Here is a 56395-nt window from a genome sequence, read left to right on the forward strand (position 1 = left end):
TATCGGGCCTGGCCTGGTAGGCAATCCTCAGCGCATCGCGGAAGCCTTTGGTGATGAGCAGCAGCACGCGGTCGCCCTTGCGCTCGAGAAGCGCATTGGTGGCGACCGTGGTGCCCATTTTGACATCGCCGATCAGCGCGGAGGGGATTGGGGCGCCGGGCTGGACGCCGAGCAGTTCGCGAATGCCCTGGATGGCAGCGTCGGCATAGGCTTCGGGATTTTCCGAAAGGAGTTTCCTGGGATGCAGCCCGCCTTCCGGGTCCCGGCCGATGACGTCGGTGAAGGTACCACCGCGGTCGATCCAGAAATCCCATTTTGCGGTCATGGCAGCGCCTCCGGGCATTTTCATTTATGCATCCTGTTAGTGCTCAATGCTTTGTACGGCCAAGCGCTTGATGTTACACGCGGAAATGCAACGTTACGAAACTCATCATGAGCTGATGCATTGTGCCCTCGATCGTCGCCGGTAACGGTGGCGTGATTAGAGGAGAGATATCATGAAGAAACTCATTCTTGCGTCGGTGTCGGCGCTTGCGTTGCTTGGCCTTGCCGCCTGCAGCAACAGCGGCACCGATAACACCACGACGCAGAGCACCAACCCGCCGGCATCCGACCAGACGATGAAGCCGGCTGCTCCTGACGCAAACAAGCCTGCCGAGCCGGCTCCGGCGCCTGCGCCTGCGCCGGCTGCCCCCGCGCAGTAGTCGCAGTAGTCAATGTGACAACCAAGAAAGGCCGGCCTCACACGCCGGCCTTTCTGCTGCTTACGATACCCGCGCATTGTGGCCGAGTGCGACGACGCGGGTTTGCGCGCAGCGGCTTCCGTCTGCCGATTTCCATGGGTAAGCACTAGCAAACCGGCCGCCTTAGGCATTCGCCAAATCGATTGGGCCAGCCCCTGCGGCACTGTCTTGGCTTGATAGCGATGGGTGGTTGGCCCTATGAAGCCCCCATGTCGATTTGGGACCGCCTTGGAGACTTCGTCACACGCGTTTCATCTTCAGCGTCGTCAGGCGTCGCCGAAGTGGTCGAGGCCGTGCGCACGGTTTTCTCCGGCGATGCCGATCTGCGCCGGCGTGTCGCCTTCTCGGTGGCGATGATCGCCCTGTCGGCCAAGATGGCCAAGGCAGACGGCATAGTCACGCAAGACGAGGTGCGCGCCTTCCAGGAAATATTCGAGGTGCCGAAGGAACAGAGGCGCAATGTGGCGCGGCTCTACGATTTGGCCAAACGCGACATTGCCGGCTTCGAAACCTATGCCGAGCGGATGGCGCAGCTTTGCGGTTCGGGCCATTCGAATTGCCTGATGCTGGAGGACATACTCGACGGGCTGTTCCACATCGCCAAGGCCGACGGGCTGGTGCATGAGCGCGAGGGCCAATTCCTGCATCGCATCGCCGAGATCTTCCGAATCGATGAGGCGCATTACCAGAGCATCCTGGCGCGGCATGTCGATCTGGGTGCCGCCGATCCTTATGTTGTGCTCGGCATCGAGCGTGGGAAGCCGTTCGAGGAGGTCCGCAGGCGCTACCGCAAGCTGGTCTCCGACAATCATCCGGACCGGCTGATCGCACGCGGCCTGCCGCAGGAATTCATCAAGATCGCGACGACCAGGCTGGCGGCGATCAACGCGGCCTATGAGATGATCGAGCGAGGCCTGCGGCACGCATGAGCGGCTTTCCGCCCGACGAGCCGAGCGCCGAGGTCAGGGTATCGCCGAATTTCGGACCACGGCGCAGCACGCTTAGACCCGATATGATCGTGCTGCACTACACCGGCATGGCAACCGGCGCCGGTGCCGAGGAATGGTTGTGCGATCCGGCAAGCGAGGTCTCGTCGCACTATCTGGTCCATGAGGACGGCCGCATTGTTCAGATGGTAAGGGAAAGCGACCGCGCCTGGCATGCCGGCAAGAGCTCATGGTTCGGACAGAGCGACGTCAACTCCTGCTCGATCGGCATCGAGATCGTCAATCCGGGGCATACGCTCGGCTATCGCAACTTTCCAAAACCGCAGATCGACGCGGTGATCGGCCTGTGCGCCGGCATCGTCGAGCGCCATTCCATTCCGGCGCAGCGGGTGCTCGCCCATTCCGACGTGGCACCGGGGCGCAAGGTCGATCCGGGCGAGAAATTTCCATGGAAAGCCTTGTTTGCCGCCGGTGTCGGCCATGTTGTGTCGGCAGCACCGATCCGGCGTGGCGCCGTGCTGAAGCCAGGCGATACCGGCGCCGAGGTCGAGGCGCTGCAGTCGATGCTGGCGCTCTATGGCTATGGCGTCGAGATCACCGGCGCTTTCGACCGGCAGACCGAAATCGTGGTCGAGGCATTTCAGCGGCATTTCCGGCAGCGCCTGGTCGATGGCATGGCTGACGGATCGACGATCCGCACGCTGGAAAGGCTGCTCGCTTCCGCAAGGATAGCCACTCTCAAATAGTCTTTCCCAAGCTTCAAAGTTACAATCTGTTACCCAAAGTGACTTGCCTCGCCTTCTTTGGCGCCAATTCGGTCGTCAAAGGCGATCCGTACAGATTGTCGGACCTCTATCCCCCCAGATGTTCCGATGTTGATTGAGGTATCTGCGCGAAGTTCTTTGTGCAGATCAAACAGAACAGGATCACATGCAGAAATTGACCGTTTTAACGGCAGCCATTGCTGCCGGCGTAATGACTTTTGCCTTCAGTGCAGCGAACAGCGCACCGCTGAGCCAACGGGCCGATCAGGGCTTCAGTGCCGCAGCCGGCAAAACCGCCATGCCGAAAGCAACCCGTGGTACGAAAGTAGAGAAGACCGCCACCGCAAAAGTGGAAAAAGCGGCCGCGGTAAAGACGGAAAAGCCAGCCTCCGCAAAAAAGCCAACTGCTGCGAGAAAGACAATCTCCAAACAGCATGTGAAGCGCAACCGCAAACGCATCGACCACATGGCAACGGCGTCAGTCGCTCCGAAGAGCAGGCCAGCGCCCCAGGCGGCGGTTGTCGGCGGCAGCGGACAGTATTCGGCGATCATTGCGCGTTATGCCGCCAGCTATGGCGTGCCGGTGTCGCTCGCCAATGCCGTCATCAAGATCGAGAGCAACTACCAGCCGAACCAGGTCGGCAGCGCCGGCGAGATCGGCCTGATGCAGATCAAGCCAGCGACGGCAAGGATGATGGGCTATAGCGGTTCTGTTCAGGGTCTCTACGATCCCGATACCAACATCAAATACGGCATGAAGTACCTTGCCATGGCGCGGGATCTCGGCGGCGGCACGACCTGCGGCACGATCCTGAAATACAATGCCGGCCACGCCGCCACACGGATGAACCCGGTGTCCGCAGCCTATTGCGGCAAGGTCAAGGTGCAGCTGGCAGCACTTGGAGCGCCCGCCTGACAAGCGATAACTTGCTTTTTCGTTTGCGTTTTCGGGCCTGAACCCCTTTATACGCCTTGCCAGCTGGCCGGGCGGCCGCACCCGCGAAGCCGAAAGGCTGCGGGTGAGGAAAGTCCGGGCTCCATGGAGACACGGTGCCGGTTAATGGCCGGCGGGGGCGACCCCAGGGAAAGTGCCACAGAAAGCAAACCGCCACGATCCAATCGTGGCAAGGGTGAAAGGGTGGGGTAAGAGCCCACCGCGCGACTGGCAACAGGAGCGGCACGGTAAACCCCACCGGGAGCAAGACCGAATAGGGGCGGTGCGAGGGGAAACCCTCGAGGGCTGTTTCCGGCTCACCGTCCGGGTAGGTTGCGTGAGGCGTATGGCAACATGCGCCCAAGATGAATGGCCGCCACGTTCTCGCCCCGTAAGGGGCGAGGGCCATACAGAACCCGGCTTACAGGCCAGCTGGCAGTTTCCCGAAAAAAAGAAATCTCCTGATATCAGCAGGTTGCGTCTTCGGGCGCAGCCGCTGATTCACTTTTCGCCCCGGCAATCCCGCGCGACATTCCTTGAAATGGTGCGATTAAATCGTACCATTTGGATGGCAGTACTGAGGAGCACGTCATGGGCCAGGTCGATAAACGTAGCATCACGCTGTCGCCGGAACTGGCGGCGGCGGTCGACGACGTGGTCGCCGCCGGCGAATATGCCTCGGCAAGCGAGGTGATCCGCGATGCGCTGCGGCAATGGAAGGATCGGCGCGACCTGCTCGGCTACACCCTCGAGGAATTGCGCAGACTGGTGCAGGAGGGGATCGACAGCGGGCCGGGGCGGTTTGCGTCGATCGACGAAATAAAGGCCGAAGCGCGGAGACGATTGAAACCCGACAGCGCGGCATGAATTTGCTGCCCATCATCCGAACTGCACATGCAGAAGAGGATTTGATCGCGATTTGGCTTTATGTTGCGCAAGACAGCGAGGCTGCAGCGGATCGGTTGCTCGATCGGATCGTAGCCCGCTGGCAGCAAGTGGCCACTTATTCCTTCCGAGGTGCGTCGCGCGAAGACATCGCACCCGGTCTCCGTCACCTGATCATCGGCGAGTACCTCACCTTGTATCGTGTCCGCGAAGAGGCGATCGAAATCGTTCGCGTGCTGCACGGCCGGCGCAAGATCGACGCCGGCGATCTGAATTCGTGATTGCAGATTCAGCCACCGATTGCGTCTAGCGACGCCTCGATCGCCTGCCAAAGCTCTTCCACCGGCTCGCAGCCGACCGACAGGCGAACGAAGCCGGGCGGAACGGCGTCTCCCCTTTTTGATCGCCGTTCGGCCGAGGTATGTACGCCGCCGAACGATGTCGCTGCCTGCATCAACGCGCAGTTGTTGATGAAATCCTCCGCCTTGTCCTCAGAGGCGAGCACGAACGAAATGAGAAATCCGAAGCGCTCCATCTGGGCGCGGGCAAGATTGTGCGATGGGTCGCTCTCCAGTCCCGGAAAGCGCAAGCCGCTGATCGCGCGATGGTTTTTCAGCCGTCGCGCTATCATTTCGGCGGAAGCGCACATGCGGTCGAAACGAACCTCCAGCGTTTCGAGGCCGCGATGCACCAGCCATGCCTCGAACGGCCCGGGGATAGCGCCCGACGTCTCGCGCCAGTCGGTCACCCTCGAGATAATGTCCGCGTCGCGGCTGGCGACATGGCCGAACAGCACATCGGAATGGCCGTTTGGTGCCTTGGTGTCGGCGGCAATGACGATATCGGCGCCGAGATCGAGCGGGCGCTGGCCGAAAGGCGTCATCGTCGTGTTGTCGACCACAAGCACCGCGCCCGCTTTGTGCACGGCTTCGGCGACGGCTGCGATGTCGCATATGTCCAGTCCTGGGTTGGCGGGCGTTTCGACGAACGCAAGCCGATACCCGTCAAAGCCGCCGTCGAGGAAGCTCGATGTTGGCCGGACATCACAAGCGATGCCGAAGGACTTCAAGAAACGGTCTGCCAGCGCTCGCGTCGTATGATAACCGTCGGACGGCAGCAGGATACGGTCGCCGGCTTTGAGCAGGCCGAAAAATACCGCCGAGATGGCAGCCATCCCCGAGGGAAAGGCAACGCATGGGGCGTCTTCCAAATGCGCCAGCATGTGCTCGACCGCATCCCAGGTCGGATTGCTGAAGCGGCCATATTGATCGAAGCCGGTGGCGTCACCCGGCGCGTGGAAAATGGCGGCCATGGTCAGGGGCAAGGGGATCGGGTCGCCCTTGGCAAGCCTGCCGCGACGAAGATGGGGAAGTGCCGCGGCGCGCGACTTGGCTGTTTCGGACATGATTTCAAACCTCGTTACTGACCGAAAAGGAGATGCCGAGGCTATGCGCGGCAGCGATCCGCAGCAAGCCGGCTCCGGTTGGACCACACGGCTCTAAACGCTTCGTTAGGCTTAATAGAGGATAAAGACAGGAGTGCCGTCAAAGCTGCTCTCCCCAGTCGTGGCAGGCGCGTTTTGAAGACTGTTCCCGTTGACGCCCATAACACCCCATGATATCCCATTCCGATACTCAAGCCTTCGTTCCGTGTCAGGGTGAAGCGTACGCCAATCGGGCAGCCGCGGCGGCTGCGCGTTTGCCTGCGTTCACCCGTCATAACGAAGTGGGTTTTGGACGGCGACCGGGCCGGGGCGGCGCGGACAGGAAGATGCAGAGGGGTGCGGCGGCGCAAGCGGCCGTAACGCGTAATGGACCGGTTTCTGTCGAACGCGGTGAACAGGATCGATGCGAAGGGACGGGTATCCGTGCCGGCGCATTTCCGTGCCGTTGTGCAGAAACGCGGCTATTCGGAACTTTATGCGCTACGCTGCCTGGATCGCCCGGCGATGGATGTCGGTGGGCTCGACCTGCTCGATCGCTACGAGCAGCGCATCGCCCAGGAAGACCCGTTCCTGCAGACGGCGGACGACATGTCGTTCTTCTGCCATGGCGATGGAACGTTTCTGAAGCTCGACCAGGACGGCCGTATCACGATGAGCGATTTCATTCGCGAGCATACCGGCATTTCAGCAGAGGTGGCCTTCGTTGGCCGCGGCAATTTCTTTCAGATCTGGGAGCCGGGACGGCTCAGCGCCTATGGGACGGAAGCACGCGCCCGGCTTTTGCAGCTTCGGCAGGGCACGAAGCCCGGGGAGCGGCCGGAATGATGGCGGGCGACGGCGATGAAGTTCATGCCGTTGGCGGACCAGCCCGTCACATTCCGGTCCTCCTTGCCGAAGTTCTGGAGGCGCTGGCGCCGACAAAAGGCGAGGTGATCGTCGACGGCACATTCGGTGCCGGCGGCTACACCAAGGCCATTCTGGCAAGCGGAGCCTCGGTCGTCGCCATCGACCGCGATCCGGATGCGATCGCGGCGGGGCGGGCCCTTGAACAGCAGTCCGGCGGCAAGCTCAGGCTTATCCAGGCACCGTTCTCCACGCTCGACGAGCAGGTTGAAAGTGCCGATGGCGTCGTGCTCGACATCGGCATCTCCTCCATGCAGATCGACCAGCCGGAGCGCGGCTTTTCGTTCCGGGCCGATGGACCGCTCGACATGCGCATGGCGCAGGCGGGCCTGAGCGCCGCCGACGTCGTCAATACCTTCAAGGTGGGCGATCTTGCCCGCATCTTCGGTTTTCTCGGCGAGGAACGCCATGCCGGGCGCATCGCCCGCATGATCGAGAGCCGTCGCGAAAAACGCCCGTTCGAGCGCACGCTCGACCTTGCCGATGCCATCGAAACGCATATCGGTCGCGCGCCAAAAGACAAGATCCATCCGGCCACCCGCATTTTCCAGGCGCTGCGCATCTTCGTCAATGACGAACTCGGCGAACTGGCCAAGGCACTGTTTGCCGCCGAGCGCGTACTGAAACCGGGCGGCCGGCTTGCCGTGGTGACCTTCCATTCGCTCGAGGACCGCATCGTCAAGCGCTTCATCGCCGACAGAGCCGATTCAGCGACCGGATCGCGGCATCTGCCCGAGGCGCAGGCGCGCACCGCCACCTTCACCAAGAAGGGCGGCGGCGTGACGCCTGGCGATGCCGAGATATCGGCAAATCCGCGGGCGCGCTCGGCAAGGCTGCGCGCCGCGATCCGTACAGAGGCGCCGGCGCGTGCCGGCGATTTTTCGATTTTCGGCCTGCCAAAACTGCCTGGCCCAAAGCTTCCCGGCGCCGATCGACCGGGAGAGAGGTGAGCACGTGTTTCGTACCAGCGACATAGTCCTGATCGCCGTCATGGTTTCGGCGGCTGCCCTGACCTACAAGACCAAGCGCGAGGCCGAGGAGCAACTGGCGGCAGTGCACAAGATCCAGGCGCAGATCCGCTATGAAGAGGACACGATCGACCTGCTCAAGGCGGACTGGAGCCTGCTTACCCAGCCGTCGCGCCTGCAGAAGCTCACCGAAATCTACAAATCGCAACTCGGACTCGAGCCGGTCAACGCGCGGCAGATCGTCGGGCTGGACGATCTGCCGGCGAAACCCGTCAACATCGAGGACCTTTCATCCCAGCGGCTGGGCGGCATGGCCGATGTCGGCGGCAAGGACCCCGTGCTGACCGGAGGCATCGTCCAATGATCACCGGATTTCCAATCGCCGCCAGATTTCCAAAGGTTGGGAGGCTGCTGCAGCGCGGTTCGAAGCCCGGTGCGGGCGGATCGATCGTGGTCGAAGGCGCCCGCAAGGCGACCGGTGGCAAGGGCAGGACCCGCATCGTCATGACGATGGCGGTGTTCTTCGGCATCTATTCGACCATTGCCGGGCGGCTGGTCTATCTTGGTTTCCAGAATCCCGACCTGTCGGGCGGCCCGCAGAGCCGGGTGACGGCATCGCGACCCGACATCGTCGACCGTAACGGCGAAGTGCTGGCGACCGACATCAAGACCGCGTCGCTGTTTGCTGAGCCGCGCCGCATCGTCGATGCCGACGAGGCGATCGAAAAGCTGTCGACGGTGCTTCCCGAGATCGACTACGAGCAGACATATAACAAGCTGAAGAGCGGCGCCGGCTTCGTCTGGCTGCAGCGGCAACTGACGCCGAAGCAGCAGGCCGACATCATGCAGCTCGGCATCCCCGGATTCGGCTTCCGCACCGAAAAGCGCCGGTTCTATCCGGCCGGCGAAACCTCGTCCTACATTGTCGGCCTGACCAACATCGACAATCAGGGCATCTCCGGCATGGAGAAATACATCGACGAACAGGGCTTGAGCGATCTTCAGGCGTCGGGTCTGGCGGTGGCCAAGGATTTGAAGCCGGTGCAGCTCTCGATCGACCTGCGCGTCCAGCATATCCTGCGTGACGAGGTCGCCACCGGCATGGAAAAGTACCATGCGATCGCGGCGGGCGCCGTCGTGCTCAACGTCAAGACCGGTGAGGTGCTGGCGATGGCCTCGGTTCCGGATTTCGATCCGAACAATCCCTATAACGCGCAGGACAAGGACCGGCTCAACCGTATGTCGGCTGGCCTCTATGAAATGGGGTCGACCTTCAAGAGCTTCACCACCGCCATGGCGCTCGATTCCGGCAAGATAACGCTGCAAAGCCGCTTCGATGCGTCGCGCCCGATCAGGATCGGCCATCAGACCATCCATGATTTCCACGGCAAGGGCCGGGTCCTATCGGTGCCGGAAGTGTTCATCTATTCCTCCAACATTGGCTCTGCCAAGGAAGCCGAAGCGGTTGGCATCGACGGACACCGCGAATTCCTGCATCGCCTGGGAATCCTCGAGAAGATGCAGACCGAACTGCCGGAAGTCGCCCGGCCGACCGAGCCCAAGGTCTGGAAGCAGGTCAATTCGATCACTATCGCCTTCGGCCACGGTGTGTCGACGACGCCGCTGCAGACAGCGGTCGGCTGCGCCGCGCTGATGAATGGCGGCTATCTGATGGACCCGACATTCCTGCCGCGCACGCAGGAGCAGGCGATGGCGGTGGCCAAGAAAGTGGTCAGCGACAAGACCGTCGAGGGCATGCGCTATCTCTATGCACTCAATGCCGAAAAGGGATCCGGCCGCAATGCACGGGTGCCAGGATACCGGGTGGGCGGCAAGACGGGAACGGCGGAGAAGGTCGTCAACGGCCGCTACTCGAAGGAAAAGAATTTCAACGCCTTCGTTGCGGCTTTCCCGATGGACGATCCGCAATACATAGTGCTTACGATCGCCGACGAACCGAAGCCGGAAAAGCCCGGCATGGGTGCTACGGCCGCCTCGAACGCGGGCATCATGGCTGCAAACATCATCCGACGTGCGGCTTCCATGCTTGGCGTGAAGCCAGATTTCAGCCATGAAAATGGTGCAACGCTGGTTTCCTATCAGTGATTCTTGGGGCGCGCCGGTAACTGCGCGCTATTTTGTTGCGATGAACGGGGTTCGATGAAGCTGAAAAATCTAACCGGTATCCTGCCTGTCGAGGGGACAGCTTCCTTCGACATGGAGGTTACAGGGATTTCGTCGGATTCCCGCCAGGTGACACGGGGTGTCGTCTTTTTCGCGCTCACCGGCTCCAAGGCGGATGGCGCAGCCTATGCAGCCGATGCCGCGAGCCGCGGCGCTGCAGCGATCGTGGTCGGCAAGGGCAGTGCGGTCGCCGGGCTGCCAGTTCCGGTTCTTGTCGTAGACGATCCGCGCCTTGCGCTGGCGCTGAGTGCTGCCCGTTTTTTCGGCAAGCAACCGCAAACCATGGTCGCGGTGACCGGCACCAGCGGCAAGACCTCCGTCGCCGCATTCACCCGGCAGATATGGGAGCAGGCGGGTTTGGTCGCCGCTTCGATCGGCACGACCGGTGTGGTTGCGCCGGGCCGCAACGAATATGGCTCGCTGACCACGCCGGATCCGGTGGCGCTGCACAGGCTGCTCAAGGAGTTGGCGGAGGCCGGCGTCACCCACGCCTCGATGGAAGCGTCCAGCCATGGCCTCGACCAGCGCCGGCTCGACGGCGTCAAGCTTGCGGCCGGCGGCTTCACCAATCTCGGCCGCGACCATATGGACTATCATCCGACGGTCGAGGACTATCATCGCGCCAAATTGCGTCTGTTCGACGCGCTGCTGCCGAAGGGCGCGCCGGCCATCATCTTTGCCGATGACCCGTGGTCGGAGCCGACGATCAAGGCGGCGCGGGCAGCGGGACTGAACGTGCTGACGGTCGGCCGCCACGGCGATTTCCTGCGGCTGAAGCGGGTCGAGCACGAGCGCCACCGCCAACGCGCCGAGGTCGAAGTTGACGGCGTTCTCCATGAAGTCGACTTGCCGCTGGCCGGCGACTTCCAGATCGCCAATGCGCTGGTGTCAGCGGGCCTCGCCATTTCGACTGGAACATCTGTTGCCAAGGCATTGATGGCGCTGGAGAAATTGAAGGGTGCACCGGGGCGGCTCGACCTCGTTGGGACGGCTGCCAATGGCGCGCCGGTCTATGTCGACTACGCGCACAAGCCGGATGCGCTGGAAAACGTGCTGGCTTCGGTGCGCCCCTTTACCACCGGCCGCGTCATCGTCGTATTCGGTTGCGGCGGTGATCGCGACCGGGGCAAGCGGCCGATCATGGGCGAGATCGCCACAAGACTGGCCGACGTCGTCATCGTCACCGACGACAATCCCCGCTCGGAAGTCCCCGAGACGATCCGCGCCGCGATTCTCGCGGCCGCACCTGGCGCCATCGAGATCGGCGACCGGCGCAAGGCCATCCACGAGGCGGTCGGGATGCTTCACGCTGGCGACACGCTGATCGTGGCCGGCAAGGGCCATGAGGAAGGCCAGACCATCGGCACCGAGACGCTGCATTTTTCCGATCATGAGGAAGTTCGCTTGGCGCTGCGGGAGCAAGCGGCGTGAGCTATCTGTGGACCTCCGAGGCGCTGGTTGCCGCCATGGATGGCAGGCCGCTCGGTCCGATGCCTGAAGGCATCGCCGGCATTTCCATCGACAGCCGCAGCCTGCAGCCGGGAGACGCTTTCTTCGCCATCAAGGGCGAGGCCATGGACGGCCATGATTTCGTCACCGCCGCCATCAAGGCGGGCGCCGGCGTGCTGGTCGTCGCCGAGGGCAAGCTGCCGTCGCTGGGGCGGCTGACGGCACCGATGATCGTCGTGGAGGACGTGCTTGTCGCGCTGGAAAAGCTCGGCGTTGCGGCGCGCGCACGCTCAAAGGCGAGGGTGATTGCCGTGACCGGATCGGCGGGCAAAACCACCACCAAGGAAGCACTGCGCCACGCTCTCTCCGCGGTCGGTACCGTGCATGCATCGGCCCAGTCGTTCAACAATCACTGGGGTGTGCCACTGACGCTGGCGCGCATGCCGCAGGATTGCGACTATGCCGTCTTCGAGATCGGCATGAACCATCCCGACGAGATCCGGCCGCTGGTCAAGATGGTCCGGCCGCATGTCGCCATCGTTACGTTGATCGCGGCCGCTCACCTCGGCTTCTTCCGCAACCTGGACGAGATCGCCAAGGCCAAGGCAGAGGTTTTCGAGGGACTGGAGCCCGGTGGCGCCGCCCTTCTCAACCGCGACGATGCGCGCTGGAAGCTGCTGGAGAAGATGGCCAAAGAGGCCGGCGTCGAGCATGTCTACGGGTTCGGCGAGAATGCCCGGGCGACCTTCAAACTGATCAAATGCGAGCTCAATGCCGATCACTCGGTCATCACCGCCAAGATTGGCGGGCACGAGATAGTCGCCAGGATCGGCGCGCCGGGTCGCCATATGGTGCAGAATGTGCTGGCAGTGCTTGGTGCCGCGCATCTGGTCGGCGCCGACGTCACCAGGGTGGCGCAGGCGCTGGCCGATCTTTCGCCCGAACGCGGACGCGGCAAGCGCTATGTGTTGCGTCACCCAAAGGGGCCGATCACGCTGATCGACGAGAGCTACAACGCCAATCCGGCGTCGATGAGCGCTGCAATGGCGCTGCTCAACACAACGCCGGTGTCGGGCGAGGGCAGGCGCATTGCCGTGCTCGGTGATATGCTCGAGCTCGGCAGCCATTCGGCGAAATTGCATGCCGCGCTTGCCGACCTGATCGTCGGCACCGACACGCGCACGGTCTTTCTCGGCGGTCCGGAAATGCGGGCGCTGGCCGACGTTTTGCCCGGCGAGATCAAGACGGAATACCGCGCCGGCGCGGAAGATCTGAAACCGGTTCTTCTATCGGAATTGAAGCCCGGCGACGTGGTCATGATCAAATCGTCGAAGGGCATAGGCTTTTCAAAGCTGGTCGAGGCGTTGCTCGGCAAGTTTCCGGCGGAAGCCACAACCAGCAGACAGACCTAGGATCGGTCCGGGGGACGCAAGCGCATGCTAACACTGCTCGTCGAATTTGCGGACAAGATCTCGGTCTTCAACGTCTTCCGCTACATAACATTCCGCACCGGCGGAGCGCTGATCACAGCGGCGCTGATCGTGTTCATCTTCGGACCGACCATCATCAATTCGCTGAGGCTGCGGCAAGGCAAGGGCCAGCCGATCCGCGCCGACGGGCCGCAGACGCATTTCAAGAAGGCGGGAACGCCGACCATGGGCGGACTGATGATCCTGTCCGGCATCGTCGGTTCCTCGCTGCTGTGGGCGAACCTGTCGAGCATCTACGTCTGGGTGGTGCTGCTGGTGACGCTGGGGTTCGGCTCGATCGGCTTTTACGACGACTACCTCAAGGTGACGAAGCAATCGCATCTCGGCTTTTCCGGCAAGGCGCGGCTGGGGCTCGAATTCGTCATCGCAGGCATCGCCGCCTGGGTGATCATGCACAACGGCCAGGCGCCCTTCTCGTCATCGTTGACATTCCCTTTCGCCAAGGAGTTTCTCGTCAATCTCGGCTGGTTCTTCATCCCGTTCTCGTGCTTCGTCATCGTCGGCGCCGGCAATGCGGTGAACCTGACCGACGGCCTCGACGGGCTGGCGATCGTGCCGATCATGATCGCCGCCGCATCCTTCGGCGTCATAGCCTATCTCTCCGGCAATGCAGTGTTCGCCGAATATCTGCAGATTCATTTCGTACCCGGCACCGGCGAACTTGCGGTGGTCCTTGGAGCGGTGATCGGCGCCGGGCTTGGCTTCCTCTGGTTCAATGCGCCGCCGGCGGCGATCTTCATGGGCGACACCGGCTCGCTGGCGCTGGGTGGGCTGATCGGCACGGTCGCGGTGGCGACCAAGCACGAGATCGTGCTGGTCATCGTCGGCGGCCTGTTCGTCGTCGAGATATTCTCGGTCATCATCCAGGTCGGCTACTTTAAGATGACCGGCAAGCGCGTCTTCCTGATGGCGCCGATCCACCATCATTTCGAAAAGCTCGGCTGGACCGAAAGCCAGGTGGTGATCCGCTTCTGGATCATCGCGGTCATCCTGGCGCTGGTCGGCCTGTCGACCCTGAAGCTGAGATAGGAGGCCGCTTGATCCCCGCAGCATCCTTTTCAGGCAAGCGCGTTTCGCTCTTCGGGCTCGGCGGCTCGGGGATCGCTACGGCGCGCGCGCTGATCGAGGGCGGCGCGGATGTGCTGGCCTGGGACGACAATCCCGACAGCGTCGCCAAGGCCGGTGCGCTCGGCATCACGACAGCGGATCTGCGCGGCGCGGACTGGGCGAGGTTCTCGGCCTTCGTGTTGTCGCCCGGCGTGCCGCTGACGCATCCCAAGCCGCACTGGACCGTCGAGCTGGCGCGGGGCTCAGGCGTCGAGATCATCGGCGACATCGAGCTTTTCTGCCGCGAGCGGATGCTGCTGGCACCGGCAGCACCTTTCATTGCCATTACGGGCACCAACGGCAAGTCGACGACCACGGCACTGACGGCGCACATCCTCAAATCGGCTGGGCGCGACACGCAGATGGGCGGCAATATCGGCCGCGCGGTGATGACGCTGGATCCGCCGCAGCCTGAGCGGCACTATGTGGTTGAGTGCTCTTCCTACCAGATCGATCTTGCCCCCTCGATCAATCCGACGGCCGGTGTGCTGCTCAATCTGACGCCGGACCATCTCGACCGCCACGGCACGATGCAGCACTACGCCTCGATCAAGGAGCGGCTGGTGGCCGGCAGCGAGACGGCAATCATCGGTGTCGACGATTCCTGGTGCGCCCAGATCGCCGATCGGCTGGAGCGAGCGGGCCGTCAGGTCATTCGGATCTCCAAGCGCCTGCCGCTGACCGACGGTTATTTCGCCGACGGCACCAACCTGATGGAAGCCGTGCACGGCCGCTACAGCCGGGTCGCCTTCCTCGAAGGCATCGGCTCGTTGCGCGGCCAGCACAATGCGCAGAATGCGCTGGCCGCCGCGGCTGCCTGCCTCAAGGTCGGGCTCGAGCTCGGCGAGATCCAATCCGGACTGGAGAGTTTCCCGGGGCTGGCGCACCGCATGGAGCAGGTCGGCCGCAAAGGGCATGTGCTGTTCGTCAACGATTCCAAGGCGACCAATGCCGATGCCGCTGCACCGGCGCTGTCGAGCTTTGCGCGTATCTACTGGATTGCCGGCGGCCTGCCGAAAGAGGGCGGCATCGAGCCGTTGCGCGGCTTCTTCCCGCGCATCGCCAAGGCCTATCTGATCGGCGAAGCTGCACCGGCCTTTTCGGCGACGCTGGGCGAGCCGGTGCCTTACGAGATCTCAGGCACGTTGGCCGCGGCAGTCGAACACGCCGCCCGCGATGCGGCCAGGGATAGTAGCGGCGAGGCAGTGGTGCTGCTGTCGCCGGCCTGCGCCAGTTTCGACCAGTTCAAGAATTTCGAAGTGCGCGGCGAGGCGTTCAGGCAAGCCGTAACCGCCATTGATGGCGTGATGCCCATCGGAGGGACACGATAATGCAAAGCCGTCTCGACAAAAGCCCGGTTGCGACCTGGTGGTGGACGATCGATCGCTGGTTCCTGGCGGCATTCCTGTCGCTGATGGGGCTCGGCATCGTTTTGTCCTTCGCAGCAAGCCCGGCAGTGGCCGAGCGCATCGGGCTCGACAGTTTCCACTTCGCCACACGCCAGATCATCTTCACCATCCCCGCTCTTGGCGTGATGCTGGCCGTCTCCTTTCTTGAATCCAGGCAGATCCGGCGCATGGCGCTTGTTATGTTGTGCATCACGCTGTTTCTGATGGTGGCGGTGCTCTATATCGGCGTCGAGGTGAAGGGCGCGCGGCGCTGGGTGTCGCTTGCAGGCCTGTCGATCCAGCCGTCCGAGTTCCTGAAACCGGCCTTCGTCATCATCTGCGCCTGGCTGTTTGCCGAGCACAAGCGCCAGCCCGACATTCCGGGCAATCTGTTCGCCATGTTGCTGCTTGCGCTGGTCATCTCGCTGCTGGTGGCGCAGCCTGACCTGGGGCAAACCATGCTGGTGCTCGGCACCTGGGGGGTGATGTTCTTCATGGCCGGGTTGCCGTGGCTGTGGATCGTCGCGCTGGGTGCTGCAGGCGTCGGCGGCGTGTTCGCCGCCTATGCGGTGTTCCCGCACGTTGCCGGCCGCATCGACCGCTTCATGACCGGTGAGGGCGACACGTTCCAGGTCGACATGGGCCGCGAGGCGCTGATCAATGGCGGCTGGTTCGGGGTCGGGCCGGGCGAGGGTACCGTCAAGCGGGTCATCCCCGACAGCCATGCCGACTTCGTCTTCTCCGTCGCCGGCGAGGAATTCGGGCTGATCATGTGTTTCTTCATCATGTCCATCTTCGGCTTCATCGTGCTGCGCGGTCTCAATACGGCACTCAAGGAGCAGGACGATTTCACGCGGTACGCGGTTGGCGGCCTGGTCACGGTCTTCGGCCTGCAGTCGGTCATCAACATGGCCGTCAATCTGCAGCTGATGCCGGCCAAGGGCATGACGCTGCCGTTCATCTCCTACGGCGGCTCTTCGCAGATCGCGATCGCCATCTCGATGGGCATGGTGCTGGCGCTGACGCGCAAGCGCCCGGAAAAGCGCAAGCAGCTGGGGTTCATGCCGTCGCCGCGTGCGATGCCGGCGGAGTGAGATGGCGAAGGGGGTTATCCTTCTGGCGGCAGGCGGAACGGGTGGACATCTGTTCCCGGCCGAGGCGCTGGCACATGAACTGACCAGGCGCGGCTGGACGGTGCATCTGGCGACGGACGACCGTGCCGAGCGCTTTGCCGGGCAGTTCCCGGCGGCCGCCATCCATCCGATCCAGTCGGCGACGATGGGCTCGAAGAATCCTTTTGCCATGCTCGCCGCGTTTTGGAAAATCTGGCGCGGGGTTAGGCAGGCATCGGCCGTCATCGCCAGCATCAAGCCCGCCATCGTGGTCGGCTTCGGCGGCTATCCGACACTGCCGCCGCTTTACGCGGCGACCCGGCGCAAGGTGCCGACGCTGATCCACGAGCAGAATGCGGTGATGGGCCGCGCCAACCGGGCGCTCGCCGGCCGCGTCGACGCCGTTGCCGGCGGGTTCCTGCCGGAAGACATCAGTGCCACTGGCGCCAAGACGGTGACCACCGGCAATCCGGTCAGGCCGCAAGTATTGGAAGCGGCAAATACACCCTATGCTGCATCGGCCGACGAAGAGCCGTTCCAGTTTCTGGTGTTTGGCGGCAGCCAGGGCGCGCAGTTCTTTTCCGATGCGGTGCCGGCGGCGATCGCCCGGTTTTCCGATGCACAGCGTAGGCGACTGGCGATCACGCAGCAGGCTCGCGCCGACGATGTGACGCGGGTGAAAGCCGCCTATGCTGCGCTTGGCATCGAGGCCGAGGTGTCGCCCTTCTTCACCGACATGGCGGCGCGGCTCGCGGCGGCGCATCTGGTGATGTCGCGCTCCGGCGCGTCGACCGTATCGGAAATCGCGGTGATCGGCAGGCCGGCGCTGCTGGTGCCTTATCCGCACGCGCTCGACCACGACCAGGCGGCGAATGCGGCCGCCCTTGCCGCAGCGGGTGGCGCCGAGGTGCATCCGCAATCCACGCTTTCGGCGGAGCGGATCGCTGCGCTTGTCGGCGGGCTGATGGATGATCCAGGCAGGGCGGCGACGATGGCTGCGGCGGCGAAATCGTCCGGTAAACCGGACGCAGCGCGGTTGCTCGCCGATCTGACAGAGGCTATTGCGTCCAGGAAATCCGTTTCGGAATTCAGGAAGGAGACGCACGCATGAAGATGCCACAGACGATCGGCCTCGTGCATTTCATCGGCATTGGCGGCATCGGCATGAGCGGCATCGCCGAGGTGCTGCACAATCTCGGCTACAAGGTGCAGGGATCCGATCAGGCCGACAGCGCCAATGTGCAGCGGCTGCGCGACAAGGGCATCGAATGCTTCGTCGGCCACCAGGCCGAAAACCTTGGCGAGGCCGAAGTGGTCGTCGTCTCCACCGCAATCAAGAAATCCAACCCGGAGCTGAAGGCGGCGAGAGAGAAGTTGCTGCCGATCGTGCGGCGCGCCGAGATGCTGGCCGAACTGATGCGGTTCCGCCAAGCGGTGGCGATCGGCGGCACGCATGGCAAGACGACGACGACCTCGATGGTGGCGACGCTACTCGATGCCGGCGGGCTCGACCCGACGGTGATCAATGGCGGCATCATCAATGCCTATGGCACCAATGCCCGCATGGGCGACGGCGAATGGATGGTGGTCGAGGCCGACGAGAGCGACGGCACTTTCCTCAAGCTGCCGGCCGAGATTGCCGTCGTCACCAATATCGACCCCGAGCATCTCGACCATTACGGCTCCTTCGACAAAGTGCGCGAGGCGTTTCGCCAGTTCGTCGAGAATGTGCCGTTCTACGGCTTTGGCGTGATGTGCACCGACCATCCCGAAGTGCAGGCGCTGGTCGGCCGCATCGAGGACCGGCGCGTCATCACCTATGGCGAAAATGCGCAGGCCGACGTGCGCTTCACTAATCACCGCATGGACGGCCCGACCTCGGAATTCGACGTGGTGATCCGCGACCGCAAGACGCACGGCCAGATAACGATATCAGGTCTGCGGCTGCCCATGCCCGGGCGCCACAATGTCTCCAATGCGACGGCGGCGATTGCCGTCGCGCATGAGCTCGGCCTTTCGGCTGAGGCAATCAAGAAGGGTCTGTCGTCCTTCGCGGGCGTCAAGCGGCGCTTCACCCATACCGGTTCGTGGAACGGTGTCGATGTGTTCGACGATTACGGTCATCATCCGGTCGAGATCACGGCGGTACTGAAGGCTGCGCGCAGCGCTACCAAGGGCCGCATCATCGCCGTTACCCAACCGCATCGCTTCACCCGGCTGCGCGATCTGTTCGACGAGTTTTCCGTCTGCTTCAACGACGCCGATACGGTAATGGTGGCGCCCGTCTATGCGGCCGGCGAGGAACCGATCGACGGCGTTACGTCCGACGCACTGGTGTCGCGCATCCGCTCCGGCGGCCATCGCGACGCACGCTACATCGAAGGTCCGGCGGCGATTGCGCCGATCGTGCGCGAGGTGGCGAAGCCGGGCGATTTCGTCGTCTTCCTCGGTGCCGGCAACATCACCCAATGGGCCTATGCGCTGCCCAAGGAACTCGGCGGGACCATCTCATGATGCGCGGCCAGGCGTTGATCGACAAACTTGGCGACCGGCTTGCCGGACTGCGCGGCCGCATCACGCCCAATGCCGAAATGGACAAGATCACCTGGTTTCGAGCCGGCGGGCTCGCGGACGCATTGTTCCAGCCGGCCGACGAGGACGATCTTGCCGCATTCCTGAAGGCGGTGCCGGAGGAAATTCCGCTGACCATCGTCGGCGTCGGCTCGAACCTGCTTGTCCGTGACGGCGGCATTGCGGGCTTCGTCATCCGGCTTTCGGCCAAAGGCTTTGGCGAGACCGAAGTGATTGCGCCGACCACGATCAAGGCGGGCGCCGCGACACCCGACAAGCGCCTTGCGGCCGTCGCCTATGAGGCCGGCATCGGTGGCTTTCATTTCTACCACGGCATTCCCGGCGCCATTGGCGGAGCGCTGAGGATGAACGCCGGCGCCAATGGCGTCGAGACGCGCGAGCGTGTGGTCGAGGTGCGGGCGCTCGATCGCAAGGGCAATGTTCATACGCTGAGCAATGCCGACATGGGCTATGCCTATCGCCATTCAGCGGCGCCGTCCGGGCTGATTTTCACATCGGCGCTGTTCGAAGGCATTCCCGAGGACAAGGCGGCGATCAAAGCCGCGATGGATGCTGTCCAGAACCATCGCGAGACCGTGCAGCCGATCCGCGAAAAGACCGGTGGCTCGACCTTCAAGAATCCCGAAGGCACCTCGGCCTGGAAGGAAATCGACAAGGCCGGCTGCCGCGGCCTGATGGTCGGCGGGGCGCAGATGTCGCCGATGCATTGCAACTTCATGATCAACACCGGAACGGCCACCGGCTACGAGCTTGAATATCTCGGCGAGACGGTGCGTGCGCGTGTGCTCGAAAGATCGGGCATCCGGTTGCAGTGGGAGATCAAGCGCATCGGTAATTTTCGGCCGGGCCATGCCGTCCAGGAATTTCTCGGGCAGTTGCTTTAGGCAAGCCGACCGCCGTTGCCTTTCGGACTCATGAATTCACATTTTGCTGCCGTTTTTGCGGAAAGTGAATCCATCGGAATCGTAAGCACTTGCCAGCGAATCAACTCTCTGATTCTCTGCCCTGAAGCGTTTCCTGATTTGAGTCGTTTCGACGCGTTACTCGCGTTTCCGTCTGGGGGGCAACCTGCCGGGAGACTCGGACTCAATGTTGCGGAAACACGGGAGCGAAGTTGCTCGGGCGCATTTGAGTGCGCGCGATGCTTTTCGGGGCATGCACGATGGTGCAGGCCTGCTGTGAGAGGAAATGACGGGGAATGACAAGCAAGCATGTGGCCGTCCTTCTGGGGGGATTCTCGTCCGAGCGGCCCGTGTCCCTGTCGTCGGGTAAAGCCTGCGCCGATGCGCTCGAGGGAGAGGGCTACCAGGTCACCCGCGTCGACGTCTCGCGCGACATCGGCTCGGTGCTCAGCGCGCTCAAGCCTGACGTCGTCTTCAATGCGCTGCACGGCCCTTTCGGCGAGGACGGCACCATCCAGGGTATCCTCGAGTACCTCGCCATTCCGTACACTCATTCCGGCGTGCTTGCCTCGGCGCTCGCGATGAACAAGGAGCAGGCCAAGAAGGTCGCCAAGGCGGCCGGCATTCCGGTGGCGGAATCGAAGGTGGCCAATCGCTTCGCCATCCAGAACAAGCACCCGATGAAGCCGCCCTATGTCGTCAAGCCGGTCAACGAAGGGTCGAGCTTCGGTGTCGTCATCGTGCATGAAGGCCAGTCGCATCCGCCGCAGATCATCGGCTCGTCCGAGTGGAGATACGGCGATACGGTCATGGTCGAGCGTTATGTGCACGGGCGGGAATTGACCTGCGCGGTGATGGGCGATGTGGCGCTCGGTGTCTGCGAGATCATCCCGACCGGCCATTCCTTCTACGACTATGATTCAAAATACGTCGCGGGAGGATCAAAACACGAATGCCCGGCAAAACTTTCACCGAATATTTACCAAAAAATACAGACACTGACGCTCAAGGCTCACCAAGCAATCGGCTGTCGGGGCGTTTCCCGGTCGGACTTCCGTTATGATGATCGTCACTCCGAAAACGGCGAAATTGTCTGGCTCGAGGTCAACACCCAGCCGGGCATGACGCCGACGTCTTTGGTGCCGGAAATCGCCGCGCAAGCGGGACACTCGTTCGGCGATTTGTTGAGTTGGATGGTGGAGGACGCTTCGTGTCTGCGTTGAAGTGGGGACAGGGCAAGGGGAAGGGCGCGGCCGGGCCGGCGCTGTTCGGCATGCCGTTGTCGTTCGACCATTTCGTGCTGCCGCGCCTGCTCCGCCGGCCGGTGCGCGTGCTGGCGCGCCTCGGCGAAGGCGACTTCGAAGCGCCGCCCTATTGCGCTGCCATGCTGTCGGCGGCACTGCTTGTTTCGACCAGTGCCTATGGCGCCTATCTCGGCGGATATTCCGACGCCATCGTCCAGAGTGTCACCGCCCGCACCGGCTTTGCCGTCGACCAGGTCAAGGTCGTCGGCAACCGCGAAACGTCCGAGATCGATATTCTCGACAGGCTGGAACTCGACGGCTGGACCTCGCTGATCGGCTTCGATGCCGAAGCCGCGCGCGAACGCATCACCACGCTGCCCTGGGTCGAAGCCGCGGCAGTGCGCAAGGTCTACCCGCATACGCTGGAAGTGCGCGTCGAGGAGCGCGAGCCGTTCGCGCTGTGGCAGCAAGGCAGCGCGCTTTCGGTCATCGAGAAATCCGGCACCGTCATTGCGCCGTTCTCCGGCGGCAAGCAGATATTGCTGCCGCTGATCATCGGCACCGGCGCACCGGCCAAAGCGCCGGATTTCCTCGCCAAGATCAAGAATTATCCGGAGCTTGCCGCGCGGATCAAGGGCTATATCCGCATCGGCGAACGGCGCTGGGATCTCAAGCTTGAAAACGGCATCACGATCAAGCTTCCCGAAGACGGTGAGGATCAGGCGATTGCCGACCTGGTCAGGATGGACCACGAGAACGGGCTTTTGACGCGCGACATCGCCGCCGTCGACATGCGCCTTTCCGATCGTCTGGTCGTCCAGTTGACGCCGGAAGCGGCGACACAGCGCCAAGCCGCGCTCGACGAAAAACCCAAGATGCTGAAGCGCAAGCCGGAGACGAAGATATGAGCTGGCTTGGCGGCAATAGCGATGCCTCGTCGCGCCGGTCCGGCATCCTGACGGTGCTGGATGTCGGCTCCAGCAAGGTCTGCTGCGTGGTGGCCAAACTCAAGCCGCGCGATGATGGCAAGCTGCTGCGCGGACGCTCGCATCGCGTCCAGGTGATCGGCATCGGCCACCAGAAATCGCAAGGCGTGAAATCGGGCGTCGTCATCGATCTCGACCGTGCCGAGCACGCCATCCGTCTTGCCGTCGACGCCGCCGAACGCATGGCGGGACTGACGGTCGATTCGCTGATCGTCAACATGACTGCCGGCCGGCTGAAGAGCGAGGCTTTTTCGGCCACCATCAATCTCGGCGGCCATGAGGCCGACGAGGCCGACATCAAGCGCGTGCTTGCCGCCGGTGCCAAGCAGGCGCTGCGGGCTGAGCGCGAGGTGATCCATTCGCTTCCCGTTGCCTTTTCGCTGGATGCCGAGCGCGGTGTGCGCGATCCGCGTGGCATGGTTGGCGACCAGCTTGGCGTCGACATGCATGTGCTGACAGGCGACGCGGCGCCCTTGCGCAATCTGGAGCTCTGCATCAACCGCTCGCATCTGTCGGTCGAGCGCATGGTGGCGACGCCTTATGCCAGCGGGCTTGCCGCGCTGGTCGACGACGAGCTCGAAATGGGCGCGGCCTGCATTGACATGGGCGGCGGCACGACGACGATCTCGGTATTTTCGGAAGGCAAGTTCGTCCATGGCGACGCCATCGCGATCGGCGGTAACCACGTCACGCTGGATATGGCCAAAGGCCTGTCGACCTCGCTCGATGCCGCCGAAAGGCTGAAAGTGATGCACGGCTCGGCGCTGCCCGGCAGCGCCGATGATCGCGATCTGGTTTCCATCCATCCGATCGGCGAGGACGGCGAGGTGCCGTTGCAGATCCCGCGCTCGGTGATGACGCGCATCATCCGCGCCCGCATCGACGAGACGCTGGAATTGCTGCGCGACCGGCTGAACAAATCCGGCTACGGCAACGCGGTCGGCAAGCGTGTGGTGCTGACCGGCGGCGCCAGCCAGCTTGCCGGCCTGCCCGAAGCAGCACGCCGCATTCTCGGCCGCAATGTGCGCATTGGCCGCCCGCTTGGCGTGGCAGGCCTGCCCGAGGCGGCCAAGGGACCGGCTTTTTCGACGCCCGTCGGGCTTCTGATCTACCCGCAGATGGCGAGCTTCGAGAGCCGTCCGGCGAAGGGAATTTCCGGTCTTCGGATGACCGGAACAGGCGGAAAACTGCATCGAATGAGTCAGTGGTTGAGAGACAGTTTTTAATTTGACGGGGGCAGCCCCATAGGCGGCCGCGGCGGCGAAGCGGCGGGAAAGGCAAAGGACGAAGACAATGACCATCAATCTGCAGAAGCCGGACATCACCGAGCTCAAGCCGCGCATCACCGTGTTCGGTGTCGGCGGCGGCGGCGGCAATGCCGTCAACAACATGATCACCGCCGGCTTGCGCGGCGTCGAGTTCGTGGTGGCCAACACCGACGCGCAGGCATTGACGATGTCGAAGGCCGAGCGGCTGATCCAGCTCGGCGCGCATGTCACCGAGGGTCTCGGTGCCGGATCGCAGCCTGAAGTCGGGCGCGCGGCGGCGGAGGAATGCATCGACGAGATCATCGATCATCTCTCCAACACGCATATGTGCTTCGTCACTGCCGGTATGGGCGGCGGCACCGGCACCGGGGCGGCCCCCGTTGTCGCGCGCGCTGCCCGCGAAAAGGGCATCCTCACCGTCGGCGTCGTCACCAAGCCGTTCCACTTCGAAGGCCAGCGCCGCATGAAGACGGCCGACATGGGTATCGAGGAACTGCAGAAATGCGTCGATACCCTGATCGTCATTCCCAACCAGAACCTGTTCCGGCTGGCCAATGACAAGACCACCTTCGCCGATGCCTTCGCCATGGCCGACCAGGTGCTCTATTCGGGCGTTGCCTGCATTACCGACCTGATGGTCAAGGAAGGCCTGATCAATCTCGACTTCGCCGACGTCCGCTCGGTCATGCGCGAAATGGGCAAGGCGATGATGGGAACCGGCGAGGCTTCGGGCGAGGGCCGCGCAATGGCCGCGGCGGAAGCCGCCATCGCCAACCCGCTGCTCGACGAGACCTCGATGAAGGGCGCCAAGGGCCTGCTGATCTCGATCACCGGCGGCCGCGACCTGACCCTGTTCGAAGTCGATGAGGCGGCAACGCGCATTCGCGAAGAGGTCGATCAGGACGCCAACATCATTCTGGGCGCAACCTTCGACGAGGAACTCGAAGGCGTTATCCGCGTGTCGGTGGTCGCCACCGGCATCGACAAATCGGCGGCCGAAATCGCTGCCGCGCCGATCGCCATCCGCACGGCTCCGCCGAAGCCGGTCAGCCGCCCGGCGCCTCAGGTCACGGAAATGCGGCCGGCGGCTGCCCAGCAACCGATCTATGAACCACGTGCTGCCGATCCGGTCGCCGAGGCCATTCAGCTCGCCGAGGCAAATGCGGCAGCGATGGCGCAGGCCCGCCAGGCACCGGTAGCCCATGCGGAAGACTTCCGCCCGCAGAGCAAGATCTTCCAGGCGCCTCCGGCTCAGCCGCAGCCGATGATCCAGCCGGTGGTTCAGCAAGCGATGCAGCCCGCTCCGCATCGTGAAATGCCGCAGCCGGTTGCCGCAGCACCCCAGCGCATGCCGCGGGTCGAGGATTTTCCACCGCAGGTGAAGGCCGAAGTGGAAGCCAAGGCCCGCCCGGCCGACCACGAAAACAGCGGCCCGATGGGCTTGCTCAAGCGCCTGACCAACGGCTTGACCCGCCGCGAGGAGGAGCCTGCAAGGCTGCAGCCGGCGCAGCCGCGCGAACCGAAACTGCGCCAGGCGCCGGCCGAAGTGCGCCGCCTTGCCAGCCAGGATCCGCAGCTTTACGCCCCACGCCGCGGCCAGCTGGACGAGCAGGGCCGCCTGACGCCGCAGAGCCGGGCTGTCCAGGAAGACGATCAGTTGGAGATTCCCGCCTTCCTGCGCCGACAGGCCAATTGATCTGTTAATGGTTTGTAACATTTGTTAACAGGCGAGCAGGAAACTGTTCGCCTGTTGACATTAAAAGTGATTTTAAAACAAAGACTTATGAGGCATTCCTGCTCCGGACCGCGGTTACAAAGAGTAAGAAACCGTGATTTGGAGTCTCCCTGCGGGACCATTATCTTCGCCACCGACCAAAGTCGGTTTGCTGGGAGTCTTGGGGAAGTGGCCCTGCCTGCCGATCAATCAAGAGCCGCGCCCTCAGGGCGGATTAAGCGGACCTAGGCAGTATGGGCTATGGGGATTGTTTTGCACGACTATCAGACGACACTTAAATCGCGTGCGACGCTGACCGGCATCGGCGTTCACAGCGGCACCCCGGTCACCGTCCATTTCCTGCCGGCAGATGCCGATACGGGTGTCGTCTTCCAGCTTTCGAATGCAAGCGGAACCCACGAATTTCGCGCGCTCGTCTCCGAGGTCGGCGCCACCGATCTCTGCACCATGCTTGGCGATCCGCAAGGCGAGCACATTGCCACGGTCGAGCATCTAATGGCGACGCTTTTCGGGCTTGGGATCGATAATCTCGTCATCGAAATCGACGGCCATGAAGTGCCTATCCTCGACGGCAGCGCAGTGATGTTCGTCGAGGCCATTGACCAGGCAGGCATCGAAACGCTGCCGGTCAAGCGTCGCTACATCAGGGTGGTCAAGCCGGTTCGTATCGAGAACGGCGCCTGCTGGGCGGAGTTCAGGCCCTATGACGGCACGCGCTTCGAGATCGAGATCGATTTCGAAAGCCCGGCGATCGGGCGCCAGCTTTTTGCATCCGACATGAATGCCGACATTTTCCGCCGCGACGTCGCGCGTGCCCGCACTTTCGGTTTCATGAAGGACGTCGAGCGGCTGTGGGCGGCCGGCTATGCGCTCGGCTCGTCTTTGGAAAACTCCCTGGTGATCGGCGACGACAACCGTGTGATCAACATGGGAGGCGTGCGCTATCCCAACGAGTTCGCGCGCCACAAGACGATGGATGCGATGGGCGACCTGGCGCTCGCCGGTGCCCGGTTCATCGGCTGCTTCCGCTCCTACCGCGGTGGCCACAGGCTGAACGCCGCGGCGTTGCGCCGTCTCTTGTCGGACCGTTCGGCTTTCGAGATCGTCGAGACGACGCGCCGCGAGCGCGGGCGTACCGCGGAGATGAGCGCCGTCAACGCACCCCTCTTTGCGCCCTGGATGATCTGATTCTACGCCTTTGCGGCTCTTATCGCGGTCAGCAGTGTTGCATGGATGCATCACTGGCCGGCCAAATCGCACAGCGTTCCAGGTGGCGCCAAACCGCCACAAAAATGTGCGATTGGCCGGGGATAGCGTTGCCGGGCAAGGCAATTATGGTTTATGGCTGCTGCCGTTGACTGAAATGACGCCGAAAGGGCGGAATCCAAACATGTTTTTCAAGCGAGTTGGTCAATCGAAGGCGCTGCGGCGGGCTGTTTTCCTGGCGCTTTCGGTGGTCGTTCCATCGCTGTTTCTGTCGGCCTGCATGTCGTCCGAGAAGGACGTCGATCTGTCGACCTATGTCGATCAGACCGAGCCGGCCGACGTGCTCTACAATCAGGGTCTCGCCAATCTGAATGCCGGGCGACTGCAGGAGGCAAGCCGCAAATTCGATGCCGTCGACCGCCAGCATCCATATTCCGAATTCGCCCGCAAATCGATGGTGATGGGTGCCTTTGCCGACTATCGTCAGGGCAACTACGACGAGGCGATCGGTTCGGCCAAGCGCTACCTGACGCTCTACCCGTCGACCGACGATGCAGCCTATGCCCAGTATATTATCGGGCTGAGCTACTACCGCCAGATCAAGGACGTCACCCAGGACCAGAAGGAAGCGCGTCTTACCGCGCAGACGATGCAGGACCTGGTAACGCGCTGGCCGACTTCCGAATATGCCGACGATGCCAAGGAGAAGATCCGCTTCGCCAACGATCAGCTCGCCGGCAAGGAGATGCAGATCGGACGCTATTATCTCGAGCGCCGCGAATACATCGCAGCCGTCAAACGGTTCCGCAACGTCGTGGAGAACTACTCCAACACACGCCATGTCGAGGAGGCGCTGGCGCGTCTTACCGAGAGCTACTATGCGATGGGGCTGACGTCGGAAGCGCAGACCGCTGCGGCCGTGCTCGGCACCAACTATCCCGACAGCCAGTGGTACAAGGACTCCTACAAGCTCCTGCAGAGTGGTGGGCTCGAGCCGCGCGAGAATGCCGGATCGTGGATCTCCAAGGCCGGGAAGCTGATCACCGGCGCCTGAGCGGCGCGTCACCATGCTCTCCAGGCTGTCGATCCGCGATATCGTTCTGATCGAGAAGCTGGACATCGACTTCTCGTCCGGCCTTTCGGTGCTGACCGGCGAAACCGGCGCCGGAAAGTCCATCCTGCTCGACGCCTTGTCGCTGGCGCTTGGCGCCCGCGGCGACGCCTCGCTGGTGCGGCATGGCGCTGCGCAAGGCCAGATCATCGCGGTCTTCGACGTGCCGCGCAACCACCCGGCCCGTATGCTGCTCGCCGAGAACGCCATCGAGGACGACGGCGACATCATCCTGCGCCGCGTCCAGACGGCGGACGGCCGCACGCGCGTGTTCGTCAACGACCAGCCGTCCAGCGTGACGCTGATGCGCGACGTCGGCCATGCGCTGGTCGAGATCCACGGCCAGCACGACGAGCGCGCTTTGGTCGATCCCGGCGCGCATCGCGAGTTGCTCGACAGTTTCGGCGGTCATCTGGGTGCCGCGCGGGCAACAGGCGAGGCGTGGCGGCACTGGCGTACCTGCGAGCAAGAATTTTCACGGCACCGGGCCAAAGTCGAGGCAGCTGCCCGCGAGGCCGATTATCTGCGTGCAGCGGTCGCCGAATTGACCAGGCTCGATCCGCAACCGGGCGAAGAGACCGAGCTGGCCGAACTGCGCGCCGCGATGATGCGGGCGGAAAAGATCGCCTCGGAAATCCACGACGCCCAGGATGTACTCTCGGGTCCGTCCTCGCCCTTGCCGCAACTGGCCAGCCTGCTCAGGCGGCTGCAGCGCAAGGTGACGGAAGCGCCCGGCTTGCTCGAGGATGTCGTCAAATCGCTCGACGAGGCGATGCTTTCGCTCGACGCGGCGCAGTCGGGTGTGGAAGCAGCACTTCGCGCCACCGAATATGATCCGCAGCGGCTGGAGAAGGCTGAGGAGCGGCTGTTTTCGCTGCGTGCCGCCTCGCGCAAGCACAGCGTCGCCGTCGATGACCTGGCGCAATTGCGTGACACCATGGCTGCCGACCTTGCCGATCTCGACGCCGGCGAGGAGCGCCTGCATGCGCTGGAGAAACAGGCTGCAGCGGCGCGCCAGGCCTATGACATTACGGCGGCCCAGCTGTCGTCGCTTCGCCATGCGGCGGCCGTAGGGCTGACCAAGGCGGTAATGGCCGAACTGCCGGCGCTCAAGCTCGAACGGGCCGAGTTCATCGTCGAGATCGCAAGCGATGCCGAGAGCCGCATGGAAGAAGGCATCGACCAGGTCGAGTTCTGGGTGCGCACCAATCCCGGCACCAGGCCCGGCCCGATGATGAAGGTCGCTTCCGGCGGCGAGCTTTCGCGATTCCTGCTGGCGTTGAAGGTAGCACTCGCTGACCGGGGCTCGGCGCCGACCTTGGTCTTTGATGAGATTGACACCGGCGTTGGCGGTGCCGTTGCCGATGCCATCGGCCAGCGGCTGGCGCGGCTGGCAAAACGCGTGCAGGTGCTTTCGGTCACGCATGCACCGCAAGTGGCGGCGCGCGCTGCGACGCATTTCCTGATCTCCAAATCGGGCGGGGCCGACCGGGTCTCGACCGGCATCGCCGAGATGGACCGGGCGGCGCGGCAGGAAGAGATCGCACGCATGCTCGCCGGCGCCACCATCACCGACGAGGCGCGCGCGGCGGCCGAGCGGCTGCTGCGGGAGAACACCGCGGCAGCCTAGAGCGGTTCATCGTTTCACGGAAACGCCGAACCGCTCTACCTCTTTGTTTGCGCAATTCCGGACGGAAAAACCGTTTCACAGTTTTCCTGGAATTGCTCTAGACGAGTTCGTTTCCGGCGCTCGTGACCTGAGTCAGGGTCTGGCTTCATCCTGCTGTTCAGGAATGATTTTCCGTGTCTGGTCTCTCCCTCATGAAAGAATCCTGTTCTATTGTGTCGCGCCACCGTGGAGGGAGCAGTGCATGGACGAAAAACCAGTCGATTCGCTCAGCGAAAGCGAGGCGGCAAGCGAGTTGAAGCGGTTGGCGCAGGAGATCGCCGAGCACGACCGGCGCTACCATGGCGAGGACGCGCCGATAATCACGGACGCGGAATATGACGCGCTGACGCGGCGCAACCTCGCCATCGAACAGCGCTTTCCTGCTTTGGTGCGCGAGGATTCGCCCTCACGCAGGGTCGGCGCGCCGCCGGCGGAAGGCTTTGCCAAGGTGCGTCATGCGGTGCCGATGCTCAGCCTCGCCAAGGCCTATACCGACCAGGATGTCGCCGATTTCATCGTACGTGGCCGGCGATTCTTTGACCGCGACAAGGATCTGAACATCGCCTTCACGGCTGAGCCGAAGATCGACGGGCTATCGGCTTCCCTGCGGTATGAAGGCGGTGCGTTCGTACAGGGGGCAACGCGTGGCGACGGCGTCGTCGGCGAGGACATCACCGCCAATCTCAAGACCATCGCCGATATTCCCAAGACCTTGAAGGGATCGGACTGGCCCGAGGTCATCGAAATACGCGGTGAGGTCTACATGACCTACGCGGAATTCGAGGCGCTGAAGCAACGTTCGGCGGCGATCGGCGGCCAGGATTACGTCAATCCGCGCAATACGGCGGCCGGGTCGCTCCGTCAGAAGGACCCGTCCGTTACCGCCAGCCGCAACCTCAAATTCTTTGCCTACGCCTGGGGCTATACCACAAAGGATCCGGCTCCGACCCAATACGATTCCGTGCAGAAATTCGCGGAGTGGGGATTCAAGGTCAGTCCGCTGATGGTCCGGGCAAAGTCGGTCGAGGAACTGGTCGCGCATTATCACCTAATCGAGACCCAGCGCTCATCGCTGGGCTACGACATCGACGGCGTCGTCTACAAGGTCGACCAGTTGGAGTTGCAGCGCAGATGGGGCTTCGTCACCGGCGAACCACGCTGGGCCATCGCCCACAAATTTCCGGCCGAACAGGCGATGACGACCGTGCTGAGGATCGACATTCAGGTCGGCCGTACCGGTACGCTGGCGCCCGTTGCCCGGCTTGCACCCGTCACGGTTGGCGGCGTCGTGGTTGAAAATGTCACCCTTCATAACGAAGATTACATCAAGGGTCTGGACAGCAACGGCCAGCCGATCCGCGACGGCTATGACGTACGTATTGGCGACACGGTGGTCATCCAGCGGGCAGGGGACGTCATTCCGCAGATCGTCAGCGTCATAGCCGATAAGCGTCCGCCAGATGCCGTGCCCTACGAATTCCCGCACAAATGTCCGATCTGCGGCTCACCCGCAACGCGCGAAATCAACGAGAAGACCGGCAAGGAAGATTCCCGCCGACGTTGCACCGGCGAACTGATCTGCCCTGCACAGGCCGTCGAAGGATTGCGCCACTTTGTGTCGCGCGGCGCTCTGGATATCGAAGGCCTGGGCGCGGAAAACATAGACCTGTTCTTCAATGCCGGGTTGATCAGGACGGCCGCCGATATCTTCACTCTCAGGGACCGCCGTCCCGCCGTCACCAAGGCGCTGGCGGAGCGGCGGGAAGAGCAGGCCAGGCAGCGTGAGGCCGCATCGGGCAAGACGCGCAAGAATGTACGCAGTGTCGAGGAACGCAACTACGACGGCCTCGACAAGCTCTTCGCTGCCATCGACGCTCGCCGCGAACCGGAACTCGATCGCTTCATCTTTGCGCTGGGCATCCGCCATATCGGCGAAACGACGGCCGCTGTGCTGGCCCGAACCTTCTCGACAATCGAGGAGTTGATCCGCATTGGCAAGGAGACAGCAGCGGCAGCCGATCCACACACCGTTTTTCCTTCGATCAACGGCATCGGCGATACGGTGATAGGCGCGCTTCGCGATTTCTTCGGCAATGAACGCAACGATGCCGTGCTTGAAGCGCTGCTCACACAGGTCCACCCGAAGCCGTACATTGTGAACGTCTCAGCCGATAGTGCGGTCGCCGGCAAGACAATCGTGTTTACAGGCACGCTGGAAAAGATGACGCGCCCGGAGGCCAAGGCGATGGCCGAACGTCTCGGCGCGAAGGTCGCCGGCTCGGTTTCTGCGAAGACCGATCTCCTGGTGGCAGGGCCAGGCGCCGGCTCCAAGCTGAAGGACGCGACCAAATTCGGCATCGAGGTGATCGACGAGGACACCTGGCTGCAGCGGATCGGCAAGGGCGGGTGATGGCGGCTGCGTTCAACGGCTTTGGGCAAAAGGCCATTCCCTTCCTCAAGGCGCTCGATTTTCATCAGAGCCGGGAGTGGTTTTTGGAAAACCGCGACCTTTTCGAACGCGACCTACGTGATCCCTTCGGCGATCTGGTCGAGACGCTCTCCGAGCGCTTCACAGGCGCGGGGCTCGGCCTGCGCGGCAACCGCAAGAAGTCGCTGTTCCGGATTAACCGCGACGTGCGTTTTGGCAAGGACAAACGGCCCTACAACCGGCATTTGTCGGCGATCCTTTCGCCCGACGGCACCAAGATGGAACAGGGCGTGTTCTACGTCCATATCGGGCTCGAGCGCTGCTTTGCCGCCATTGCCTGGTGGCAGCCCGGACCGGAGCTATTGCTGGCGCTGCGCAACGCAATCGCGAAGCGGCCCGCTGAATTCCGCAGCCTCGTCGCGGCGCTGAAGAAGAATGGTCTCGAGTTCGACCCGGACGGCTGCATGAAGCGCACACCGCGCGGCTTCGAGCATATCGCCGAGCCCGATCTCGCTGCCGCGATCCGCAACCGGCATTTTGCCGTCCGGCACGCAATCGAGCCGGCGGATATCTACGGAGCTGGATTGGTCGACGAACTCATCGACTTCGTCATGCGGGCAAAACCGCTGCTCGACTGGGGCAGGGCGATCGAAGGCAAGGCTTCGCCGCGCTAGGCACGGAAGCGAGCTTGCCGCGACGCTTCAGCTATCATTTCCGCTGATCGTTTGCCTCAAGCGAATTGGTGTGACAACCCGGACCGCCCTCCCTACATAGGCCCTTCCCGAGGAGCGGTCGATGTCGGCGGAAGCAATCTCCGAAAACAGTGCGAAAAGCGATTTCTGGGACGGCGTGCGGCTCAGCATGCCCGTCGTGGTGGCATCGGCGCCGTTTGCGTTGCTGTTCGGGGCGCTCGCAGTCGACAACGGGTTTTCCGTGCTCGAAGCGTTCTTGATGAGCGCAACGGTGTTCGGCGGCGCCAGCCAGATGGTCGGCATCGAGCTGTTCGGCCAGCATGTCGCGCCGTGGCTGATCGTGCTGTCGATCTTCGCCGTGAATTTTCGCCACGTGCTCTATTCGGCTGGCATCGGCCGGCGCATTGCGCATTGGCCGCTGGTGCAGCAGGCGATAGGCTATTTCGTGCTGACCGATCCGCAGTTCGCGGTGGCCGAGCGCAAGGCGGAGGCCGGCGAGACCGTCGGCTTCGCCTGGTATATGGGCCTTGGGCTGCCGGTCTATGTGTTCTGGGTCATCGAAAGCGCGCTCGGCGCGATGTTCGGCAAGCTTATTCCCGACACCCATGCGCTGGGCATCGACTTCCTGCTGCCGATCTATTTTCTTGGCCTTGTCATGAGCTTCCGCAAGCGGCCGTTGTGGCTGCCGGTGGTCGTCGCCAGTGCTACTGCCTCCATCATTGCCTATAAAACGGTCGGCTCGCCCTGGCATGTCTCCATCGGCGCGCTGGCCGGCGTGCTGCTCGCCGTCATCCTGCCGCCCCGCCACAGTGGGGTGGAGGCACGGCCATGAGCACGACCTTGTGGATCATTATCGCCGCTTCGATCGCGACCTATCTGACCCGCATCGGCGGTCATCTGGTGATCTCACGCTTCGACCATATCCATCCGCGCGTCGAAGCCGGGCTGAACGCCGTGCCGGCGGCGGTGCTGACCACGCTGGTGGCGCCGGCGGCGCTCAGCGCCGGACCGGCGGAATGGGCAGCCTTGATCGTTGCCGGCCTGGTCTCGCTGCGCGGCGGCCTGATGGCGATGTTCCTGGCGGGTGCGGCCGTGCTGATCCTCGCGCGGCAGCTCGTCGGCTGATCGCCTTTTGCCTTGGCGGCGAGAGCACACATGCGCTTTACCGCAGCGACTATTGCCGCGCCGACCTTCGATAGGCTTAGCCGGATAGCCTCCGATCTCTCCTGATGGGAGCGACGCACGGCGCCGCTATAGAGCGCCTCACGTTGCTTTGGCGTCAATGCGCTTAGATCGATCGGCTGGATGCCGAAGGGCTCAGGCGACATTTCCAACTCCCCTGGTTTGCCGTGTTGATTGGCAGCTACACCGGCGATTTACGGGAAAGGGCTAATCAGCTAAAATGAATAATTAAGATCGTTATGTTCTCCAGGAGAGATATATGGATTTGGCCGATCTGCGCATCTTCCGCACGGTGGTGCGCGAGGGCGGAATCACCAGGGCAGCGGAAAAACTGTTTCGCGTGCAATCGAACGTGACCACACGCATCCGGCAGCTCGAGGAGGATCTCGGCGTGCAGCTGTTTATCCGGGAGGGCAAGCGCCTGCACGTATCGCCGGCCGGTCACAAATTGGTCGGCTATGCGGATCGGCTGCTGGCGCTTGCGGAGGAGGCGCGAACGGCGATGCTCGATCCACGCCCGCGCGGCACGCTTCGCCTAGGTGCCATGGAGAGCACCGCCGCGGCACGGCTTCCAAGTCTGCTCGCCGATTATCACGCACGTTATCCCGAAGTGGAAATCCAGTTGCGCACCGGCAATCCGCAGGTTCTCGCGACCGCCATGCTTGCCGGCGAACTCGATGCAGCCTTCGCCGCCGAGCCGATCGCCGACGCTCCGTTCGAAAAGCAGTCAGCATTCCAGGAGCAGCTGGTCATTGTCTCGGCGGCATCGCGCGTTTCGGTCGACGACCGCCTGGACATGCCCAAAACCATGATAGCCTTCGAGCACGGCTGCCCGCACCGAAAGCGGCTGGAACAATGGTATGCGCGCAGAGAGTTCATGGCCGAGAAAACCATCGAGCTTGGTTCATACCATGCCATCCTTGGTTGCGTGGTGGCTGGCATGGGCATAGCGTTGATGCCGAAAAGTGTGCTTTCGGGTTTCCCGGAGAGCCGCTGGCTAAAGCTGCACGAACTGGCCGCTGACGAAGACAACGCAATCACGGTGTTGTTCTGGCGCAAGGGAGCCGGTTCTCCGAACGTCACGGCTTTGCAAGAACTGCTTGCGGAGCAAAGCCTGTCAACCGGCGTTGCGGCCGCGACTATTGCTTGAAGTCGTGCGGCAGCGGGGCGGTTGCTTTTTCCAGCCAGGCCAGCGTTTCGCCGTCGAGCATCGGTCCGATCTCGGCCAGCACCCGCGCGTGGTATTCATCGAGCCAATGGAGCTCGTCACGGGTCAATAGGTCCGACCGGACCAGCCGCTTGTCGATCGGCGCCAGCGTCAGTGTCTCGAAGCCGTGCATGGCGATGTCGCCGCCCTCGATTGCCTCGGCCGGCGTCACCAGGACGAGGTTTTCGATGCGAATGCCGTAAGCCCCTTCCTTGTAGTAACCGGGTTCGTTGGAAACGATCATGCCGGCCAGCAGCTTTTCGGTGCCGGTCTTGGCGATACGCTGCGGGCCCTCATGCACGGCAAGATAGGAGCCGACACCGTGCCCGGTGCCATGGGCGAAGTCGCATCCGTGTCTCCATAGCGCCAGGCGGGCTACGGCATCGATTTCGGAGCCGCGCGTGCCCTGGGGGAAGCGCAGCATGGAGATGCCGATCATGCCCTTCAGCACCAGCGTGAAGCGTTCGCGCATCTCCTCGGTCGGCGTGCCGATCGGCACTGTGCGGGTGATATCGGTGGTGCCGTCCTGGTACTGCCCGCCGGAATCGAGCAGGAACAGCTCGCCATCCCCCAGTTTGCGATTGGTGGCGCGGGAGACGCGGTAGTGCATGATGGCGCCGTTAGGACCAGCGCCGGAGATGGTGTCGAACGACACGTCGCGCAGCGGCATTTGCGTTTCTTCGCCGGTCTGACGGCGCGTCTCCTCAAGCCTGGTGACAACGGCGATTTCGTCGAGCGTGCCGGGCTTCTGGCGGTCGAGCCAGCACAGCAGCTTGGCGACCGCAGCGCCGTCGCGGCGATGCGCGGCGCGTGCGCCGGCGATCTCAGCTTTGTTCTTTGTTGCGCGTGGAATGCGGGCCGGATCGGGCACGGCAATGACGGTGCCGCCATTATCCTCGACCAGCATCCTGAGCTTGTCCGCCGCTAGAACCGGGTCCAGCGCGATTTTTGCGCCACCCTTGGCCCGGGTGACGATTGCCGTTTCGAATTCACCCGGGTCGTGCAATTCGGCGAGCTGCGTCAGGTAAGCCGCGACGGTGCGCGAAAACTTGCGCTGGTCCATGAAAAGCAGATGCGAGCCGTCGGCGGCGAGCGCGGCAAAGCCGAGCGCCAGCGGTGTGTGCGGTACGTCCCCGCCACGAATGTCGAAGGCCCAGGCGATGGAGGAGGGGTCGGTCAGCACGGCATGGGTGGCGCCGTCTTTCTCGATGGCCGCCGCCAGCCGCACCAGCTTGTCCTTGGCCAGTTCGCCGGCAAAGCCGATCGGGTGGATCTCGACCGGCGCCAGTGGCGGCCCGGGCTGATCCTGCCAGATGGCGTCGATTGGATTTTGTTCGAGCGGCACCAGTATCGCGCCTGATTTCTCCGCCGAGGCTTTCAGCGCCTTGACGTCACTGATCGTATGCAGCCACGGATCGAAGCCCAACCGCACGCCCTTGCCGAGATTGTCCTTGATCCAGTTGGCCGGCGGGTTGTCGACAAGACTCTCGATCGAAAAGATGTCGAGATCGACTTCCTGGCGCACCTGCAGCGTGTAGCGACCGTCGACAAACATGACGGCGCGCTCGCCAAGCACAATGGCGACGCCGGCCGAGCCGCTGAAGCCGGTCAGCCATTTCAGCCGTGCCGAGCGGTCGGCGACATATTCGCCCTGGTGCTCGTCGGCGCGGGGCACGATGAAGCCATCCAACCCGTTCGCCGCCAACCATTGGCGCAGCATTGCCACGCGCGGCTTGCCAACGGCCGGATCCCCGGCGGAATCGAAGGTCTGGAACATATGGGCTCTCCTCGAATGCTGGCGCGACCGTAGCGCATGACTTCGAAAATCGGAATCGATTTTCGGACCGATCACGGCCGGCCGCTACAGTGTCTTTTTGCGCATGGAGGCCATGCAGAATCGGCGATTTCAAAAAGCGTCAGCAAACCTTACCTTCTTAACGTGGAGGAAAGTGTCTTATTGCCTGCAAAGGAGACCGTCATGTCCACGATTTCAGCCAGACGCGGATTTTTCAGAGGCGCCATGAACGCGTTGATCGAAGCTCGCCAGCGCGAAGCGGGCCGGTATGTGAGCGGCGTTCTGCTTGGCTTTGACGACGAAACGCTGAAAGCTCACGGCTACGATCGCGAAGAGCTGAAGAAAGCGGCGAACTCGCGCTAGGCTTGAGGAAATTCCGGCTTTGCTTGAAAGCGTCGCGCCTCAGCGCTTGAGATGGATCGTCACCCAGCCCTCGCGGTGCAAGGTGCGGACGTGCCGGAATTTCTGGGCGACATAGGCCGCGATTACCGCGTCGCGCTGGCGCTCGAGGATGCCCGATAAAACGATCGAGCCGCCAAGCGCGATATGCCCGGCCATTTGCGGCGCCAGACGCATCAGCGGCCGCGCCAATATATTGGCGACGATCAGGTCGAAGGGCGCGCGCGCGGCAAAGATCGGATGATGGAAACCCGCTGCCGCCACCGTTTCAATGAGCCCCTTGACCTGGTTCAGCCGCGCATTGGCGGCGGCCACCTTGACGGCGACCGGGTCGATGTCGGTCGCCAGCACCCGAATATGCGCGAGCTTGGCCACCGCTATGGCGAGCACCGCGCTGCCGGTGCCAAGGTCGAGCGCGTTGCGCGGATGCTCGCGCCGTACGACCTGCTCCAGCATTTCGAGGCAGCCGGCGGTGGTGCCGTGATGGCCGGTGCCGAAGGCAAGGCCGGCCTCGATCTCGATGGCGATCTCGCCGCTGTGGCGCTTCCTACGGTCATGCGCGCCATGGACGAAGAAGCGCCCGGCCCGCACCGGCTTCAATCCCTCCAGCGAGCGCGCCACCCAGTCGATGTCGGGCAGCGCTTCGCGCGCTATCGGTTTCGACAGTGACAGTCCGGCAAGGATGTCCCTAAGCTGCGCCTCGACCGCATCGACGTCGTCGTCGGCATAGAGCGATACTTCGTGGATGTCGCGGTCCTCGTCGACCTCGAGCACCGCAATCGGCAGGCCCTCATCGTCGAACGCCGCACCGAGCGCCGCGAAGATGCGATCAGCCTCGATCTTGCCCGCGGTGAAATACAAACGCGTCTGCGTCATTATCGGATATGTCAACCTTCCGCCGCCAGCCGTTTGAGCTTGGCGATGGCGGCGTCCGGGCTTTCGCCATAGGCAATGGTGCCGGCAAAATCGCCCTTGGCATTGAGCAGCAGCACCGAAGCGGTGTGGTCCATCGTGTAGTCGCCGTCGTTCGTGTCGACTTTCTTCCAGTAGATGCCGAAGGACTTGGCCATGGCGTGGACCTTGTCGGGATCGCCGGTGATGCCGAGGATGCGATCGGAGAAATTGCTGACATAGGTGTTCATGATTTCGGGCGTGTCGCGCTCCGGGTCGACGGTAACGAAATAGGCGCGCAGGCTCTTGCCGTCATCGCCCATCGTCTTCAGCCAGCCGGCCAACTCGAAAAGCGTGGTCGGGCAGACTTCCGGACAATGGGTGAAGCCGAAGAAGACGACGCTGGGGTGGCCGCGAAAGGCGGCTTCGGTGACCGGCGCGCCCTTCTGGTCGACCAGCGTGAAAGGTGCTCCGAACGGCTCGCCGCCATAATGTCCGCGGTACCAGTCGAAGGTGAGCCAGCCGATTCCGGCGGCCATCAGGACGAGAATACCGACCAGAATTGAACGCATCATCAGTGAAGTCCGTCGTTATTTCCATCGGGCGCCGGATTGGCGCTGCGAAGGCCCTGGCTCGGCGAACACTCTTAGCGGTTCGGTCGCGCCGACGCAAAGATGTCGCGTTGCCGCAACCGGCAAATGCTGTGGGAGGCGATCTGCTTGCAAAGCGCTGCCGTTCGTCCCACCTGAGGTCGGCAAAATTCGAACCCGCAGGAGGCCTCTTTGCGAAAACTGATTGGCGGCGCGTTAGCCGCATGCCTGGTCGTTGGTGCCGGCTCGGCCGTCGCCGAGGAAGTCGGCAAGGTCGGCGTCGATTGGCTCGGCAACGATATCATCGTCGAGGCGATCAAGGATCCGAAGGTCGAGGGCGTGACCTGCCACGTCTCCTATTTCGACCGTGGCGTGATCGACCGCCTGCAGAAAGGCAACTGGTTCGAGGACCCGTCCGATTCCTCGATCTCCTGCCGCCAGACCGGGCCGATCACCATTGGCGACATCGACATGAGCGAGGCCGGCGAGGAGGTGTTCAAGCAAGGCATCAGCCTGATCTGGAAAAAGCAGGTGGTGAACCGCATCTACGACAAGGCCAACGAGACGCTGATCTACCTGTCGCATTCGCGCCAGGTGCAGGATGGCTCGGCAAAAATGTCGGTCACCACCGTGCCGCTCTACGGCCAGAACGTGGTGTGGACCAGCGGCAAGCCGAAATAAAGACTTAAGGTGCTACAAGGTCCTTGGCGCGTCCAAACGGATGCGCGGCGCTGCACTCGGCTTGCGAGACTATGCGCGCGGGCGTAAAGCGCGCGCATGGACCGTCCCGAACACCTTGTCCTGAAAGATCCCGAGCCGCGCATCCATCCGACGGCGGAGCTGAAGGCGTGCAAGCTTGGACGCTACGCGTCGATCGGCGAGCGGGTCATCTTACGTGAAGTCATGGTTGGGGACTTCTCCTACTTCGAGCGCCACGCCGAGGCGATCTATACGACGATCGGCAAATTCTGCTCGATTGCCGCCAACAGCCGCATCAATGCGCTGGAGCATCCGGTCGAGCGGCTGACGCAGCACAAGATCAGCTATCGGCCTAACGAGTACTTCCGCTGGCTGGGTGTCGATCAGCTATTCCGGGACCGGCGACGGGCGAAAGCCGTCAGCATCGGCCATGATGTCTGGATCGGCCATGGCGCCGTGATCATGCCTGGCATAGTGATCGGCAATGGCGCGATCGTCGGTGCCAACGCGGTGGTGACGCGCGACGTGCCGGCCTATGCAATCGTCGCCGGCGTTCCGGCCAGGCCAGTGCGGCAGCGCTTCAGCGCGGAAACTGCGGCACGGATCGAACGTCTTGCCTGGTGGGACTGGCCGGTCGAGAAACTGGCCAGGGCTGTCCCCGACATGCAGGTCTTGCCCATCGAGGCTTTCCTCGACCGCTGGGAAAACGACGCCACCTGATCTTTGCAAGCGCGGCGCGCGCGGTTTGACCGTGAATTCCACCTCACAGGGAACTCGAGGGAGCTGCCGATTGTTTCTCCCTGCCATGATCGAGAAGCTGTTCACCAGGATCGCCAACTATGTCGCCCATCTTGCCGGTCTGCCGCCGACGTTTGCCGTCTGTTTCCTGATCATTGTGGTCTGGGCGGCAAGTGGTCCGGTCTTTGGCTTTTCCGACACGTGGCAGCTCGTCATCAATACCGGCACCACGATCGTCACCTTCCTGATGGTGTTTCTCATCCAGAACACGCAAAACCGCGATAGCGCCGCGATCCAGACCAAGCTCGACGAGTTGATCCGCGTCAGCAAAGCCAAGAATACCTTTATCGGCATCGAGCACCTGACCGAATCCGAAGTCGAGGAAATCCGCGCCAAATGTGAACGCGCGGCGAAGCGGCACGACGAACAGGTTGCCGACATGGCCGCAGCCAAAGCGGTGGCTAAGAAGCGCAACGCGAAGAAGCACACGACGGCGTGAGCGAGCTTGTTGTTCGGCTTCCCAACAGCGCGAATGGTCGCGGGATCATTTCATGAATGCTGCAAAGGCTTCCTTGTAGTCCGGGTGCCAGCGCGACAGAGCGGGGCGGTTCTCGATGATGTCGCCAATTGCCCAGGCCATGCGCTTTTCGTCCATGGACCGGGTCGCCTCGTTATCGGGACACAGGATGTAGAAATCGCCGCGCAGCAGCGAGGCCAGCATGAAGTCGATGACCTGCTCGCCCGTCCAGGCGCCGGCCGGCTTTTCGGTCGCACCTTCGGTTAGGCCGGTAAAGGTAAACCCGGGAATGAGCAAATGCGCCGCGACATTGGCGCCGGGCTCGTTGCGCAGCGCGTGTGCAAGGCCCTCGGTATAGGTCTTCACGCCAGCCTTGGAGACGTTGTAGGCGAGGTTGCCGGGCGGCGTGGTGATGCCTTGCTTGGAGCCGGTGTTGACGATCAGGCCCGGTTTTCCCGCCGCCAGCATGCGCGGCGCGAAGGCCTCGATGCCATGCACCACACCCCAGAAATTGATGTCCAGCAATCGCTTCCAGGCGTCACGGTTCTCCCACGGCTTGCCGGGGTTGTTGCCAACGCCGGCATTGTTCATCAGCAGCGAGACGTCGCCGAAGGCGCCGGATGTCTTTTCGGCCAAACGGTCGAGTTCGTCAGCTTTCGAGACGTCGGTGGCAACGGCAAGCACGGCGCTCTCGCCGGCGATAGCGGCGACGGCTTGCCGGGCCTCATCGAGGCGTGCGCCGGCGATATCGGCCAGCACGATCTTCATTCCCATCGCCGCCAGCCGTTTGGCCGCGGCAAGGCCGATGCCGCTGGCCGCGCCGGTGATGACGGCGACATTACCGGAGGCAAATGCGGGCAGGGCGGTCTGGATCTCGGCGTCGGTGGTCATGATTTTCTCCTGTTCTGGCCGCGGCGAACTTAGCGCGGAAAGAGGCTCGCGCAAGACGGTGCAGGCATCTTCGGGTTGACCGCGTCGGCGGGCGCTGCGCATGCTGATATCGAAAAGGAGACCTAGCGATTGACCGACTGGATCGAGATCCTGAAAGAACAGACCGCAACCGGCGACCAGATGAGCCGCGAAGTGCCGCAAATGCTTGCCAATCCCGACATCAGCGAAGCGCAAGTGAAAACGCTGTTTTCGGCGCTCGAAAAACAGGCGGAGTTCGTCGAAAAGCTGCGTATGGCGCTGGAAAAGTTCGGCCACGATTTTTCAGTGATCAAGGCGGCCGAGCGGCTGGAGGAGCGCTATGCCGACCTTGCCGCTTCGGTAGCGGAAAAGCTGAAAGAAATGAGGGGCTAGAGCCCTGTTCCATCCGATAAAATTCGGTATGGGGCTCTGTCTTCTCATGATCTTTTCCGAAAACTGGCATCCACTTTTCGCTGACGCGGTCCTTCGGTTCGGGATCATGGTCTGTCTATTTCTCGATTAGCCGCTCGAAGCGCCTGTCCGGCACTAACCAGATCAGCGCCACGAGAACGTAGATCGAGACACCGATCCAGTGATTGACGAAGGTCAGTGCGACGCCGGAGATATAGAGGGCCAGCGAGATCTTTCCCTTGAGGTCATTGCCCAACGCCCTGGCGAAAAGGGTCTCGCTGCCGTGCAGCCGATGCAGAGCCATGGTGAGGATGTTGAAGCCGACGGCGCAGAGCGCCAGGCCGATGCCATAGACGGCGACAGGCACCGGCGCGAAATGGTTCTCGCCCATGAAGGCTGTCGTCGCCGGCATCAGCGACAGCCAGAACAACAGGTTGAGGTTCGCCCACAGCACGCGGCCGTCGACCCGCTGCACGGCATGGAACATGTTGTGCAAATTGTTCCAGTAGATGCCGACATAGATGAAGGACAGCACATAGCTGAGGAATATCGGCCAGAGTGGTGCAAGCGCGGAAAAATCCTCGCCATGCGGCACCTTCAATTCCAGCACCATGATGGTGATGATGATGGCGACCACGCCATCGGTGAATGCCTCGACCCGTCCTTTGCCCATGAATCTCCCCTGACAATCCGCTGAAGTTAAAAGAGGATCTCGCTCAGCGCCATCGGCAAAGCTGCCAAACTTGTCAGGAGCAAGTCGGGGAGGGGGAACGGCTGACGCGAAAAAGGCGTTAGGATTTCAGATCCCGAACAGCAAAAGGTCGAAAAAATGACAGCTCACGCTCAAGTCATGAGGCGCGATCACGAACTCGTCGGCAGCGCCGCAGCGGCCGCCGTGGCCGCCATGATCGCGGCTCTTTTCGCCGGCAGCACGGCGCTGACGCCGCTTTATATCATCTACAAGCAGGTCTTCGGTTTCTCGCAGATCACTTTGACGCTGGTCTACGCCGTCTATGTCATCGGCAATCTGGCAGCGCTTCTGATGTTAGGGCGTGTGTCCGATGCCATCGGGCGCCGTCCGATGGCATTAGCGGGAATGGCGGTGGCCGTCGTCAGCGCGGTGGTTTTCCTGTTCGCCGAAAATGTCGCCTGGCTCGACATCGCCCGAATTCTGAGCGGATTGGGAATTGGCGTCGGCGCCGGTACCGGCACCGCCTGGCTCGCCGAATTGCTCCCGACCGACGACAAGTCACAGGCGGCGACGATTGCCACCAGCACCAATTTTCTCGGCCTCGGCCTTGGTGCGCTGGGGGCCGGGTTGCTCGCCGAATACGCGCCTTGGCCGCTCAGGCTGACATTCGTCGTCTACCTGGCGATGCTCGCGACTGTAACCCTGCTGGTCTGGCGTACGCAGGAAACCGTTTCGCGGCCGGGGAAACTGGCTGACGTTTCGATGCGGCCGCGGCTTTCCGTGCCCGATGATATCCGCGCAAGTTTCGTTGCGCCGGCGGTGACCGGCTTTGGCTCAATGGCGCTGGTCGGCTTTTATGCAGCACTTGCACCGAGCATTTTGGCGCAGCAGCTGCAGGTAACCAATCATGCCGAAGCCGGCGCTCTGTTCTTTGAATTGGCGATCGTGACGGCCGTCACCATTGTAGCGACGGCACGATTTTCGAGCCGAGCCGCGATGTTCGCGGCGCTTGCGCTGATGATCCCAACCGTCGCGCTGATTGTTGCGGCACAGGTCTTCGCTTCGATGGCCATAATGATTGCCGGGACCGCCTTGTGCGGCGTGGCGGCAGCGCTCGGCTATCGCGGCGGCTTGCAAGTGGTGAACGAGATCGCGCCTGCGGACCGGCGCGCCGAAGTGGTCTCGGCCTTCTTCATCTGCTGTTTTTGCGGCAACGCGCTGCCGGTCATCGGCATCGGCATCCTGTCGACCGTGGCGAGCGCGACCGTGGCGAGCCTGGCCTTTGCCGGCATGATCGTCATCTTTTCCCTGGTGGCGCTCGGGTTCGGCGCGAAATACGCGCGCTGAGCCGACCTTTCAGCCGTTCGGCGTCTCAGGCGAAAGATGCGCGCGCTGACGCGGTACGCCGAGGCCGGTATCCGGCGGTTCGCCGGCAGCCGGCCGGCTCTCGATCATGTGCATGGTGCGCCAACGGCCGAAGCGATAATAGGCCGCGGCCAGCACGAGCGAGGTTATCGAGCCGGCCGGAAAGCTCCACCACAGCGCTTCCTCGCCGATCACGCTTCGGAAGAAATAGGCGAAGCTGGTGCGCACCAGCAGCACCGAGATCACCAGGATGATCAGCGGCGGCATCACCGCGCCGGTGGCACGCACGGTGGCGAAGAGCACGATGGTGATGCCGAACAGGATGAAGGACCACGACGCGATCTTGTTGATGTGAGTGGCGATGTCGATTGCTGCACTGTCGCTGCCGAGGAAGAGGCTGAGCACCGCGCGATCGAATACGAACAGCAGCGCGACGAGCACGCCGGTGAGCACAAGGTTGAAGCCGACGCCGGAGGTGGCGATGCGTCCAATCCGGTCCCAGCGCCTGGCGCCGACATTTTGCGCCGCCATGGACGAGACCGCGGCGCCGATGGCGAGCGCCGGCATCTGGATATAGGTCCAGAGCTGTGCGGCTATGCCGTAGGCAGCCGCAACCTGTGAGCCGTACGAATTGACCATGCCCATCACTGTCAGCGCCGCTGCCGAGACGACGATCATCTGCAGGCCCATCGGCACGCCCTTGAAGACGACGATGCGCAGCAGCGCCGGGTCCGGCCGCAGCAGAGCGAGATTAGCGCCGGCCAGCCGCAGCGGGTGCTTGCGCGCATAAAGCACGATCAGGATGGCAACCACGCTTACCGTCTGGCCGATCAGCGTCGAGGTGGCCGAGCCGGCGATGCCGAGTTCGGGGAACGGGCCGATGCCGAGGATGAGCAACGGGTTCAAAACGACGTCGAGCACGACGGCCAGTGCCATGAACAGGAAAGGCGTGCGCGAATCGCCGGCGCCGCGCAGCACCGTCATGACGAAGGACAGCAGGTTCATCATCGGCACGGCCAGGAAGATGATGCGCAGATAGGAGCGCGCCAGCGGCAAAGCATCGGCCGGCGTGCCGAGCGCATCGAGGATCGCATCGACCCAGATCCAGCCGCAGACCGCGAACACCACCGAGACGAGGAAGAAGAAGGTAGCGCTGGTGCCGACGATGCGGCGGGCTTCGGGCAGGTCACGAGCGCCGACGGATTGCGCAACCAGGATGGTCGCCGCCATGCCGATGCCGAACACCGTGCCGAGGATGAGAAACAGCACGAGGTTAGCGTTGGAGGTGGCGGTCAGCGCCGCTTCGCCGAGGAAACGACCGACCCAGACGGCATTGATCGAGCCGTTGAGCGACTGCAGAACATTGGAGCCGAGCACCGGCAGGGCGAACAGCAGCAATGTACGCGCAATAGGTCCACTGGTGAGGTCGCTGGTCCGCCGGCGCGCGGGCATCTTGTCGTCCATGGCAGGCAACTCGGCGAAGGCTTATCTTGAGTCCGGTCCGCAATGATTGCCGATTCAACGGAACAGGTCGATGCGGCGCTGCAAATTCCGCCTGGCGTGCCTTGATCTAAGCATGTTCTCAAAGCTTCCGGAATCGGATATTGATCACGGACGCGTGGGGCCGCATTTCCTGGATCTCATGGACAAGCCGGGGGGCTCATGTCCGATATTCCGTTGTTTTTTGAGCGCCTGAACCGGCGCGCGTTTCTTGGTGCATCCGCTCTGGGTGCGGCCTCCGTGGCTCTTTCGGCGTGCACCACGACGGACGTGGCGGCGCCGCCAGTGACAGCGGCGCCAAGCGATCCGGCTTTCGGCGATGCCGCAAGCATGTATGCGGCGCGCGTCGACGAGGGCTATCAACTGCCGGCAATCCCGGTAGCCAAGGTCGATCCGAAATTCGTGCGCCAAATCGTGTCCGACCCGACCGGCGAAAAACCCGGCACGATCGTCGTCGTTACTTCCGAGCACTTCCTCTATCTGGTGCGCGACGGCGGCAAGGCAATTCGCTATGGCGTCAGCCTCGGCAAGGCCGGTTTCGGATGGACCGGCAGCGCCGTGGTTCAGGCGAGGAAGAAGTGGCCGGTCTGGACGCCGCCGCCGGAAATGATCCAACGCCGGCCGGAACTGGCGAAATACAAGGACGGCATGCCGCCCGGCCCGCACAGCCCGCTAGGCGCCCGCGCGCTGTATCTCTTCCGCGACGGCAAGGACACGATGTACCGGCTGCACGGCACACCGGAGTGGGATTCCATTGGGAAGAACGCTTCATCCGGCTGTGTGCGCTTTATGAATCAGGACATTATCGACCTCTACAGCCGCGTCGACGGCGTCGCGCCGGTCTTCGTGCGCCCGAACCTGTCTGCCGCCGGGAAGATCGCCGCCGTGTCGAACAGGACGGCCGAGCCAATCGATGCGGGCGTGCCAAAGGACGCGGAGATGTTGAGGTAAGTGCCTTCGTCGGGATCGTCAGTCGCAGGTTTTGCGACGCCTAGGACACCATCCCTGCGCGGGCGAGCCGCAACTGAAGGGCCCGACCGTTCAATCGCGCCAGCTCAGGCGGACGCGTTCGGCGCGTCCGCCTGTATGGGTGCCGCTACTTCCCGGCGAGGCCGGGAAGCGTGACCTGATAGACCAGGAACATCGTGTCGACATCGGCGCCACCCTCGGCCTTGTAGGGCGCGCCGACCTGGAAGCCGTCCTGCGTGAGGAAGTCGTTGTCATTGGCGACGAACAGGAAATAGTCGTCGGGCAGCTTCGGATCGAGGACGCTCACCACCGACATCGCCTCCCACTTCTCTGAGAGGTTGTTGCGGTCGTTGGGCGCGCCATTGTGCAGCCCGAAGCGGCCGAGCTCGCTCTTGTCGTTGATGTCGATGAACGGCGTCAGCTTGGCCGGCGTCACCGAGGGATCGAGCTCACCTTTGGGCGCAACCGGCTTGTCCTTGTCGAACTCGGTGCCGGCGATGTCGGTTGCCGCCGACACATCGACGACGCTGATCTCGCGATGGAGCGAGGTGTCGCCCTTCACCCCCTGGCCGTTGCCGCTGTCGCGCGCCAGCATCAGGAAGGTCTTGTCCGACAGCGCCACGATTTCGCTCTGCGCGGCGATCTTGGTTTTGCCCTTGGCATCGGTGAACACCGGCAGCGGTACGACATATTCATGCGCGAGCTTGAGCTGGCCGGGATCCGAGGCATCGTAGACCAGCGCGCGCGTGTTCTGGCGCGTCGAAGCGGAATCGCCGCCATCTTGTCTGGGTGCCGACTGCAGCACCGCGATCAGGAACTTGCCGTCGGGCGTCAATGCCATGCCTTCGAGGCCCTGGTTGTTCTGGCGGCCGGTTTCGGGATCCTTCGGATCTGGGTCTGCCGCGCCAGGTCCCGGATTGTTGGAAGCAAAGTTTGGCGACCCGTGACGCATCGGGACAAGCGCCGCCGACGGCTGCGTTGCCGACGTCAGACGCCCATCGGCGGAGAAGCGGTAGATGTTCGGACCGTATTCGTCCGAGATGAACATCGTGCCGTCGGGCAGCCGCGCGATCGCTTCGTTGTCGAGCGCAAGCTTGCCGTTGGCTTCGGGCAGGATCGGCATGTCGTCGGTCGCGGCGCGCACGCCGTTGAGCGGATCGAGGCCGGTTGCGTCGGCGCCCTTGTCGTCGGTCAAAAGCATGGTGTCGGCTAGGGTTGCCTTGAGGCCCGACTGTTCCTGGCCGGTGGCCGGTGCCGCACCCGGCGCGATCGGGACGAACTCGAGAACGATCGTGTTGAGGCGCGGACGGTAATCGGTGGTGCCGACGACATTGTAGCCGCGATCCGGCAGCAGCCACAGCGAGCCCTTATAGCCATCGGCGCCATGCGTCCAGCCGGCAGCGTCGATCGCCATGCCCGAGCCGGAGCCAAACGTCTCGCCGAACTTGTCCTTCTGGCTGGCCGGGATGCGGCCGACACCGACCAGGCCCTTGTTGACGAAGCTGATGCCGCCGACGGTCGCGGCGTTTTCAGCCGAGGCCGGGGTCAAGGCGGTGAACATCGCCAGCGCGACGGCGAGGGACGCGTTTCGGTGCAGGTTTTTCATGGAAATCCTCTTTGTGACAAAGCTGCCGGGCCCTGAAAAAGCGCCGCGTCGCATCAAGGATGCCGCGAAAGCCTTCGGAGAAGCGATCTAGGACGCGAACATGATACTTGCGTGACAGTGCGGCGCTTGCTTGTCCCCCGTGGTCGCAACTGGCCTGGGCATGGCGATTTCGTCGTCGCCGAGCGAGCAATTAACAACTTTACAAATAATCATACTTATGTAAAGTTACGACAATGAAAGGTCCTCGATGACTGCCTATCGTTTCGCCACCCGCCTCAATTCCTTTGCCTCGCGGCCACAGGCCGAGTGGCCCGATCTTGTCGGCAAACCGTCCATGCTGCAAATGGCGGCACGTGCGGCGAAGGTTGCGGAGTTGACCGATCTCGACCTCAACTTTCCCGACCATGTCGACGAAAAGCCTGCGGAAATGGCCCGCAAACTCGGCGATTTCGGGCTTTCGATCAATGGCTTCGCCATGCGCTACTACTCCAACCCGGCCTTCAAGCTCGGCGCCTTCACCAACCCGGATCCTTCCGTTCGCCGCGAGGCTATCGACCTGACCAAGGCCGGCATCGACGCCGCGCGCGAGGCCGGCGCCAGTCTGATGACATTGTGGTTGGGGCAGGATGGCTTCGACTACGCCTTCCAGGCTGACTACGCAACGCTCTGGCAACACGAAATCGATGGTATCCGTGAAGTTGCGGCGCATGATCCGGACTGCCAGATCAGCCTTGAATACAAACCCAACGAGCCGCGCTCCTACAGTCTGATGCCCGATGCGGCGACGACGTTGCTGGCGATCCGCGAGATCGGCCTGCCCAATCTCGGCGTGACGCTCGATTTCGCCCATGTGCTCTATGCCGACGAGCAGCCGGCTTTCGCCGCCGCCCTCGTGGCACGGCACAGCAAGCTGCTCGGCGTGCACCTCAACGACGGCTACGCCAAGCGCGACGACGGCTTGATGGTCGGCGCCGTGCACACGCTGCAGACGATCGAGCTGCTCAGGCAGATCCGCCGCGACGGCTATGCCGGGGCAATCTACTTCGACACGTTTCCGGATATGACCGGGCTCGACCCGGTCCACGAATGCGAAGTCAACATCGCCACCGTCAAGCGCATGCTGCGCGTCGTCGATCGGCTGGAAAAGGACAACCGCCTGTCCACTGCCGTCGACCGTCAGGACGCGGTCGCGTCGCAGGCCATAATCCAGGAAGCCATGCTCGGGCCGGACAGCTGACGCAGCGGCCATCACCGTTTTCAACAAGGGAGGAAAGACCATGAAATTTCTACTTGCCACCGCTGCCGCTGGCCTGATGGCGCTGTCCATCGGTTCGGCATTTTCCGCGGAGCTCGCGCCGCTCAATTCCGACACCGAGAAGGATCGCATCGACTGGTCGCAGCTCGAGGCCAAATTCGGCGCCTTCCCCAAGCTGCCCGAGGGCACCAAGGCGGGTGCGGTCTCCAAGACGCTGACCAACGAATACTGGCGCTCTCTGGGTGAGGGCTACAAGTCGTTCGGCGACCGTATCGGTGTACCCGTGGTCTACCAGGCGGCGCAGAGCGAGGGCGACCAGCTCGGCCAGCTCACCATCGCCGAAGGCCTGGTCACGCAAGGCTACAACGTGCTGCTCGTTTCGCCGCAGACCGACTCCAATTTGCAGCCGATCATGGAACAGGCCAAGGCCGCCAACGTGCCGGTGGTCAACGTCAATGACGCGGTCATCCCGCAGGCCGAGTACTATGTCGGCAATGTCCAGCGCGACAATGGCGTGCGCGTCGCCAAATGGTTCATCAAGAACCGGCCGGATGGCGGCAAGGTCGCCATCGTCGAAGGCCAAGCCGGCGTCTATGCCGCCGTCCAGCGCACCGACGGCTTCAAGACCACCATCACCGAAGCCGGCAAGTTCGAGGTCGTCGCCAGCGTCCCCGGCAACTGGGATCGTCAGACCTCCTACGACGCGGCCACCAACATCCTGCAGCAGCATCCCGACCTGATCGGTTTCTATGCCAACAATGACGGCATGGCGCTGGGCATCGTCGAGGCGGTCAAGGCAGCCGGTCTGCAAGACAAGGTGGCCGTCTTCGGCACCGACGGGATTTCCGACGCTTATGCCTCGATCCGCGCCGGCGAGCTGACCGGTACCGTCGACTCGTTCCCGGTGCTGACCGGCGAGGTGGCGCTGGAATCGGCGCTGCGGCTGGTGGCCGGGCAGAAACTGCCGCGCGTCGTCGCCACGCCGCAGGCGCTGATCACCAAGGACAATGCCGACCGTTACTCCGGCGGCGGCGATTCCGCGCGCAAGGCGCTGCTCGAAGACGCGGCAGCGGGCCAATAGAGCAGGGGCGGCGGGTGCCGGCCTTGGGTCGGCACCCTTGCCTGGAGAACTGAAGCAATGTCAGCGCGGCTGCAATTCGAGGGCATTTCCAAGGTGTTTCCGGCCGTGCGGGCGCTGAGCGATGTGTCCTTTTCGGTCGGCGCCGGCGAAATCCATGGCCTGCTTGGCGAAAACGGCGCCGGCAAGTCGACGCTGCTGCGCATACTGTCAGGCGTCTACCGGCCGACAGCGGGAAGCGTTTTCATCGACGGCAAACCGGTGACGTTGAACAACCCGGTCGCGGCGCGCGCCGCCGGCGTCGCGATGATCCATCAGGAATTACAGCAGGTGCCGCGCCTCAGCGTCGCCCAGAACATGTTTCTCGGCCATCCGCTGACGCGCGGCGGCGTCTTCGTCGCACGGCGCGAGCAGGAACGCCGTGCTGCGGAAGCCCTCGCCGCCATCGACCCGACCATCGATCCGGCAGCCCCGCTCGGCAGCCTGAAGGTGGCGCAGCGGCAGATCGTCGAGATCGGCCGGGCGCTGCTCGACCGCGCCAGAATCGTGGCGATGGACGAGCCGACGTCGAGCCTGACGCCGAGCGAGTTCGAACGACTGGCCGAGGTGATTGCCGGTCTGGCGCGCGACGGTGTCGCCGTCGTCTATGTCTCGCACAAGCTGGACGAGGTGTTCGGCATCTGCCAGCGCGCCACCATCATGCGCGACGGCGCCGTGGTCGGGTCCGTCGATCTCGCACAGGTCTCGGAAAAATCCGTCGTTTCGATGATGGTCGGCCGCGAGCTTGCCCAGGAACAACACCGCTCGCATGCTTCCGCCGAGATCAGGCTAAGCGTGCGCGGCCTCGCCTCGGCGACCAAGGTCCGTGACGTCTCGTTCGAGCTGCATCGCGGCGAGGTGCTGGGCATTGCCGGCCTGGTCGGGTCTGGCCGCACCGAACTGCTGCGGCTGCTCGCCGGTGCCGACCGGGCCTCATCAGGCGCGATAGAGATCGACGGCAAGGCGGTAAAGCTTTCCAGTCCGCGCGACGCGATTTCGGCCGGCATCGGCCTGGTGCCGGAGGAGCGCAAGCGCGAAGGCATCGTGCCGTTGCGCTCGATCTCCAGCAACATGGCGCTGGCCTCGATGGGCGTGTTCGCGCCGCGCATCCTCATCGACCATCGCCGGCTGAGGCGCGTGGCAGCCGAGAAGATGAAACGCGTCAATCTCAGGCCGTTCCTGCTCGATCGGCCGATCCGGCTGTTCAGCGGCGGCAACCAGCAGAAAGCGATCATCGGCCGCTGGCTGGCGGCTGGAACGCGGATCCTTCTGTTCGACGAGCCGACGCGCGGCATCGATGTCGGCGCCAAGGCGGAGATCTACCACCTGATCGAGGAACTCGCCGCCGAAGGCCATTCGGTAATCTTCGTGTCGTCCGAACTCCCCGAGGTGATCCGGCTCGCCGACCGCGTTCTGGTGATGCGCGACGGCACGGTCGCCGCCGAACTGGGCCGCGCAAGTCTCAGCGAACAGGCGATCGCCGCGCACGCCATACCCCAAACGGAGATTGAGGCCGGCAAGGCGCAAGGCCATCGGGCCGGTGCATAACGGACAGGACCAGCGGATGACCGATATAACCCAACACACAGCAGCGCGCCCGAGGGCAGATTTCCTGCACCGGTTTTCCGTGCGCGACGCCGGCACGCTGATCGGCCTGGTGGTGATCCTTGCCGTCTTCGGGGCGCTGGTCCCCGGCTTTTTTGCCGAGCGTAACCTGATCAACATCCTGCAGCAGTCGAGCATCAATGCCTGCCTGGCGTTGGGCATGACGCTGGTCATCATCTCGGGCGGCATCGACCTGTCCGTCGGGCCGACGGCAGCCCTTTCGGCCGTCATCTCAGCGTCGATGCTGGTTACCGGCGTGCCGTTTCCGCTGGCCATCGCCGCCGGCTTCGCCATCGGCCTGGCCTGCGGACTGCTCAACGGCGTGCTGGTCGCCTATGTCGGGCTGCAGCCTTTCATCGTCACGCTCGGCACGCTGAGCACCTACCGGGCGCTGGCGCTGATCTATACCGGCGGCAATCCGGTGCTCGGCCTGCCTGCTGGCTTTCGCGCCATCTTCAACGGCTCGCTGTTCGGATTGCCGTTGGCGGTCATCATCGTGGCCGTGGTCGCGCTGATTGCCTGGATCATCCTCAAGAAGACGCCGTTCGGCGAATATCTGCTCGCCGTCGGCGGCAATGAGGAGGCGGCCTACATAGCCGGCGTGCCGATCGCACGCACCAAGATCGCCGCCTATATGATCTCGGGCCTGCTGGCAGCGCTTGCAGCGCAGATCCTGATCGGCCGGCTGGGTGCGGCCGAACCCATTCTGGGCAATCTCTGGGAGCTCGACGCCATAGCAGCGGCGGCAATCGGCGGCGCCTCGCTGATGGGCGGCAAGGGTAGCGTCGTCGGCACCATCCTGGGTGCCGTCATCCTCGGCAGCATGCGCAATGGCCTGACGCTGATGAACGTGCAGTCCTTCTATCAGCTCCTGGCAACTGGCCTTATAATCCTCGCCGCGATGCTTATCGATCGCGTGACGAGGGGACGTGGATGACCTTGACCGGGCTGGACCTGAAAGCAGTAGGACCGCGCATCCGCATGATGATGCCGCATCTGACGCCGCTCGAGGCGAAGGTGGTTGAAACCGTCTTCGGACGGCGCGGCTTCGACGAGACCATCCCGCTCAAGCAGATCGCCGAGGAGGCCGGTGTGTCGGAGGCGATGGTGGTCAAGATCGCCAAGAAGCTCGGCTTCTCCGGCTATCGCGATTTTCGCACCGCCGTTTATGAGTACAGCCGCCTGCCGACCGCCGAGATGCATCAGGAGCTGTCGGTGGACGACAGTTCAGCCGAAATCGTGCAGAAGGTGTTCCGCACCTCCATCCAGGCGCTGGAGGAGACGCTCGCCATCCTCGACATGGACGATTTCGACCGTGCCGCCGATCTGCTTTACCGCGCCAGGAATCGCGATTTCTACGGCGTCGGCGGCTCGGCGCAGATCGCACGCGACGTTTCGCACAAATTCCTGCGCATCGGCATCCGCACCTCTGTCTACGACGATTCGCACATGATGCTGATGTCGGCCTCGCTGCTCGGCGCCGACGACATTGCTGTCGGCTTCTCGCATTCCGGCAACACGAGCGCCGTCATCGATGCCATCCAACTTGCGCGCAAAAGCGGCGCGCGCACGCTGGCCATCACCAACTATGACAACTCGCCGTTGGCGGCCGTTGCCGACATCGTGCTCTGCTCGACGGCGCAAGGCTCGCCGCTGATGGGTGAGAACGCAGCGGCGCGCATTGCCCAGCTCAACATTCTGGACGCGCTGTTCGTCGCGGTCGCGCAACGCGACTACCAGGCGGCGAAGCGCAATCTCGGCCGCACCATGTCTGCGGTGACCTCGAAACGGAAAGATAAGAACTCATGAGAGGCAAGCGGCTCATGAAGGTCTGGCGCACATGACGGCTCCTCCGCCGCTGGTGACCGTATTCGGCAGCCTGCATTACGACATCATGGTCGAAGCCCCCGATCGCCCACGCAAGGGCGAAACGGTGACCGGCCATGCCTGGCATCCAAAATGCGGCGGCAAGGGCGGCAACCAGGCAGTGTCGGCAGCGCGGGCCGGTGTGCGTGCGGCAATGATCGGTGCCGTCGGCGATGACGATTTCGGCCGCGCGCTTCTCGACAATCTCGACCGCAACGGCGTCGACCAGCGCTTCGTGCGGGTGGCTTCCGGCGCCGGCTCGGGCATGAGCGTGGCGATCTTCGACGACAGCGGCGACTATGGCGCGGTGATCGTCTCGGGCAGCAATCTCACTCTCGGCGAAAAGGACATTACGGAGGCGGCCGAGCTGATCGCGCAAACGGCGGTTCTGCTGCTGCAAAACGAGATACCGGAAGCCGCCAACATTGCCGCGGCGCGGACGGTGAAGGCGCATGGCGGCCGCGTCGTCCTCAACGCGGCGCCGGCGCGAAAGCTGACAGCCGAACTGATCGCGCTGACCGACATCGTCATCGTCAACGCCGTCGAGGCGGAGTTCCTGGCCGGCGTTTCGGTCGTCGACACGCTCGAGGGTGCGGCGAAGGCGGCCGGTATGCTCGTCGATTCCTATCCGGCTGCCATCGTCACCGCCGGCGGCGAGGGCGTTGCCTATTGCGACCGCGACGGCCGGGCATTCGCCTTGCCGGCGATGCCGGTGAAGGTGGTCAGCACCCACGGTGCCGGTGATGAATTCGTCGGTGCCTTTGCGGCGGGGCTTGCGCGTGGAGAGCCTGTCGAGGCGGCACTTGCCGCCGCCAATGCCGCCGCTGCCTCGCTGGTCGCAACGCCGGAGCGCGAGCGCGGGGGCCTTGATCAATCTGAGCCTGCTCAGTGACCACCGCGATCAGTCGCTATCGCGGGCGATCAGCTCCAGCGGCCAGACTTCACGGGTGATGCGGGCGCCTTCGGTGCCGGCGTAAGCCGGGATCGATGCCAGCAGCATTTCGGCCAGCCGCTCGCCCATCGGCTCCAGCGCCGGGCGGAAGCCGGTCAGTGCCGGCGAAAAATAGCGGCAGAGCGGGGTGTCGACGATGACGATCACCGCGATGTCGTGGCCGGGCTTGATGCCCGCCTCGGCCAGAGCCTTGCAGCCGCCAAGCGCCATTGCGTCGTTGTTGAAGATGATGGCGGTCGGCGGGTCCTTGGAGCGCATGACCTTCGGCGTCACGGCGTAGCCGCCGGCCTCGTTGATGAAGCCGTCGGCGATCAGCTCGGGGTCGAACTCAATGCCGTGCCGCCGCAACGCCTTGCGATAGCCGGCAAGGAACAGATAGCCGAAATTGAGGTCGAGCGACGGGCGGATGGCGGCGATGCGACGGTGGCCGCGCGCGACGAGACGATCGACCGCGTCAGCCCCCGCTTTTTCGAAGTCGAGGTCGAGCGAGGGGTAGGCATCGCCGCCGGAGCGGCTGCGCCCGAGCGTCGCGAACGGGAAGCCGGCCTGGGTCAAATAGTCGATGCGCTCGTCCTCGCGCCGCGTCCAGGCCAGCACCACGGCATCGGCCCGGCGTGTCTCGACGACACGGCGCAGGCGCTCCTGCTGATAGTCGCCCGGCGCACCCATCACCACGATCAAGTCGAGTCCGCTTTCGGCGAGCTTGGCCTGCAGCCCGGTCAGGAACGGAATGAAGAACGGCTCGCCATATTCCTGGTCGCCCGGATGCGGCTGCAGCATGAAGGCGATCGAATGGGTGGCGCCGCGCCGCAGGCTACGGCCGGACTGGTTCGGCGAATAATTCAGCTTCTTGGCCGCATCGAGCACGCGCTGGCGTGTGTCGGCATTGACATCGGCGCGGCCGTTGAGCGCGCGCGACACCGTGCCGATCGAAATGTTCAGGTGACGCGCAAGGTCGTGAATACTGGACGCCAAAGGACAGTTCTCCCCTTGCTTGGCTAGCACCGGCGGCTCTTCGGGCCAAGGCGGCAGGACGATTTTTCGCACCGGCTAATTGACATTGTACGCCATCGGGTGTGTTCTCGTAAACGTTTACGGAAAATGGTTTATGGCCCTGCCGTGAATGCCGTGACGATCGGTCTGGAGGGGCCGGGAGGGAGGAGTGCTGGATGATTAATGTCGTCCTGGTCGGCTGCGGAGCGATGAGCAAGGCCTGGCTCGATGCGGCCAGGCAGGTCGACGGGCTCGCCATTGTCGGCCTGGTTGATCTCGACGCCGAAAGGGCGCGGGCAAGGGTGCGCGAATACGAGCTTTCGGGCGCCATCATCGGAACCGACCTCGAGGCCGTGCTCGACCAGACCAGGCCCGATGCGGTATTCGACGTGGTGGTTCCCGCCGCCCGCCGCGAGGTCGCGCTTTCCGCCTTTGCCCACCATTGCCATCTCTTGACCGAAAAGCCGCTGGCCGACAGCCCGGACAATGCGCGTGCCATCGTCGAGGCCGCCCGCAGCGCCGGGCGCATCCATGCCGTCGTGCAGAACCGCCGCTATGTCGCCAACGTTAGGCGCATCCGGCGCTTTCTCGATTCCGGCGTCATTGGTGCTGCGACCAGCATCCACGCCGAGTTCTTCGTTGCGCCGCATTTCGGCGGTTTTCGCGAAGAGATGCGCCATGTGCTGCTGCTCGATATGGCCATCCACACATTCGATGCGGCCCGCTACATGGTGGCCGGCGAACCGGCCGGCGTCTATTGCCAGGAGTGGGAGCCGGCCAATTCCTGGTATCGGCAAGGGTCGTCGGCAGCCGCAAGCTTCGACCTCGGCGGCGGCAAGCTGTTCACCTATGCCGGCAGCTGGTGCGCGGCCGGCTTCCGTACCAGCTGGGACAGTACATGGCGCATCGTCGCCGAGCGCGGCAGCATTGTCTGGGACGGCGAGGACGTGCTGAAGGCGGAAGTCGTGCGGCCGGTCCGTGAAGGCA

General features: G+C 63.3%; 54 protein-coding genes and 1 other RNA gene (2 of these 55 cut by a window edge). 45 read left to right on the top strand and 10 right to left on the bottom strand.

Going from position 1 to position 56395, the window contains the following annotated elements; translation table 11 throughout:
• Positions 1–325, bottom strand: the beginning of a protein-coding gene (locus tag RQ479_RS02000) for a hydantoinase B/oxoprolinase family protein (protein WP_376706078.1). 3551 nt of this gene lie to the left of the window's left edge; the window shows 325 of its 3876 coding nt (coding positions 1–325); its start codon is at positions 323–325; the stop codon falls past the left edge of the window.
• A 172-nt stretch (positions 326–497) separates the two neighbouring features.
• Here RQ479_RS02000 and RQ479_RS02005 point away from each other — a divergent pair, with 172 nt between their 5' ends.
• The 7 genes from RQ479_RS02005 (at position 498) to RQ479_RS02035 (ending at position 4554) form a co-directional block, all read left to right on the top strand.
• Entirely contained in the window at positions 498–704 is a 207-nt protein-coding gene (locus tag RQ479_RS02005) for a hypothetical protein (RefSeq protein WP_023676780.1), read from the top strand.
• Between the two features lie 248 nt (positions 705–952).
• A complete protein-coding gene (locus RQ479_RS02010) occupies positions 953–1672 on the top strand; it encodes a DnaJ family molecular chaperone (RefSeq protein WP_352453144.1) in 720 nt (239 codons plus the stop codon).
• Positions 1669–2436, top strand: coding sequence for an N-acetylmuramoyl-L-alanine amidase (locus RQ479_RS02015; RefSeq protein WP_376703938.1), 768 nt, complete (start codon positions 1669–1671; stop codon positions 2434–2436). Before RQ479_RS02010 ends, RQ479_RS02015 begins: the two co-directional genes overlap by 4 nt.
• Before the next feature lie 184 nt (positions 2437–2620).
• Positions 2621–3370 (top strand): transglycosylase SLT domain-containing protein, encoded by a 750-nt coding sequence (locus tag RQ479_RS02020; RefSeq protein ID WP_352465158.1) that lies wholly within the window; start codon positions 2621–2623, stop codon positions 3368–3370.
• 59 nt (positions 3371–3429) lie between these two features.
• An RNA gene (rnpB, locus tag RQ479_RS02025) (RNase P RNA component class A) lies at positions 3430–3828 on the top strand.
• A 151-nt stretch (positions 3829–3979) separates the two neighbouring features.
• Positions 3980–4255 (top strand): type II toxin-antitoxin system ParD family antitoxin, encoded by a 276-nt coding sequence (locus RQ479_RS02030; protein WP_352465156.1) that lies wholly within the window; start codon positions 3980–3982, stop codon positions 4253–4255.
• A complete protein-coding gene (locus RQ479_RS02035; RefSeq protein WP_376703939.1) occupies positions 4252–4554 on the top strand; it encodes a type II toxin-antitoxin system RelE/ParE family toxin in 303 nt (100 codons plus the stop codon). Before RQ479_RS02030 ends, RQ479_RS02035 begins: the two co-directional genes overlap by 4 nt.
• An 8-nt stretch (positions 4555–4562) precedes the next feature.
• On the opposite strand, the gene RQ479_RS02040 is transcribed toward RQ479_RS02035, so the two are convergent.
• Positions 4563–5678, bottom strand: coding sequence for a cystathionine gamma-lyase (locus tag RQ479_RS02040; RefSeq protein WP_376703940.1), 1116 nt, complete (start codon positions 5676–5678; stop codon positions 4563–4565).
• 405 nt (positions 5679–6083) lie between these two features.
• Between RQ479_RS02040 and mraZ the strand changes: the two genes are divergently transcribed.
• From mraZ to RQ479_RS02160, 24 genes are all read left to right on the top strand, one after another.
• Positions 6084–6542: a division/cell wall cluster transcriptional repressor MraZ gene (mraZ, locus tag RQ479_RS02045; RefSeq protein WP_254818997.1), complete on the top strand. Its 459-nt coding sequence runs from the start codon at positions 6084–6086 to the stop codon at positions 6540–6542.
• The gene (gene rsmH, locus RQ479_RS02050; protein ID WP_376703941.1) at positions 6539–7570 is read left to right on the top strand and encodes a 16S rRNA (cytosine(1402)-N(4))-methyltransferase RsmH; all 1032 of its coding nucleotides are present in this window, start codon (positions 6539–6541) and stop codon (positions 7568–7570) included. Before mraZ ends, rsmH begins: the two co-directional genes overlap by 4 nt.
• A 4-nt stretch (positions 7571–7574) precedes the next feature.
• Positions 7575–7952 carry a hypothetical protein gene (locus RQ479_RS02055; RefSeq protein ID WP_352465152.1) on the top strand — a complete coding sequence of 126 codons (378 nt, stop codon included), beginning with the start codon at positions 7575–7577 and terminating at the stop codon, positions 7950–7952.
• Positions 7949–9694, top strand: coding sequence for a penicillin-binding protein 2 (locus tag RQ479_RS02060; protein ID WP_352465151.1), 1746 nt, complete (start codon positions 7949–7951; stop codon positions 9692–9694). Before RQ479_RS02055 ends, RQ479_RS02060 begins: the two co-directional genes overlap by 4 nt.
• Positions 9695–9748: 54 nt before the next feature.
• On the top strand, positions 9749–11203 hold the full coding sequence (locus tag RQ479_RS02065; protein ID WP_376703942.1) for a UDP-N-acetylmuramoyl-L-alanyl-D-glutamate--2,6-diaminopimelate ligase: 1455 nt from the start codon (positions 9749–9751) through the stop codon (positions 11201–11203).
• The gene (locus RQ479_RS02070) at positions 11200–12633 is read left to right on the top strand and encodes a UDP-N-acetylmuramoylalanyl-D-glutamyl-2,6-diaminopimelate--D-alanyl-D-alanine ligase (protein WP_376703943.1); all 1434 of its coding nucleotides are present in this window, start codon (positions 11200–11202) and stop codon (positions 12631–12633) included. The genes RQ479_RS02065 and RQ479_RS02070 overlap by 4 nt, the downstream gene beginning before the upstream one ends.
• 24 nt (positions 12634–12657) lie before the next feature.
• Positions 12658–13740: a phospho-N-acetylmuramoyl-pentapeptide-transferase gene (gene mraY, locus RQ479_RS02075; protein WP_023676767.1), complete on the top strand. Its 1083-nt coding sequence runs from the start codon at positions 12658–12660 to the stop codon at positions 13738–13740.
• Positions 13741–13748: 8 nt separating this feature from the next.
• A complete protein-coding gene (gene murD / locus RQ479_RS02080) occupies positions 13749–15149 on the top strand; it encodes a UDP-N-acetylmuramoyl-L-alanine--D-glutamate ligase (RefSeq protein ID WP_376703944.1) in 1401 nt (466 codons plus the stop codon).
• Positions 15149–16300, top strand: a complete 1152-nt coding sequence (ftsW, locus tag RQ479_RS02085; protein WP_352465146.1) for a putative lipid II flippase FtsW — start codon at positions 15149–15151, stop codon at positions 16298–16300. The genes murD and ftsW overlap by 1 nt, the downstream gene beginning before the upstream one ends.
• Position 16301: 1 nt before the next feature.
• On the top strand, positions 16302–17429 hold the full coding sequence (murG, locus tag RQ479_RS02090) for an undecaprenyldiphospho-muramoylpentapeptide beta-N-acetylglucosaminyltransferase (RefSeq protein WP_352465145.1): 1128 nt from the start codon (positions 16302–16304) through the stop codon (positions 17427–17429).
• Positions 17426–18832: a UDP-N-acetylmuramate--L-alanine ligase gene (gene murC, locus RQ479_RS02095; protein WP_292664387.1), complete on the top strand. Its 1407-nt coding sequence runs from the start codon at positions 17426–17428 to the stop codon at positions 18830–18832. Before murG ends, murC begins: the two co-directional genes overlap by 4 nt.
• Positions 18829–19794 carry a UDP-N-acetylmuramate dehydrogenase gene (murB, locus tag RQ479_RS02100; protein WP_376703945.1) on the top strand — a complete coding sequence of 322 codons (966 nt, stop codon included), beginning with the start codon at positions 18829–18831 and terminating at the stop codon, positions 19792–19794. Before murC ends, murB begins: the two co-directional genes overlap by 4 nt.
• Positions 19795–20108: 314 nt before the next feature.
• A complete protein-coding gene (locus RQ479_RS02105; RefSeq protein ID WP_292664390.1) occupies positions 20109–21035 on the top strand; it encodes a D-alanine--D-alanine ligase in 927 nt (308 codons plus the stop codon).
• The gene (locus tag RQ479_RS02110; RefSeq protein WP_376703946.1) at positions 21023–21964 is read left to right on the top strand and encodes a cell division protein FtsQ/DivIB; all 942 of its coding nucleotides are present in this window, start codon (positions 21023–21025) and stop codon (positions 21962–21964) included. Before RQ479_RS02105 ends, RQ479_RS02110 begins: the two co-directional genes overlap by 13 nt.
• Positions 21961–23268 carry a cell division protein FtsA gene (gene ftsA / locus RQ479_RS02115; protein ID WP_023676759.1) on the top strand — a complete coding sequence of 436 codons (1308 nt, stop codon included), beginning with the start codon at positions 21961–21963 and terminating at the stop codon, positions 23266–23268. Before RQ479_RS02110 ends, ftsA begins: the two co-directional genes overlap by 4 nt.
• Before the next feature lie 67 nt (positions 23269–23335).
• Positions 23336–25006 (top strand): cell division protein FtsZ, encoded by a 1671-nt coding sequence (gene ftsZ / locus RQ479_RS02120; RefSeq protein WP_352465139.1) that lies wholly within the window; start codon positions 23336–23338, stop codon positions 25004–25006.
• A gap of 279 nt (positions 25007–25285) precedes the next feature.
• On the top strand, positions 25286–26233 hold the full coding sequence (gene lpxC, locus RQ479_RS02125; protein WP_376703947.1) for a UDP-3-O-acyl-N-acetylglucosamine deacetylase: 948 nt from the start codon (positions 25286–25288) through the stop codon (positions 26231–26233).
• 202 nt (positions 26234–26435) lie between these two features.
• Entirely contained in the window at positions 26436–27305 is an 870-nt protein-coding gene (locus RQ479_RS02130) for an outer membrane protein assembly factor BamD (RefSeq protein ID WP_352465137.1), read from the top strand.
• Positions 27306–27318: 13 nt separating this feature from the next.
• Positions 27319–28992 carry a DNA repair protein RecN gene (gene recN, locus RQ479_RS02135; RefSeq protein WP_376703948.1) on the top strand — a complete coding sequence of 558 codons (1674 nt, stop codon included), beginning with the start codon at positions 27319–27321 and terminating at the stop codon, positions 28990–28992.
• Positions 28993–29233: 241 nt separating this feature from the next.
• Positions 29234–31441 (top strand): NAD-dependent DNA ligase LigA, encoded by a 2208-nt coding sequence (ligA, locus tag RQ479_RS02140; RefSeq protein ID WP_376703949.1) that lies wholly within the window; start codon positions 29234–29236, stop codon positions 31439–31441.
• Complete coding sequence (locus RQ479_RS02145; RefSeq protein WP_376703950.1) at positions 31441–32133, top strand: DUF2461 domain-containing protein; 693 nt, start codon at positions 31441–31443, stop codon at positions 32131–32133. Before ligA ends, RQ479_RS02145 begins: the two co-directional genes overlap by 1 nt.
• Positions 32134–32254: 121 nt before the next feature.
• Positions 32255–32983 carry an AzlC family ABC transporter permease gene (locus RQ479_RS02150; RefSeq protein WP_352465132.1) on the top strand — a complete coding sequence of 243 codons (729 nt, stop codon included), beginning with the start codon at positions 32255–32257 and terminating at the stop codon, positions 32981–32983.
• On the top strand, positions 32980–33276 hold the full coding sequence (locus RQ479_RS02155) for an AzlD family protein (protein WP_352465131.1): 297 nt from the start codon (positions 32980–32982) through the stop codon (positions 33274–33276). The genes RQ479_RS02150 and RQ479_RS02155 overlap by 4 nt, the downstream gene beginning before the upstream one ends.
• Positions 33277–33592: 316 nt before the next feature.
• Positions 33593–34483, top strand: coding sequence for a LysR substrate-binding domain-containing protein (locus tag RQ479_RS02160; RefSeq protein ID WP_352516828.1), 891 nt, complete (start codon positions 33593–33595; stop codon positions 34481–34483).
• On the opposite strand, the gene RQ479_RS02165 is transcribed toward RQ479_RS02160, so the two are convergent.
• Positions 34473–36317 (bottom strand): aminopeptidase P family protein, encoded by a 1845-nt coding sequence (locus RQ479_RS02165; RefSeq protein ID WP_376703951.1) that lies wholly within the window; start codon positions 36315–36317, stop codon positions 34473–34475. The two genes, RQ479_RS02160 and RQ479_RS02165, sit on opposite strands and share 11 nt — an antisense overlap.
• A gap of 36 nt (positions 36318–36353) precedes the next feature.
• Between RQ479_RS02165 and RQ479_RS02170 the strand changes: the two genes are divergently transcribed.
• Positions 36354–36698: a hypothetical protein gene (locus tag RQ479_RS02170; RefSeq protein ID WP_376703952.1), complete on the top strand. Its 345-nt coding sequence runs from the start codon at positions 36354–36356 to the stop codon at positions 36696–36698.
• Positions 36699–36737: 39 nt separating this feature from the next.
• On the opposite strand, the gene RQ479_RS02175 is transcribed toward RQ479_RS02170, so the two are convergent.
• Together RQ479_RS02175 and RQ479_RS02180 are read right to left on the bottom strand one after the other, a co-directional pair.
• The gene (locus RQ479_RS02175; RefSeq protein ID WP_376703953.1) at positions 36738–37610 is read right to left on the bottom strand and encodes a 50S ribosomal protein L11 methyltransferase; all 873 of its coding nucleotides are present in this window, start codon (positions 37608–37610) and stop codon (positions 36738–36740) included.
• 11 nt (positions 37611–37621) lie between these two features.
• Positions 37622–38200: an SCO family protein gene (locus tag RQ479_RS02180; RefSeq protein ID WP_352667111.1), complete on the bottom strand. Its 579-nt coding sequence runs from the start codon at positions 38198–38200 to the stop codon at positions 37622–37624.
• Positions 38201–38407: 207 nt separating this feature from the next.
• Here RQ479_RS02180 and RQ479_RS02185 point away from each other — a divergent pair, with 207 nt between their 5' ends.
• From RQ479_RS02185 to RQ479_RS02195, 3 genes are all read left to right on the top strand, one after another.
• The gene (locus tag RQ479_RS02185; RefSeq protein ID WP_376703954.1) at positions 38408–38896 is read left to right on the top strand and encodes a CreA family protein; all 489 of its coding nucleotides are present in this window, start codon (positions 38408–38410) and stop codon (positions 38894–38896) included.
• Positions 38897–38992: 96 nt separating this feature from the next.
• Positions 38993–39634 (top strand): DapH/DapD/GlmU-related protein, encoded by a 642-nt coding sequence (locus RQ479_RS02190; RefSeq protein WP_352465121.1) that lies wholly within the window; start codon positions 38993–38995, stop codon positions 39632–39634.
• Positions 39635–39719: 85 nt separating this feature from the next.
• Positions 39720–40151, top strand: coding sequence for a low affinity iron permease family protein (locus tag RQ479_RS02195; protein WP_376705848.1), 432 nt, complete (start codon positions 39720–39722; stop codon positions 40149–40151).
• A 45-nt stretch (positions 40152–40196) separates the two neighbouring features.
• Here the strand turns inward: RQ479_RS02195 and RQ479_RS02200 are convergent, their stop codons facing one another.
• The gene (locus tag RQ479_RS02200) at positions 40197–41060 is read right to left on the bottom strand and encodes an SDR family NAD(P)-dependent oxidoreductase (RefSeq protein ID WP_376703955.1); all 864 of its coding nucleotides are present in this window, start codon (positions 41058–41060) and stop codon (positions 40197–40199) included.
• A 129-nt stretch (positions 41061–41189) separates the two neighbouring features.
• Here RQ479_RS02200 and RQ479_RS02205 point away from each other — a divergent pair, with 129 nt between their 5' ends.
• A complete protein-coding gene (locus RQ479_RS02205; RefSeq protein ID WP_023721174.1) occupies positions 41190–41471 on the top strand; it encodes a hypothetical protein in 282 nt (93 codons plus the stop codon).
• A gap of 115 nt (positions 41472–41586) precedes the next feature.
• Here RQ479_RS02205 and RQ479_RS02210 read toward each other — a convergent pair whose 3' ends face one another.
• Entirely contained in the window at positions 41587–42162 is a 576-nt protein-coding gene (locus RQ479_RS02210) for a TMEM175 family protein (RefSeq protein WP_292663948.1), read from the bottom strand.
• 177 nt (positions 42163–42339) lie between these two features.
• Between RQ479_RS02210 and RQ479_RS02215 the strand changes: the two genes are divergently transcribed.
• Positions 42340–43527, top strand: coding sequence for an MFS transporter (locus RQ479_RS02215; protein WP_376703956.1), 1188 nt, complete (start codon positions 42340–42342; stop codon positions 43525–43527).
• Positions 43528–43536: 9 nt separating this feature from the next.
• Here RQ479_RS02215 and RQ479_RS02220 read toward each other — a convergent pair whose 3' ends face one another.
• Positions 43537–45009, bottom strand: coding sequence for an MATE family efflux transporter (locus tag RQ479_RS02220; RefSeq protein ID WP_352465118.1), 1473 nt, complete (start codon positions 45007–45009; stop codon positions 43537–43539).
• Between the two features lie 198 nt (positions 45010–45207).
• On the opposite strand from RQ479_RS02220, the gene RQ479_RS02225 reads away from it, so the two are divergent.
• Positions 45208–45996, top strand: coding sequence for a L,D-transpeptidase family protein (locus RQ479_RS02225; RefSeq protein WP_376703957.1), 789 nt, complete (start codon positions 45208–45210; stop codon positions 45994–45996).
• Positions 45997–46141: 145 nt separating this feature from the next.
• Here the strand turns inward: RQ479_RS02225 and RQ479_RS02230 are convergent, their stop codons facing one another.
• Entirely contained in the window at positions 46142–47620 is a 1479-nt protein-coding gene (locus RQ479_RS02230; RefSeq protein ID WP_376703958.1) for an esterase-like activity of phytase family protein, read from the bottom strand.
• 247 nt (positions 47621–47867) lie between these two features.
• On the opposite strand from RQ479_RS02230, the gene RQ479_RS02235 reads away from it, so the two are divergent.
• The 6 genes from RQ479_RS02235 to RQ479_RS02260 are packed head-to-tail and all read left to right on the top strand — an operon-like array spanning position 47868 to position 54355.
• Complete coding sequence (locus RQ479_RS02235) at positions 47868–48857, top strand: TIM barrel protein (protein WP_376703959.1); 990 nt, start codon at positions 47868–47870, stop codon at positions 48855–48857.
• 40 nt (positions 48858–48897) lie between these two features.
• A complete protein-coding gene (locus RQ479_RS02240; RefSeq protein ID WP_376703960.1) occupies positions 48898–49956 on the top strand; it encodes a substrate-binding domain-containing protein in 1059 nt (352 codons plus the stop codon).
• A 57-nt stretch (positions 49957–50013) separates the two neighbouring features.
• On the top strand, positions 50014–51540 hold the full coding sequence (locus RQ479_RS02245) for a sugar ABC transporter ATP-binding protein (protein WP_376703961.1): 1527 nt from the start codon (positions 50014–50016) through the stop codon (positions 51538–51540).
• 16 nt (positions 51541–51556) lie between these two features.
• On the top strand, positions 51557–52534 hold the full coding sequence (locus RQ479_RS02250; protein WP_376703962.1) for an ABC transporter permease: 978 nt from the start codon (positions 51557–51559) through the stop codon (positions 52532–52534).
• Positions 52531–53406 carry a MurR/RpiR family transcriptional regulator gene (locus RQ479_RS02255; RefSeq protein WP_376703963.1) on the top strand — a complete coding sequence of 292 codons (876 nt, stop codon included), beginning with the start codon at positions 52531–52533 and terminating at the stop codon, positions 53404–53406. Before RQ479_RS02250 ends, RQ479_RS02255 begins: the two co-directional genes overlap by 4 nt.
• 31 nt (positions 53407–53437) lie before the next feature.
• Entirely contained in the window at positions 53438–54355 is a 918-nt protein-coding gene (locus tag RQ479_RS02260) for a ribokinase (protein ID WP_376703964.1), read from the top strand.
• 9 nt (positions 54356–54364) lie between these two features.
• Here the strand turns inward: RQ479_RS02260 and RQ479_RS02265 are convergent, their stop codons facing one another.
• Positions 54365–55390: a LacI family DNA-binding transcriptional regulator gene (locus RQ479_RS02265; protein ID WP_376703965.1), complete on the bottom strand. Its 1026-nt coding sequence runs from the start codon at positions 55388–55390 to the stop codon at positions 54365–54367.
• Positions 55391–55584: 194 nt separating this feature from the next.
• On the opposite strand from RQ479_RS02265, the gene RQ479_RS02270 reads away from it, so the two are divergent.
• Positions 55585–56395: the 5' portion of a Gfo/Idh/MocA family protein gene (locus tag RQ479_RS02270; protein WP_376703966.1), read on the top strand. The gene runs 224 nt beyond the window's last position; the window shows 811 of its 1035 coding nt (coding positions 1–811); its start codon is at positions 55585–55587; the stop codon falls past the right edge of the window.

This window comes from Mesorhizobium sp. ISC25 (genome assembly GCF_042295465.1).
Lineage (GTDB): Bacteria > Pseudomonadota > Alphaproteobacteria > Rhizobiales > Rhizobiaceae > Mesorhizobium.

Excerpts from the sequence above, each read along its gene's own strand:
- RQ479_RS02040 (WP_376703940.1), bottom strand. The coding sequence starts at position 5,678 with ATGTCCGAAACAGCCAAGTCGCGCGCCGCGGCACTTCCCCATCTTCGT.
- RQ479_RS02210 (WP_292663948.1), bottom strand. The coding sequence starts at position 42,162 with ATGGGCAAAGGACGGGTCGAGGCATTCACCGATGGCGTGGTCGCCATC.
- recN (WP_376703948.1), top strand. The coding sequence starts at position 27,319 with ATGCTCTCCAGGCTGTCGATCCGCGATATCGTTCTGATCGAGAAGCTG.
- RQ479_RS02220 (WP_352465118.1), bottom strand. The coding sequence starts at position 45,009 with ATGGACGACAAGATGCCCGCGCGCCGGCGGACCAGCGACCTCACCAGT.
- RQ479_RS02195 (WP_376705848.1), top strand. The coding sequence starts at position 39,720 with ATGATCGAGAAGCTGTTCACCAGGATCGCCAACTATGTCGCCCATCTT.
- RQ479_RS02160 (WP_352516828.1), top strand. The coding sequence starts at position 33,593 with ATGGATTTGGCCGATCTGCGCATCTTCCGCACGGTGGTGCGCGAGGGC.
- RQ479_RS02005 (WP_023676780.1), top strand. The coding sequence starts at position 498 with ATGAAGAAACTCATTCTTGCGTCGGTGTCGGCGCTTGCGTTGCTTGGC.
- RQ479_RS02105 (WP_292664390.1), top strand. The coding sequence starts at position 20,109 with ATGACAAGCAAGCATGTGGCCGTCCTTCTGGGGGGATTCTCGTCCGAG.
- murC (WP_292664387.1), top strand. The coding sequence starts at position 17,426 with ATGAAGATGCCACAGACGATCGGCCTCGTGCATTTCATCGGCATTGGC.
- murB (WP_376703945.1), top strand. The coding sequence starts at position 18,829 with ATGATGCGCGGCCAGGCGTTGATCGACAAACTTGGCGACCGGCTTGCC.
- RQ479_RS02150 (WP_352465132.1), top strand. The coding sequence starts at position 32,255 with ATGTCGGCGGAAGCAATCTCCGAAAACAGTGCGAAAAGCGATTTCTGG.
- RQ479_RS02260 (WP_376703964.1), top strand. The coding sequence starts at position 53,438 with ATGACGGCTCCTCCGCCGCTGGTGACCGTATTCGGCAGCCTGCATTAC.
- RQ479_RS02155 (WP_352465131.1), top strand. The coding sequence starts at position 32,980 with ATGAGCACGACCTTGTGGATCATTATCGCCGCTTCGATCGCGACCTAT.
- RQ479_RS02035 (WP_376703939.1), top strand. The coding sequence starts at position 4,252 with ATGAATTTGCTGCCCATCATCCGAACTGCACATGCAGAAGAGGATTTG.
- RQ479_RS02145 (WP_376703950.1), top strand. The coding sequence starts at position 31,441 with ATGGCGGCTGCGTTCAACGGCTTTGGGCAAAAGGCCATTCCCTTCCTC.
- RQ479_RS02010 (WP_352453144.1), top strand. The coding sequence starts at position 953 with ATGTCGATTTGGGACCGCCTTGGAGACTTCGTCACACGCGTTTCATCT.
- RQ479_RS02200 (WP_376703955.1), bottom strand. The coding sequence starts at position 41,060 with ATGACCACCGACGCCGAGATCCAGACCGCCCTGCCCGCATTTGCCTCC.
- lpxC (WP_376703947.1), top strand. The coding sequence starts at position 25,286 with ATGGGGATTGTTTTGCACGACTATCAGACGACACTTAAATCGCGTGCG.
- murG (WP_352465145.1), top strand. The coding sequence starts at position 16,302 with ATGGCGAAGGGGGTTATCCTTCTGGCGGCAGGCGGAACGGGTGGACAT.
- rsmH (WP_376703941.1), top strand. The coding sequence starts at position 6,539 with ATGATGGCGGGCGACGGCGATGAAGTTCATGCCGTTGGCGGACCAGCC.
- mraY (WP_023676767.1), top strand. The coding sequence starts at position 12,658 with ATGCTAACACTGCTCGTCGAATTTGCGGACAAGATCTCGGTCTTCAAC.
- RQ479_RS02250 (WP_376703962.1), top strand. The coding sequence starts at position 51,557 with ATGACCGATATAACCCAACACACAGCAGCGCGCCCGAGGGCAGATTTC.
- RQ479_RS02130 (WP_352465137.1), top strand. The coding sequence starts at position 26,436 with ATGTTTTTCAAGCGAGTTGGTCAATCGAAGGCGCTGCGGCGGGCTGTT.
- RQ479_RS02190 (WP_352465121.1), top strand. The coding sequence starts at position 38,993 with ATGGACCGTCCCGAACACCTTGTCCTGAAAGATCCCGAGCCGCGCATC.
- RQ479_RS02015 (WP_376703938.1), top strand. The coding sequence starts at position 1,669 with ATGAGCGGCTTTCCGCCCGACGAGCCGAGCGCCGAGGTCAGGGTATCG.
- ftsZ (WP_352465139.1), top strand. The coding sequence starts at position 23,336 with ATGACCATCAATCTGCAGAAGCCGGACATCACCGAGCTCAAGCCGCGC.
- RQ479_RS02165 (WP_376703951.1), bottom strand. The coding sequence starts at position 36,317 with ATGTTCCAGACCTTCGATTCCGCCGGGGATCCGGCCGTTGGCAAGCCG.
- RQ479_RS02180 (WP_352667111.1), bottom strand. The coding sequence starts at position 38,200 with ATGATGCGTTCAATTCTGGTCGGTATTCTCGTCCTGATGGCCGCCGGA.
- RQ479_RS02240 (WP_376703960.1), top strand. The coding sequence starts at position 48,898 with ATGAAATTTCTACTTGCCACCGCTGCCGCTGGCCTGATGGCGCTGTCC.
- RQ479_RS02020 (WP_352465158.1), top strand. The coding sequence starts at position 2,621 with ATGCAGAAATTGACCGTTTTAACGGCAGCCATTGCTGCCGGCGTAATG.
- RQ479_RS02060 (WP_352465151.1), top strand. The coding sequence starts at position 7,949 with ATGATCACCGGATTTCCAATCGCCGCCAGATTTCCAAAGGTTGGGAGG.
- RQ479_RS02065 (WP_376703942.1), top strand. The coding sequence starts at position 9,749 with ATGAAGCTGAAAAATCTAACCGGTATCCTGCCTGTCGAGGGGACAGCT.
- RQ479_RS02170 (WP_376703952.1), top strand. The coding sequence starts at position 36,354 with ATGACTTCGAAAATCGGAATCGATTTTCGGACCGATCACGGCCGGCCG.
- RQ479_RS02255 (WP_376703963.1), top strand. The coding sequence starts at position 52,531 with ATGACCTTGACCGGGCTGGACCTGAAAGCAGTAGGACCGCGCATCCGC.
- RQ479_RS02030 (WP_352465156.1), top strand. The coding sequence starts at position 3,980 with ATGGGCCAGGTCGATAAACGTAGCATCACGCTGTCGCCGGAACTGGCG.
- ftsA (WP_023676759.1), top strand. The coding sequence starts at position 21,961 with ATGAGCTGGCTTGGCGGCAATAGCGATGCCTCGTCGCGCCGGTCCGGC.
- ligA (WP_376703949.1), top strand. The coding sequence starts at position 29,234 with ATGGACGAAAAACCAGTCGATTCGCTCAGCGAAAGCGAGGCGGCAAGC.
- RQ479_RS02175 (WP_376703953.1), bottom strand. The coding sequence starts at position 37,610 with ATGACGCAGACGCGTTTGTATTTCACCGCGGGCAAGATCGAGGCTGAT.
- RQ479_RS02230 (WP_376703958.1), bottom strand. The coding sequence starts at position 47,620 with ATGAAAAACCTGCACCGAAACGCGTCCCTCGCCGTCGCGCTGGCGATG.
- RQ479_RS02225 (WP_376703957.1), top strand. The coding sequence starts at position 45,208 with ATGTCCGATATTCCGTTGTTTTTTGAGCGCCTGAACCGGCGCGCGTTT.
- RQ479_RS02235 (WP_376703959.1), top strand. The coding sequence starts at position 47,868 with ATGACTGCCTATCGTTTCGCCACCCGCCTCAATTCCTTTGCCTCGCGG.
- RQ479_RS02215 (WP_376703956.1), top strand. The coding sequence starts at position 42,340 with ATGAGGCGCGATCACGAACTCGTCGGCAGCGCCGCAGCGGCCGCCGTG.
- RQ479_RS02245 (WP_376703961.1), top strand. The coding sequence starts at position 50,014 with ATGTCAGCGCGGCTGCAATTCGAGGGCATTTCCAAGGTGTTTCCGGCC.
- mraZ (WP_254818997.1), top strand. The coding sequence starts at position 6,084 with ATGGACCGGTTTCTGTCGAACGCGGTGAACAGGATCGATGCGAAGGGA.
- ftsW (WP_352465146.1), top strand. The coding sequence starts at position 15,149 with ATGCAAAGCCGTCTCGACAAAAGCCCGGTTGCGACCTGGTGGTGGACG.